Raw genomic sequence first — 57,523 nt, forward strand, 5'->3', positions numbered from 1 at the left:
TGGGGTTGCACAGTACGCACAAGTACTATCTCGCCATTACCGGCGGCCTGTACTGCGCTGCACACACCCATCAAGGCGGTCAGGCTGCATGCCATCAGCAGGTAACGGTTACCGCGGTATAAGTGCCCCATGACTGTGCTCCCTTTTCGACGCTGGCCCTAGTCAGCGTGATAAGGAAAGAGCATGAGCTGTGCCGCTTTTGATTTAATGTTGTAAAACAACAGCTGGCAGCGTGACGGCTATTAGGGTTAAGCCGAAGTGTAACGTGCGTGAGATAACAATGAACCGGTCAGCGCCTTTATCTGTTGGGCAGGCGCTATTTTTAGAGGCCGACAGGGCCTGTTTCATGAGCGTTACACTATTCGTGTTTATGGCGCAGGCTAGTGTTTTAGCGGTGTTGCGGGGGTGTGCATGTAACAGCAGTGGACATATTAAAAGTGCTGAAACCATTAAGTTGCCAGTTAATGATGTGCACTTTAAATGGGCCTATTACTTACTGACTAATACTTATTGAATAAGTTTCATGGCGGTTGATTAATTGTTCTACCGCTGCGCAGGCATGCTGTTGTCGAGCCTGCCAATCACCCGTGATAATTTCCAAGGGTTGGTCATGATCTGCCAGCCACTGATGGCTGGCCTTAAAGAACGTCTGGCGTTCTGCAAGCGAAGGTTGGCAACGCTGGCCGTCCGCAGTCCACTCCACGTCGTCAGGGGAGAGCAGCAAATGCAGGTCGTAATGACGCTTTAGCAACTCGGTTTCGAGCCAGTCTGGACAATCGCCAAACAGCGTCTCGCTCCACAGGATATTGCTCAACAAATGAGTATCCAGAATCAACAGTTCGGGTTGTTTGGCGCGTGCCTGGTCTTCCCATTCGAGTTGGCCGCGAGCGATCTCTGGGATATCGGCCAGGCAAGTATCGCGAGGGTTTTGCTCGATAAAGTAGCGGACGTATTCACCCACCTGAATGCCGCCAAACCGCTGTTGCAGCAGCGCCGCCAGCCAACTTTTGCCACTTGATTCCGGCCCGGCCAGTACCACCACCTTCATGTGCGTAGCGCCGGGTCGCGGCGCCAGTCACGCCAGCCTTGAATGGCAATCACGGTAAACAGCGCATAAAGCCCGGCCGTGAGGTACAGATCCTGCCAGGCGAAAAAGCCGATGTAGAGCACATCGATCACACACCACAGGGCCCAGCACTGAAGGCGTTTTTGTGCCATCCACAGCTGTGCGACCAGACTGAACGCGGTCAGCGTGGCGCCAGACCATGGGAATCCGGAGTCGGTCCAATGAGCCATTGCTGCACCCAACGCAGCACTGCCAATGGCGCCCATGGCGAGGCCGAAGAGCACCTGCAAAGCAGTGAGCCGCGAGACCACCCGGCCTTCGTGTTGCGTGCCTGCGCGGGTCCACTGCCACCAGCCATAGACTTGTAGCAGTGCAAAAAACACCTGCAGGAGCATGCCTGAATACAGTTTGATCTCGAAAAAAATCCAGCTGTACAGCAGCACCATTACCAGGCCAATGGGCCAGCACCAGGGGTTTTGTTTGACTGTTAACCAGACGGCGATGACGCCGAGCGCGGCGGCAAACAGTTCAAGCCCTGACATTGGGATTCCTTGGATGAGAGTGAAGGGCGGGGATTGTACCTGCAGCGGGGATGGTTGTGGGTTTAATGGACTTCAGTGTGAGGCTGCGTCCGGCTGCGCAGCAGTCGTAAAGTCTGCTTCCATGGTTAAACAGACATATTGCGTATTCCGGTTTTGCGACCGCTGCGTCGCAGTGGCGCACCAACTCGAACGCAGGTTCGTTCCACTCCTCAGCGTTTACTGTCGTGAAAACCAGCGTTTTCGTTCCCATTCAGCCGGAAATGTAGAGATATGGACAAATATCATAACAAGGGATAACCAACCCATTACGGCATTATCGACATGCCCCATAAAAGGTAACGTGCTGTCTCGCACAAAAAATTGTGAATGGTCGCACACAGTACGTTGTAGCTCCCAACCCCCCAGAACTTAAAAGCGGAATAACGACGACCTGACCACGCGTAGTACGCCCAAAAGGAAGGCCTGTATAAAAGCACCGTTATAAGTATAAAGAGGGATAAAAAATAAAGTTACTCATTAAGGCTGTCACATGCGCCATACACAGTGCTTGCAGTTATAACGTCCGAAAATCTATCGAAGAAGAACCCTCTCCGCGTAGCGACCTTATACCCTCTCACATAGTCCGTTTTCACATACCTGAACAAACGCCAGGCATCGGGCTTTAATACCATTCTGCCAATGCCGTAGGCTGACGAACTCAAGTCAACCACCCCATAAGCAACACGTCACATACTCGTTGTTAGCCATAGATGCATCTCCCTCTTGTCGGCCTGGCAGTCTATTGTGTAGAAGACCGATAGGCCGTAGGAGGCATCTGAGAGGTGCGTAAGATGTGTCTAGTAAAGATTTGCGCGCTGGTCGAGATCCCAAACAGGCTCGTACTCAGCGCGACGAGATTTTGCGATTTGTCCTGACAGCGGTCACACAATAACGATCAACGCAAATGCAGCAGCACGTAATCATTCTTGTCGAAGCGCCCGCTCAGTGCCGGTGCAATGCTGCCCGGCTCGCTGCCCTGCAAGGCCTCATAGTCCTTTCTGTCCATCACGATCCAGGCCGGTGCGCGCAGTGCTGTCAGCTCTGCAGGAGACTGGGTGAAAAGCGGAAGCAGATCCCGGTCCACGTTGACCATGAATTTGATCGCCTTGGCGTCTTTGCCCATGCCGTGAAGCACCACGGGTGCCGGGGCCTGATCGATCAATTGCAGGGCTTTGAGGGTAAAGGTGCGCGTGTCATACAGAGTGCGCTCTGCCGGTTCAAAGACGGTGATATAGCTGCTCCACAGTGCCAGCACGGCACACGCCGCCAACCCTTGAGTACGCCACCGGGCTTTGAACAACAGGCCCAGTGCCAGAACCTGGAGAGCCGCCAGGATGACGAAGGTCGCGGTCAAGGGCGGCAACTGCTCGCCAAAACGCTTGCCTGCAACGATCAGGCCGATGATCAGCAAGCCCGGCAGGAGCAAGAACAGCCCTTGAATAAAGCAACGTAAAACGCCAAACACCCGACCGCTCATGACTTGAAACGGATAAGCCGCAATGATCGCGGCCATAGGCAACATGGGCAGCAGGTATCGAGCTTTCTTGGCTTGAGGAATCGACAGGCCGATCATGACCACCAACGCAGCAGCGACGCAGTATTTGACCAGTTGCAGCGACGGTCCCGACTGTTTACGCCCGGCAATCAGGATTGCCACCAGCACCACCACGGCCAGCGGGTAAGCCAGGGCGTAGTTGCCCACGGAGCTTGTGAAGTAATACAGCACGCTGCTTGCGCCTTCGGTGCCGTCCATGCGCCCGGTGACTTGCATGCGGATCACTTCGTGGACAAACGCCTCGCCACCACTGAGCCAGGCCAGCATCAGCAAGGTGCCAATGCACACCACCAGCAATCCCAGCGCTTGCCCCCCGACGCTGATCAGCCGACGCCATTGGCCGTTCAGCAGGTAGTAGCTGCACAGGATACCGGTAGGAATCACCAGGCCGATCGGGCCGCGAATGGCAAAGCCCAGCACCAGCAAGGCGAGAAGCCACACATGTCGTCGTGGCGCACCGAAGTGATCGTGACAGTAAGCCAGGTAAAAGGCGCTGAGGCTGACGGCTGCCAGCATTTGATCCAGCGAAACGGCCCGGGTTTCGGTCACGAAGGTCATGCTCAGCAACAACAAGGCCACGCTGACCAGTGCCCATTGCGTGGATTGGGGCGCAACCAGGCGATACATCAACGTCACAATCGTTGCGCTGGCAATGGCCGTAGGCAGCCATGCGGTGAGGCTGTTCACTTTGCCCAAGGGCAGCGACAGCAGCCAGGTGAAAAGGGTCGTGGTGGCGCTGTAGTCAGCGTAAGGCTGGCCATAGGTTGTCGGAAAAAAGCCGGGGCCGTTGCGCAGCATTTCGTTGGCAAACATGACAAAGCGCGAATCAAATCCGATCGCCGCCTCTTGATGATTGCCCAGAATAAACAGCAGTAATGCGAACGCGCCCAGAATCAGGGAGTGCCTGCGTTGAGTCAGCAGGTCTGTGCGGGTGAAATCGGCCGGCATGTCGAGTCTCCTTGACTCCTCGGAGCACGCAAAAAAAACGCCGCCATTGTTACCAATGGCGGCGTGATCACATCATCAAATGGCTGATGAACCGTGGGAAACCGGCAAGTTGCACGATTCACCCCGTCCCATCGGGAAGTACTGCAAGCCGGTCTTGGCCAGACGCTCGCCGTCATACAGGTTGCGGCCGTCAAAAATCACCGGGGTGTTCAGGCGCTGCTTGATCAGGTCAAAGTCAGGCGCCTTGAATTGCTGCCACTCGGTGCAGACGATCAACGCGTCCGCGCCGCTGAGGGTCGATTCCGGCGTGCCCATCAGGCTCAGGCGCTCTTCATTGGCGTACAGACGCTGGGTTTCCTGCATGGCTTCGGGATCGAAGGCCCGTACATGGGCACCGGCCGCCCACAAGGCTTCCATCAATACACGGCTCGGCGCGTCGCGCATGTCGTCGGTATTGGGTTTGAACGCCAGGCCCCACAGGGCAAAGGTCTTGCCTTTGAGGTCGCCCTTGAAGAACGCATTGATGCGATCGAACAGCTTGTGCTTCTGGCGTTCGTTGATGGCTTCAACCGCTTGCAACAGATCGCTTGAGCAATTGACCTGCTGGGCACTGTGGATCAGCGCGCGCATGTCCTTGGGAAAGCACGAACCGCCGTAGCCGCAGCCCGGGTAGATAAAGTGATAGCCGATACGGGTATCCGCACCGATGCCTAGGCGCACGGCTTCGATGTCGGCGCCCAGGTGCTCGGCCAGTTCTGCAATCTGGTTGATGAAGCTGATCTTGGTCGCAAGCATGCAGTTGGCGGCGTACTTGGTCAGTTCGGCGCTGCGCAGGTCCATGAAAATGATGCGGTCATGGTTGCGGTTGAACGGCGCATAAAGGTCACGCATGACCTCGCGAACTTCTTCACGGGCGCAGCCAATGATGATGCGGTCCGGACGGCGGCAATCGGTGACTGCTGAACCTTCTTTGAGGAATTCAGGGTTGGACACCACGTCAAATTGCAACGAGCGACCGGACAGGCTCAGGGCCTTGTTGATATGCGCGGTCAGTGCGTCACCGGTGCCCACGGGGACGGTAGACTTTTCGACCAGTATCAGCGGTTCTTCACGGTGGCGGGCAACGGCATCTCCTACCGAAAACACCTGGCCCAGATCAGCCGAGCCATCTTCGCTTGGGGGAGTGCCCACTGCGATAAACAGCACCTGACCGTGCTCTACGGCGAGCTTTTCATCGCTGGTAAAGCGCAGGCGTTTGCTTTCAATGTTTTCACGCACCAGGCTGGAAAGCCCGGGTTCGAAAATGCTGACGTGGCCCTGCTGCAACAGTTCGACCTTTTTCTGATCAATGTCCATGCAGATCACATCGTGGCCGACTTCAGCCAGGACCGTCGCCTGCACCAGGCCTACATAGCCACTACCAAATACACTGATTTTCATGCGCAGTTCCTGGTACGTCGAGAGTTGATCGTAAGCACCCCCAGGATGACGAGCGTCACACCAAGGGTTTTTGACAAAGTGAATCGTTCATCGAAAATCGGCAGGCTCGCTGCCAGCAGGTAGACCAGCGCGTAACTGACGCTCAACAGCGAATAGGCGCGGCCCAGTGGCAGGTCCCGCAAGGCCAGTAGCCAGAAAAGCATCGACAGCGCGTACGCGGCGATCGCGGCACTCACCACGGCCAAAGCCGACAGTGATACATCGCCGTGACTGATTGCGTTCAGCCATTGAGCCGGCTCCGGCAGGCGGGTCATGCTCCAGCGCATGCCCAATTGGGCACCGCTGACCAGCAACACGCTGCCTGAAGCAAAAGCTAATCCTCGGCGCAGGCTCATGCTTGTTGCCCCAGCAAAATCACACCGGCAATCACCAGCCCCACTCCCATCCAATGACGCCGGTCGATGGACTCTTTAAACAGATAGCGGGCCACCAGGGTGATCAGCACAAAGTTGAGGCTGAGCATCGGGTAAGCAATCCCTACCTCAAGCCGTTGCAGCACCAGCAACCACACCAGCAAACCCAGGCCAAGGCACAGCAAGGCCAGCCACAGCCAGGGTGAGCGCAGCTTGTGCGCCACCCCGGTGTCTGCTCCTCGCCAGCCTTCGACCGCGTACTTCTGGGCGATCTGGCCGGCGCAGGTCAGCAAGCAGGCCAACAGGAGTAATGCCAAGGTCATGGAGTGATCTGCGGGAAAATCAGAATCACCATGTTGCCTTCGTCATAGCGCTTGGCATCTTTAGGCAAGTGGTCCATTTCATCGCTTTCATCGCTGTCCTTGACCCGCATGACCACGCCTACCGGGCCATGACGACGGGCGTCGGTCATCCACTGGCCAATATCGGCCAGGCTGATGGTTTTGCCTTTGGCATCGTCATAGGTCAGCCCGTATTTGACTTCACCCTGAGTGTTGTAAAGCGTTACGTCAGGGCGGCGAAGACGCCAGGACAAGGCCGATGCCGCGCCCAGGTCGTTGCTGAGCAATGTCTTGGCCTGGGACAGTTCGTCCATGTGCTCAAGGATGAATTGATCAGGCATTTTGTTGTGAATCACGCTGGTCGGCATGGCCGCAGGCAGCGCAAGTACCAGAACACCCATTGCCACGGCAGGGGCTGCCCACATTTTTAGCGGTCTGGACAACGTGAGCAGGCCGGTCACGATCCAGGTCAACAGAACCATAACCAACAGCGCCATGTGTTGCGGCTCGTTGTCATAGAACGGCTTTTTGATCTGGAAATAGATCAGGGCCAGCAATGCCACGCCGCCGATCAGCAGATTGAGCAGACCGTTCAAGCGCAAGGAGCCGGTCTTGGCCTGCTCGACACGCTGCATCATCGCGTGGCCCAGCAGCAGGGCCAGTGGCAACATGCACGGCATGATGTAAGTGGGCAGCTTGCCTTTGCTCAAACTGAACAGGGCCAGTGGCAGCAACAGCCACATCAGCAGGAAAACCACGCTGGCATGAGGCTTGTTCTGCCAGGCATCTTTGAAGGTTGCCGGCAGCAACGCGACCCACGGCAAGCTGGCGACTACCATCAGCGGCAGGTAGAACCACCATGGACGACCGTGCTGGGCGTCTTCACCGGCAAAGCGGCGGATGTGCTCATGCCAGAAGAAAAAATTCCAGTAATCGGGTTCCTGGGCGTGAACCGCGAGAATCCACGGCAGTGACACCAAGGCTGCGACCAGCATGGCCACCAGACCGTATTTGACCAGTTCCAGGAAACGCTTTTGCCAGACCATGTAGGGCAGGGCGATCAGCACCGGCAGCAGCAGGGCCAAAAAGCCTTTGGTCATGAAGCCCATGCCACAGGCAAAGCCCAGCACGGCCCAACTGATCAGGCGATCACGGGTGGTGCGGCTGTCGACAGCGAACCACAAGGCAACCAGGCTCAGGTTGACCCAGAGGGTGAACTGCGGATCAAGGTTTGAATAACCTGCCTGGCCAGCGATCAGGCCAAACGTCATGTACACCAGGGCGCAGGCAAAACTCTTGCGCGGGTCATTCCACAGGCGGCGAGCCACGGCATAGGCAAGGAACACGCTCAGGCCGGTGGCGATGGCCGAGGCAATGCGCACGCCAAACAGGTTTTCACCAAAAATGGCCTGGCCAATGGCAATCATCCAGTAGCCGGCAATCGGCTTCTCGAAGTAGCGCAAATCCATGAAGTGCGGCGTGATCCAATTACCGTCGACCAGGATTTGCTGGCCGATTTGTGCGTAGCGCGTTTCATCAGGAATCCACAGGCCGTGGGTGCCCAATGGCAACAGGTAAAACGCAATAAAGGCTAAAACCAGCAGTGGTATCGTCCAGCGTTGAGTCATGGCTTCTGTACTCCCAACCAGCCTTCACGGCCTTCGAGTACGCCCCGGCTCAGCTGCCCGGCAGGCAGGCTGTCAATATCCTCGGGAAGCAAGTCCCGCAAGGGATGGAAATGAATATCACGGGCACGGGCCTGCGCCAGCAATTGACGGAAGTCGTTAGCCATAAGAATCCCTTCTACTTCAGCATGGATGGTGTACGCATTCAGCTTTTGTGGGCTGAAGCGATCAAGAATGAATGAATTGAAGTCGGCCGCATTCAGATGCGGGCCGACTACTTCATCGAAAGTGGGTAGATCCACAGGGATTTGCGGCGCACCCAGTCTGCCGTCAGCCAATCTGGGCCTGAACAGACTGTGCCCGCGGCAATCACTGTTGTAGCGAAAGCCAAAGGTTTCCTTGGCCTGGACTACGCGCTCATCGGCACGCCAGCCTGCTGCGGCAGAACACTCGACAGCTTGTCCGGTGATGTCGCTCAGGGTCTCGACACCACGGCGGATTTGCTCGATCAGTTGTGTTTCGCTCCAACGCGCAGTGTTGGCTTGCCAGCCATGGTGATCCCAGGCATGCAAGCCAACTTCATGGCCAGCGGCCAGGGTCTGGCGCATCAAGTGCCCCAGATCCTTACCGATAGGTTTGCCCGGCCAGGCGGTGCCGGCCAGCAAAATATCCCAGCCATACAGGCTGGCCGCTTTGGAGCGCATCATTTTCCAGAAAAACTGGGGCTTGATAAGCCGCCATAAATGGCGGCCCATGTTGTCGGGCCCCACGCTGAAAAAAAACGTGGCCTTGATCTGGGCTTCATCGAGCAGTTCGAGTAGCTGTGGAACCCCCTCACGGGTTCCACGGTACGTGTCGACATCGATACGCAGTCCTGCTTGCATCAGCGTTTTTCCGCGATTTCTACCATGGCTTCACGCAGGAAGAAGTCCAGGGTCTTGCCAATGGTTTCGCTCAGCTCGGTGGTCGGCGTCCAGTCGATAAGGTGACGGGCGTTTTCAACACTTGGCTTGCGATGGCTGACGTCCTGGTAACCAGTGCCGTAGAACGACTGGCTTTCAACGTCTCGGAAGCCTGCGAACGGAGGGAAGTTGTCACGCAGTGGGTGCGCTTCGAACTGACGCAACAGTTCTTCGCCCAGCTGACGAATGCTGGCTTCGTTGTCCGGGTTGCCGATGTTGATGATCTGGCCGTCGCACTTGCCGCCCTTGTTGTCGATGATGCGGGCCAGGGCCTCGATACCGTCGGCAACGTCAGTGAAGCAGCGTTTTTGTTCACCGCCGTCGACCAGGCGGATCGGGGTGCCTTCCACCAGGTGCAGGATCAGTTGAGTGATCGCTCGCGAGCTGCCAACACGTGCCGAGTCCAGACGGTCAAGACGCGGGCCCATCCAGTTGAACGGACGGAACAGGGTGAATTTCAGGCCTTTGGTGCCGTAGGCCCAGATGACGCGGTCCAGCAGCTGCTTGGAGACGGAGTAGATCCAGCGCTGTTTGTTGATGGGGCCTACAACCAGGTTGGAGGTGTCTTCGTCGAAGTTCTTGTCCTGGCACATGCCATACACTTCAGACGTGGACGGGAAGATCACGCGCTTGTTGTATTTGACGCAGTAGCGCACCAGCTTGAGGTTTTCCTCGAAGTCCAGTTCGAACACGCGCAACGGGTTGCGGGTGTATTCGATCGGCGTGGCGATGGCCACAAGCGGCAGGACCACGTCGCATTTCTTGATGTGGTATTCGATCCACTCGGTGTGGATGCTGATATCACCTTCCACAAAGTGGAAGTTGGGATGGCTGCGCAGGCGGTCGATGGCGTCGGAGCCAATGTCCAGGCCATACACTTCATAACGGTCGTCTTGCAGCAGGCGCTCGGACAAATGGTTACCGATAAAGCCGTTAACCCCCAGAATCAGGACGCGGGTGCGACGTGCAGGGCGACCGGATTCGCTGCCACGCAAGCGTGAACCTTCAACCAGACCCAGTTCGCGAGCCAGTTGCGGGCCGCTCAGGTACAAGCCGTTGTCATTGCGCTGACCGGCAGTGATGACCAGCGAGTCCTGGCCGCAGGCAATGCGCAGCGGCTCGCAGCTGATCACCTGGCCCGGTGCATGGCCCTGATTACCGGCAACCACTTCGGCGCCCCAGACAATCAGTTTGTGCTCGCCCACGGCGCAGAAGGCACCCGGGTAAGGCTGAGTCACGGCACGCACCAGGTTGAACAGCTCTTCAGCCGGGCGATTCCACTGCAACAGGCCGTCAGCCGGGGTGCGACGACCAAAATAGGTGGCCTTGGATTCGTCTTGCGGGGTTTCGGTGAGCTTGCCCTGAGGTAACAGCGGCAACGCATCGGCCAGCAGTTGGGCGGCGGTTTCACGCAGCTTGGCGTGCAGGCTCAGTGCGGTATCCGAACGCTCGATGCTGATGCGTTGCTGGGCCAGGATGTCGCCCGCATCGGCACGCTTGACCATGCGGTGCAGGGTGACGCCGGTTTCGGTTTCGCCGTTGACCAGAACCCAGTTGGCCGGTGCGCGACCACGGTAGCGCGGCAGCAGCGAGCCATGCAGGTTGAAAGCACCTTTGCTGACGCTGGCCAGCAGCTCTTCACCCAGCAGGTTGCGATAGTAGAACGAGAAAATGTAATCGGCGTTCAGCTTGCGGATGCGCTCAATCCACAACGGGTGGTTGGCGTCTTCGGGTGCATGTACCGGAATACCTTTACGGGCGCACAGTTGGGCGACCGAACCGTAAAAGTTATTTTCCTTAGGGTCGTCAGCATGGGTAAACACAGCAGCAATTTCGTAACCTGCATTGAGCAAGGCTTCAATGCCTGTGCAGCCAATATCGTGATAGGCGAAAACAACGGCTTTCAAACTCATGATTGGACCTGTGTCGAAGTAGTAGAAGTCGGGTTGCTAGTTGGAACGGAAGTAGTTGCAGGTTCGGCGCGAACGATTTTTTCAATGAAAAACCGTGGCCGTGCCCGCACATCGCTGTACATGCGGCCCAAGTATTCACCCAGTAGCCCCATGCCGATAAATTGCCCGCCGGTGAAAACAAACAGCACCGCAAACAGCACGAAAGTACCGTGGCCAGCCCAGGATGCGCCGAAGATCAGGCGCAGCATGACCAGCGCGATTGCAAACAGCACACCCAGTACCGCCATGCTGAAACCGATGATGCTCAACAGGCGTAAAGGTGTTGTGGTCATGCAGGTGATCAGGTCAAACATCAGGTTGATCAGGCGCATCGGGCTGTACTTGGAGTCGCCGTGTTCGCGCTCGGCGTGCTCGACCACTACTTCCGTGGTATGGCGGGCAAAGCTGTTTGCCAGAATGGGAATGAAGGTGCTGCGCTCGCGGCAAGCGAGCATGGCGTCGACGATGCTGCGTCGGTAAGCGCGCAGCATGCAACCGTAATCGCTCATGGCAACCCCGGTGGAGCGCTGCACGGCCAGGTTGATCACACGCGAAGGCCAGCGACGCCAGGCGGAGTCCTGACGGTTGTTACGCACGGTGCCGACCACGTCGTAACCCAATGCAGCTTGTGCGACCAGGCGCGGGATTTCTTCGGGCGGGTTTTGCAGATCGGCGTCGAGGGTAATCACCACGTCGCCTTTGGAATGCTCAAAGCCGGCCATGATGGCGGCATGCTGCCCATAGTTGCGGTTGAGGATAACAGCGACTACCGGGCTGCCTTCGCGCTCGGCGGCGTCTTGCAGGATTTGCGCCGAATTATCCCGACTGCCGTCATCGACCAGCACGATTTCGTAAGCCTGGGTCAACTGTGCGCAGGCCGCTTCAGTGCGGCGCAACAGTTCAGGCAGGCTCTGTTCTTCGTTGTAGACCGGGATGACGATCGACACACACTGGATTGGGTAGGGTTTCAAAATATTCGTTCCAGTCAGTTTCAATGGTACAAGACGACATGTCTTGGTCGGCCTCACTCAGGCGCACTTCAAGAAACCTGCGCCCACCACGAGTAAAGCTCAATACTGGCAAAGGTAAAGTTGTTGAACTGCGTTATCTGCATGATTTTTCTTACAAACTAGCTGATCTTTTGTCTGCTAGGAAGTACATACGGTAAACGCAGAATTGTGAAAAACCTATGAAAGTTAGATCAACAGGGGATGTTTCTAATTGGTAGACAGGTGCTATTCAGGAACGGTTTTACAGGGTCTTCACGTTATCTTTGAAGGTTTTGGGGGCTTATTGCTTGTTAGTGGTTTATATCAAGAGCTGTATGACATTTAGTAACAGTGCCCTACCGTAATGGCATTTTGTGCACTGTTGATGGCAAAAATGCCACAGCACCAACCTGCGGGTGTGTGACATAGGTCACACCGGTTGGCGCTGAATAATGGCCTTTTAGTTCAATCCCAGCTTGCCGCGCAGGGTCGACAAGTCTTCTGCCAGCGTATTAACCGGCCCAATCAGTGCCTTGCGATCGTTGTCTTTGACCTTGTCGTAGGTTTCAAAACCACCGTCGGCGGTTTTGTATCTGGCCAGAATGGAGTTCACCGTGGCGAAGTTTTTGTCGACTTTGGCGGCAAAGGCTTTGTCGTTCTGTTCTATCTGCGCGCGGAACAAGTCGAATATCTTCTTCGCGCCGTCTACGTTGCCCTGAAAGTCATAAAGGTCGGTGTGGCTGTAACGATCTTCTTCGCCGGAAATCTTTGTGGCAGCCACTTCTTCCATCAGCGCTGCTGCGCCGCCGACAACTTTTTCGGGCGGGAAGGTCAGGCTTTCGACACGGTTTTGCAGGTCTTTTACGTCTTTGTTCAGGCCGTCGGCCAATTGATCCAGGCCCTGTGTGCTGTTTTCGGAGAACAGGCTGTATTCGATGCGGTGGAATCCCGTGAAATCAGGGGCCTTCACACCTTTTTCGTGGTCGTCGACCCGGGAGTCGATCGACGCGTCAAGGTCGCTGAACAGCTCGGCAATGGGCTCGATGGACTCGTAGTACACCCGGGTGGGGGCATAGAGTTTTTTGGCCGTTGCCAGGTCACCTTTCTTGACTGCGTCTGTGAACTTTTGCGTGTTGCTGGCCAACTCGTCCAGTTGCTCGGTGACGTAGATCTTGTAGTCCGAAACAGGCTGCACCAAATCCAGTGGCGCGGTTGCAGCCAGTACCGAGAGCGGGGTGTGGAGCAAGCCTATGGCCAGGAACAGTGCGAGCGGCGTCTTCTTCATGGGACTTTATCCGGTTGATTGAGGTTCAGGTGCGGGTAAGGGGTGTGGCTGCATCTAGCAGCGAGCGACCAATGAAATCCTGATCGTCGCGCACCCCCGGCAAGGTAAAGAAATAACCGCCGCCTACTGGCTTGAGGTACTCCTCCAGCGGCTCACCGTTGAGGCGGGTTTGCACGGCGATGAAGCCCTGTTCCAGATCCCGTTGGTAGCAGATAAACAGCAGCCCCATGTCCAGCTGGCCGTTCTTGTTGACGCCATTGGAATAGTTGAAGGGGCGGCGCAAGATCAGGCTGTTGCGCGTTTGCGCGGTGCGCGGGTTGGCCAGGCGAATATGGGCGTCCATCTTGGTGATTTTGCCGTGTGGATCCTTGTTGTAGTCAGGTACATCGCTTTCCCGGATTCCGTCCATGGGCGCACCGCTGGCCTTGCTGCGACCAAAGATGCTTTCTTGCTCTTGCAGCGGCGTTCGATCCCAACGCTCAACGAAGTTGCGGATGATACGAACCGCCTGATAGCTGCCATTGACCGCCCACTGTGGTTCGTCGCTGCCGGGCTGGACCCAGACAATCTGGTTCATGGCCGTATTGTTGTTGGAGTCGGGGTTGGCGGAGCCATCGCGAAAGCCCAAAAAGTTACGGGCGCTTTGAGCGGGTACGCCGGGCTTGGCGGGAGCTTGTGGCGGAACAGTGCCTTCCTGTTTCCAGCGTACCAGGAGCAGGTCCGGCAGGTTTTTCACGATGTCTCGCAGGGCGTGAATATTGGTATCGGCGGTATTGGCGCAAAACTGCAGGCTCAAGTCGCCGTGGCACTGCGCGGGCTCCAATGCATCGTTGGGAAAGCCTTGCATGCGGCTCAAACGCTTGGGTTTGACCTGGCTCAGGCCGAATCGCTGATCGAACAGTGACTCGCCGACTGACACCGTGACGGTCAAGTTGTCCGGGGTTACAACGGGGCCAAGAATGCCGGAATCTACAGGTGGCAGCTTGGGGTCAACCAGGGGCACGGTCCCGCCCTTCATCAGGAAGGCAATGCGCTCGTTCAAGGTGTGGAACAGGCGCTCCAGATCTTGTCGATCAGTGGCGAGCACATCGAACGAGACCAGCATGCCCGCGGCCGGGCGCGGAGTGACGATGCCATTTTGATGCTGACCATGGAAGTCGTGATGGTCCAGCGTCTTGTCGCTGCTCGGTGCCTGCGTGACTTGGGCATCTGCCGGGCTGCCCGCAGCCATGGCCGGGCAGCTCAGGGCGCCACCGGCCAATGCAGCGCCTGCGACCCCCATGCCCATCAGGATACGGCGGCGTTGCAGGTTGAAAGGGGTAGGGGTGTGTTCTGAATCACTCATGTGCGTCTCGTCTGCAATTACAGGCCGCTTAGGCCGAGGGCGGGATCGATTCCATCGAGTTCATCGGCCAGAACCTTGGCCTTGTTGCTGATGTGTTGGCGTTGTTCGGCACTGACCCTGTCGTAGGTGCGGTAACCCTGCGATGTTTTGAGGCCGTTGAGTTCGGCTTCAAGCGAGGCGCTGGCACTGTCTATGTTGCGTTGCAGGTCGGGATTTTTTTTGGTCAGCAATGGGCGCAGCAGGTCAACCACCTTGCGCGTAGCTTCAAGGTTGGCGGCAAAACCATTGAGGTCGATATGGCTGTAGCGTTCTTCCTCGCCGCTGTTGGCACGGGTGTCAGCCAAATTGTGGAGGGTGCGGGCAACAATGCTGACCAACTGTTCCGGCGGCAGCGACTGGCCCAATAACTGTTGTTTGAGCTGCACGGTATCGGCTTGCAATCGTTGGGCGATCGGTGCCAGGCCTTCAGTGCTGCGCTGATCAAACAAGCCGTACTCCAGGCGATGGAATCCGGAGAAGCCAGGGTCTGACTCGCGTTTTTCGAAATAGTCGGCGCGGGCGTTGATGGCGTTGTCCAGCTCGGCCAACCGCTGCGCAGCCGGGGCCAGGCGTTGGTAGGCGACGCGGGCAGGTGTGTACAAGGCTTGCGCCTGCTCAAGGTCACCGGCTCCAATGGCTTGGGACAGTGCATCGACCGCCTTGATCAGCACGCTGCTCTGGCGGCTCACGTAAACCCGGAACTCCGACAGGGGGCCAATAAACGCCACCATTGACGGTCGCGCATTGGCGCTGGCCTCGGACGCTGCGGTGGGTGTCACATGCAGCGTGCCGCGGGGATTGCTGAGCAGGCCGCAGGTGATGGCGTAATCCCCTGGCGCCAATGTTGCGTTGATCACCTGACTCAGGCCCGGAGCAATATTTTCACGCTCTTCAACGACCAGCACACCGTCGAGGATCTCCCATTCGACCGCCCGTTCTGACGCGTTGACGATGCGAAAACTATTGAGCCCGGCCGGTACGGTGAGTGCATTGGGTTCACAGCTATGGGGGTGAATGGTGACCGTGACTTGGTCGTTGTGAGTTTTACGCTTGGCCGCAGCCAGTTGCGAGGCGTAGTAGAACAACCCGCCGGCAGCGATCATCACGATCACCGAGCCGGCCACCGCCCAGCGCAGCGCGCGTGGGGGTGTACCGCTTGCAGGGGTAGGCATGCTTGACCTTATGGGTGTGTTACAGAAGAGGTATGGACTGTTTTTGCAGGTGCTGGCGGGCGCAAGAACATCCCCAGCGTGACTGCCAGGTAAATCACATAGGCCCCCAGGACGCTCACTGTCGGGGCCTCCTGATAGCCAAACATGCCCGCTAGCACTGAGCCAAGTGGGCCGTCCATTGGCAACTGAGTGCTGATATCAAACACCACGTCTTGCAGGTGATTCCACAGACCGGCTTCATGCAGGGCCTGCACCGAGTTGGCCAGGATGCCCGCGGCCACCACCAGAATAAAAAGCCCTGTCCAGCGGAAGAACAGACCCAGGTTCAGGCGCATGCTGCCGCTGTAAATTGCAAAGCCAATGCAGATGGCCAGGGCCAGGCCGAGCAGGGCGCCCAGCGGTGCAGCAGGGCCTTCGCTTTGCTGGAATACGGCGAGCAGAAAAAAAACGGTTTCGAGCCCTTCGCGGGCGACAGCAAAGAACACCATGGCGATCAGGGCAGTGACTTGATGCTTTGAGCCTGCCAGTGCCTGGTCTAAGGACGTGTGCAGGGAGTGTTTGATTGAGCGCGCCACCTTGCGCATCCAGAACACCATCGAACTGAGAATGCCGACGGCAATCAGGCCAACGATGCCTTCGAACAACTCCTGTTGTTTTTGCGGGAACTCGGCACTCATCAGCTCAAGCCCACCGCCCACCAACAGCGCCAGGGCGGCAGCCAGAAAGACCCCGATCCACACGGCGGGCATCCACTCACCGCGGCCTGTTTGCTTCAGGTAACTGGCAATGATGCCGACGATAAGTGCGGCCTCGATACCTTCGCGCAGCATGATCAGAAATGGAACCAGCATGGAGAAAGCCCGTGTCACTAATTAGTTAGGGGGCTAACTTGTAACATATTGATACGTATTGCCAAACAAGAATCGATTGCATTTGCTGAACATTGGCTGAACGAAAGGCTGCACCAGGTCAATGGACTCAATGCATTGCTTCAGACAAATCCGGTCGCCTGTATCGCGAGCAAGCCCGCTCCCACAAGGAGCGCAAAGCTGTGGGAGCGGGCTTGCTCGCGAGGGTATCGATGCGGTGATTCAGCAGAGCCTGCTCATCAGCATCATCATGGCTTTTTCGCCTCGTTGACTTTTGGTTCTGATTGCTCGTTATGCGCTTTCATGGTTTCAAGTGCCGTCTCGGCGGTCATTGCTCTGAGTGTCAGAGTGGCTGTGATTTCTTGCGCCTGGCTCTGCGCTTGCTTCAAGCCTTCGCTTTCCTGGGTAGCCACCCGCAAGCGTTCCTGGAGCAGGGTGCATTCGTTTTGCAGCTGGCTCAGTTGCCCAGTCAACTGTCCGTTGAGGTTGCTCAGCTTGTGTTGCTGGTCGTTGGCCTGGTTCAGCTCTTTGTTCAGGGCTCGGCTTTCGCTCAGTACGCGTTCGTTGTCGCGATGCAACTGGGTGATTTCATCCTGGCGTACCAGTGCGCTCTGCTGAGCCTGGCGCAGTTCCATTTGCACTTGCTGCAATTGACCTTCATGGCGACGCTGATCCTGCTCCCGTTGTTCCTTGACGGCGCTGCGGTAATGTTCAAGGGCATCGCGGGCGTGCAGATGTTTTTCTTCCAGCGAGCGGATTTGCTCGTCACGGTCCTTGAGGCGTAGCTCAAAGTCGCTGCAAGCCTGATTCAGAGCCGCGTTGCGAGTTTGTTCGGTTTGCAGCATGGAGCGGGTGGCTTCAAGGTTGACGGTTTCCTGGTTAAGTGCCGTGCCTTGTATCTCAAGCTGTCGCTCAAGCAGCGCCTGGGCGTTTTGCGCCTCGCCAAGCTGCCCCTGCAACTCGATTTTCAGCTGCTCGTAATGAGCCTGGGCGCGGTCAATCGGCTCTTGCGCCTGCTCCTGCAGGCGCTGAGCGAGGCGGGCGACCAGTTCGGTCAGCTCATCGCCTATCTGTTCCTGAGGCGCCCCGCGGCGCGAGTCGACCTCGTCCAGCTCTTTTAAATACCGATGGATCGTGGTTTTCGATCCGGTATTTCCCATCTCGATACGTACCGCATCAATGCTCGGGTGTTCACCGCGGGCCAGGATCGCCGTGCGTGCAATTTGGACTACCGCTTTGTTTACGCCGCCACGGGCCATGGCATTCTCCTACGATTTTGTACTGTGGTATGTATCATGTATATACATACTATATGAGTCATTTTGGTTTGTCTTTATTTGCAATTCAAGGCACGGGATATACTGGTATTATCCCGTGTTAGAGCCTTTTAACTGTGTTTAAGGCCCGTTTTCAGTACGCCAATCAAGAGAACTGCCCATGAGCGAGCTGGATCGCTACTTAAACGCCGCGACCCGAGACAACACCCGCCGTAGCTATCGGGCGGCCATTGAGCATTTCGAAGTCACCTGGGGCGGATTCCTTCCGGCCACCAGCGACAGCGTGGCGCGCTATCTGGTGGCTCACGCCGGACAGCTCTCGATCAACACATTGAAGCTGCGCCTGTCGGCGATCGCTCAATGGCACAACAGTCAGGGATTTGCCGATCCCACCAAGGCCCCGGTAGTGCGCAAGGTGTTCAAGGGCATCCGCGCATTGCATCCGGCTCAGGAAAAGCAGGCCGAACCGTTGCAGTTGCAGCATCTGGAGCAGGTGGTCGACTGGCTTGAGGGCGAAGCGCAGGCAGCGCAAGCCAGCGCGGATCAACCAGGGCTGTTGCGCGCCAGGCGTGACGCAGCACTGATTCTGCTGGGGTTCTGGCGCGGGTTTCGTAGCGATGAGCTTTGCCGTTTGCAGGTCGAGCACGTACAGGCTGTCCCGGGTGCGGGCATTACGCTGTATCTGCCCCGCAGCAAGAGCGACCGCGACAACCTGGGCAAAACCTTTCAGACCCCGGCGCTCTTGCGTCTGTGCCCGGTGCGGGCCTATATCGAGTGGCTCAACACGGCAGCCTTGGTGCGTGGCGCGGTGTTTCGCGGGATTGATCGCTGGGGCAATCTGGGCGAGGAGGGGCTGCACGCCAACAGCGTTATTCCACTGCTGCGCCAGGCACTGGAGCGCGCCGGCATCCCTGCCGAGCAATACACCAGTCACTCGCTGCGTCGCGGTTTTGCAACATGGGCGCATCAAAGTGGCTGGGATTTAAAGTCGCTGATGAATTATGTCGGCTGGAAGGACGTCAAGTCAGCCATGCGCTATGTTGAAGCGACCCCGTTTGCGGGGATGAGCATGATGGCCGAGAAACAAATTGGTAACTGATCCGTGTCAAGTTGAAAGCCTGAGCGGTGGCCCATAGTTAGAAGGCATGTTTTAGCATTAGCTTTCTTCTATCTATAGCGTCACCTGATAGCTAAAACCAATCGGCAGCATCAGCTTTGCCAATGAGCCAGATACGGAATGTGTTGTTAGGATTCACCTCATCAACTTTTCAACCCTGACGGAGAGTCAACGATGCCTATCATCAACAGCCAAGTAAAACCGTTCAAAGCAACTGCCTACAAAAACGGCAGCTTCGTGGAAGTCTCGGACGCTGACCTGAAAGGCAAGTGGTCTGTCGTGTTCTTTTACCCAGCCGACTTCACCTTCGTTTGCCCAACCGAACTGGAAGACCTGGCTGACAACTACGAAGAGTTCAAAAAACTCGGCGTGGAAATCTACAGTGTGTCGACTGACACCCACTTTGCCCACGCTGCCTGGCACAACACTTCGCCAGCCATCGGCAAGATCCAGTACACCATGATCGGCGACCCTACGCTGACCATCTCCCGTAACTTCGACGTACTGATCGAAGAAGCTGGCCTGGCTGACCGCGGTACGTTCGTGATCAACCCGGAAGGTCAGATCAAGATCGTTGAGCTGAACGACGGTGGTGTTGGTCGTGACGCATCCGAGCTGCTGCGCAAAATCAAGGCTGCTCAATATGTTGCGGCTCACCCAGGCGAAGTTTGCCCGGCTAAATGGAAAGAAGGTGAATCCACCTTGGCTCCATCGCTGGACCTGGTCGGCAAGATCTAAGTCTGTGAAGCATCCAAGGGCGGTGAACCGCACCTAAGTAGTCAGCAGCACCGCCCTCAAAACGCCCGGGCGACATTCGCTCGGGCGTTTTTTTTACACAGAATTCAGTATTAAGGAGATCGCCCGTATGTTGGACGCCAATCTAAAAGCTCAGTTGAAGTCATACCTGGAGCGGGTCACACAGCCGATCGAGATCGTTGCTTCGCTCGACGACGGTGCGAAATCCCGTGAAATGCACGACCTGCTAAAGGAAATCGCCAGTCTTTCCAGCATGATCACCCTGCTGGACAACGGTAACGATGCGCGCAAGCCGTCGTTCTCGCTGAACCGCCCGGGCGGCGATATCAGCCTGCGTTTTGCAGGTATTCCGATGGGCCACGAATTTACTTCGCTGGTGCTGGCCTTGCTGCAAGTGGGCGGCCACCCATCGAAAGCCAGTACCGAAGTGATTGAACAGATTCGCGCCCTTAAAGGGGAGTTCAACTTCGAAACCTATTTCTCGCTGTCTTGCCAGAACTGTCCTGATGTTGTTCAGGCGCTGAACTTGATGGCAGTGCTAAACCCGAACATTCGCCACGTAGCGATTGACGGCGCGTTGTTCCAGGACGAAGTCACCGAACGTCAGGTGATGGCGGTGCCAAGTGTTTACCTCAACGGGGTTAACTTCGGCCAGGGCCGCATGGGGCTGGAAGAGATTCTCGGCAAGCTGGACACCAGCGCCGTGGAGCGTCAGGCCGAAAAAATCAGCGCCAAGGAAGCCTTTGACGTGCTGGTGGTCGGTGGCGGCCCGGCTGGTGCTGCGGCGGCGATTTATGCAGCACGTAAAGGCATTCGTACCGGCGTTGCCGCTGAGCGTTTTGGTGGTCAGGTGCTGGATACCATGGCCATCGAGAACTTTATCTCGGTTCAGGAAACTGAAGGTCCAAAGCTTGCCAGTGCACTTGAAGAACACGTCAAACAATACGACGTCGACATCATGAACTTGCAGCGCGCGGACAAACTGATTGCCGGCAAGGCGGGCGAGTTGCACGAAGTTAAATTCGCCAGCGGCGCTTCGCTCAAGGCCAAGACCGTGATTTTGGCCACCGGTGCCCGCTGGCGTGAAATGAACGTGCCGGGCGAGCAGGAATACCGTAGCCGTGGTGTTGCTTACTGCCCACACTGCGATGGTCCGTTGTTCAAAGGCAAGCGTGTTGCAGTGATCGGCGGTGGTAACTCAGGTGTTGAAGCGGCCATTGACCTGGCAGGTATTGTTGCCCACGTAACCCTGCTTGAGTTCGATACCCAGTTGCGCGCCGATGCCGTATTGCAGCGCAAGTTGCACAGCCTGCCTAACGTGAAGGTCATCACCCATGCGCAAACCACCGAGGTGACTGGCGACGGGCAGAAAGTGAACGGCCTGCGTTACAAGGATCGGCAGTCGGGTGAGGTGCATACCGTGGAGCTTGAGGGCATCTTTGTGCAAATCGGTTTGTTGCCCAACACCGATTGGCTTAAGGGTACGGTCGAGCTTTCGCCTCGCGGTGAGATCATAGTCGATGCTCGCGGTGAAACGTCCATCCCCGGTATTTTTGCTGCCGGTGACGTGACCACCGTACCGTACAAGCAGATTGTGATCGCGGTAGGTGAGGGCGCCAAGGCTTCGCTGAGTGCGTTCGATCACTTGATCCGCTCTTCTGCGCCTGAATAAGCGAGCCAAATAAAAAAACCCATGAGCGATCATGGGTTTTTTTTTGCGTCCGGTATTTACATCGGTTGCGGCTGGATGATTTCTACCCAGTAACCGTCCGGATCTTTAACGAATGCCAGGGACTTCATGCGGCCGTCGTTCAAGCGCTTCTGGAAGTCCACGCCCAAGGTTTCAAAGCGCTCGCATGCGGCACGGATATCCGGCACCGAAATGCAGATATGGCCAAAACCACGGGGATCGGTATTGCCATTGTGGTAGACGACGCTGTCATCGGTTTCCGAGCCGTGATTGTGGGTCAGTTCCAGAATGCCGGGGATGGACTTCATCCACAGCGTGCGTGCTGCGTCGTCTGCCGGGATCTGGGCCTTGTCGACCAGCGCCAGAAAATACAGACTGAATTCGGCTTCAGGGAAGTCACGCTTTTCAACCAGTGAAAAGCCCAGTACGCGGGTATAAAAATCGAGGGACTTCTCGATGTTTTTGACGCGCAACATGGTGTGGTTGAACACGAAGTTTTGGGTAGCGCTATCAGGGGTGGCGGTAACGCCAGGGATGTTGTTCAGGTCTTGCAGGCTCATGAACCCTCCGAAAATGATGCTGGGTGATCGGTCGCTACGATGAGCGTGATGGGAGAATGATACGGAATGTGAAGTCGTGCGCCAAACCTGTTTTCATGGGCAAAGGGCTATTGGTACGAGGTGGCGGTCGCAGAGCAGATGACGCAGAAGGCCTGTGAGATCAATCATCTATTGCCCCCGCTATGGATGGATGCCGGCTGATCTGAGCAAGACCTCTTGCCCGTAAGCTTGCGGTGCGGGTATCGCTAAAGACTCTACATGATGCCAAACGGCAGGTCGCCGCACCTGCTCCACAGCTGATCTTCAAAGGATTTTATATGGCAACTGAACTACATGCCGGGACGCACGCGGGTTACAGCACTCTCGCCTGGAACAATGGACGCGACGTAAATCTGGGCGACGTCATTCGCCAGGTTCCTGAGCTCGTGCTGGGCCGTTATGTGGCCATCGCTTGGTCGGATAGCGGGCCCTATAACATCAGTGCTGCCGAGATCGCTCGCGGTTGGCAGCGATTAGGTGACTTGGCGATTAGTCCTATGATTACGGATATCGCACAGTTGCCTACACCAGGCTTTGATGAATGGTATGTTTTTGAGTGTTTACCAGATCGGGCCAGGCTCTCCAGATTTAGCAGCGCTATCGCATTTCAACCTTTCACAGAGTGCGACAAGGTCAACGGGTTCTGGTCACAAATTGAAGATATGCAGCCAGTGCATGCTCTGCTGGGTGCCTGTCCAGGCCTGCTATTGATAACTCGGGATGCATCAATATATGAGCGAGTGCTTGCGATCTGTTCAGCGGGCGAGTGACATAGCTCAATGGCTATCGCAACAGTGGGTACTGCATAACTTCATAGAGTGAACTTTGCGATCACTTCGTGCGATGACATGACATCGGCATATTCATCACCGAGTATTGCCAGGGTTAATTCATGAACGGTTGTGGCGTCCCACGACTTTCCATGCGCCCCGATGACGGGTACGGCTGTCGTCGCGTCGGACGGAAGGATGATGCTGTAACCGAGCGCTTTTCCCGCACGGACTGTGGCATCCATGCTGTTGTGAATCACAACACCCGTCAGCACCAGACGCTTTACTTGCATCCTTTTAAGAGTGGCGTCTAATTCTGTGCCAATGAAGGCGCAGTTCTCCTGTTTGGTGATGACGGTTTCTCCCTGTATCGGGGCAACGTCTTTCTTTATTTCATTCCAGGGGCCATGAACGTAATAGCTAGATGCAGGCGTCTGCTCATCGTGCTTCACGTGAAGAACCGGCCAACCGTTTGAGCGCCAGTGATTAAGCAGGCGTTGAATTACCGTCAAATACTCCGGATTATTTTTGCCATCCCAGTTCGGGCGATCAATGGCATCTTGAACATCAAGGACAACAAGGGGGATAGAGCCAGATTGATCCTTCATGCAATCTCATTTCCTTTTTGTGGCAGTAGGCCGAGTGAGCTGAGCTGAGCCGCTGCCAGCATATGCCCATCATTGTGCCTGTAGCTGGGGCGTCTGGGTGCCCTGGCTGGACACTTTCGTGGGGGGGTGGACAAATTTCGGGCAAAAAGAAGCCCGCCGAAGCGGGCATGGGGCGCTAGTCCTTTAGCAGCCTCTATCCTGTGACCAACCATGTGAAAAAATTGTGAAGCATCTTGCTCCATCCGTCCCTTTCGGCCGCGCGGGTTGCAGAATACGACTTTTCCTACGCGGCATTGAGTGCTGATCAATATGTGAGCCGGGTTGTGCAGCAAAACAAGTGCGCGTAATGGGCGTGATGCCTGGAGTGATTCCGCAAGGGCGCAAGGTCGATGTTTTAATGACAGACCAAAAATAACGGAACTCTTCATGTCACGATCAGTTGAACAGTTCTGTATAAAGTTAAGTCTTTATAGTTGAGCATTTGAGAGCGACTAACAGCGGTACAAAAAAAGCCCTGCAAGGGCAGGGCTGTTGTCACTGATGGACTTCATGCACGAAGCCAGGTATCTACCGTGGCTGCGCCGTACTCTTCCTTCCAGGCTTTCAAGCCACGATGGTTGCCACCTTTGGTTTCGATCAGCTCGCCGGTATGGGGGTTTTGGTAAACCTTGAGTACTCGCGCCTTACGCTGTTTAGGGGCCGATGAACCCTTTGACGCAGAAGGGTTCGGGTCAAGAATGGCAACGATGTCCCGAAGGTTTTTGCCGTAGGTTTTCATCAGGCCTTGAAGCTTCTCTTCGAACTCGATTTCTTTTTTCAGTCCGGCATCATTTTTCAAGGCTTCCAATTGGGCCAGCTGTTCTTGTAGCGCTTTTTCAGCAGCGCGAAACTCAGCAAGTCTAGACAAAGTCATTACTCCATTCGTAGGTTCGGTGCGATGAAACCGAAGCGAATTAATGATGTTTGGAATGCACAAGATTTGCAGAACGAGCCCCCCAGGAGTTTGATCCTTGGGAGCGCATCCAGTGATGCAAACAATTAAAAGTTCGTATTCGGACAAAAAAATTGTAGTTGTTAATTCCTACGCTGCCAAGTGCTATAAGCGTGCTGTTTGAAAAAGTTTCAAGCAGCACGCTTAATTATTAAGTGGAGGTTAACCGTGCCCGTAACGCCTCGATGAACTCGCCAGGGGGCATGGGTCGCGCAAACAGGTAGCCTTGTAAAAAATCTACCCCTTGAGCGGCCAGGTATTCGCTTTGCTCTTGTGTTTCAACACCTTCGGCAACAATCCCCAGGTCAAGCTTGGCACTCAACTCGATGATGCTGTCCAGAATATGCCTGGACAGGGCATCGACACCAATCAGGGCGACGAAACTCTGGTCGATTTTCAAATAGTCGACGTTGAACTCACGCAAGTAACTCAAGCTCGAATGACCCGTACCAAAGTCATCAATGGCAATCATGACCCCCAGTGTGTGCAATTGACTGAACAATTCATGGGTGGTTGCAGTCGGTACGATTAACTCGCGTTCGGTGAGTTCCAGAACAAGATTGATATGCCCTGGCGCAAAAGCTTCCAGAAAACGACGGCAGTCTTCAACCAGTTCCAGGTTATGACAATGGTGGGCGGCTATGTTGAAGGCTATATGGAAGCCAGGCCCCATGTTGCTGGAGTGGGGTGCAAGCAGTCGTGATGTTTGCTCCATGAGCGAGCGCGTCATGGGCACAATCAACCCCGAGTGTTCTGCAAAAGGGATAAACAGGTCGGGGCGAACCAACCCCTCTGTGGGGTGTTGCCAGCGCATCAATACTTCGGCGCCGGCCCACTGCTTGGTATCACCCCGCACAACGGGTTGGAAGTAAGGAATGAACTCGCCCGCCTCCAGACCGCGCTGCATTTCACTCGAAGGTGAGGAGGAGCGTTGTTGAAGCCTGTGAACGGTTGCTGCAGAAACAGCCCCCAGGAAGATCAATAAACCCAGAAAGCCGGGGTATTCCACAGTGACATGTCGCCAGACTGCGCCCTGGTTAAAGCCTGCGATAACTCGGTAGGGGAACTCGAGTGAAGCCACTGCAGTTTGTGCCACCGGTAAATGTGGAAGCTGCGTCGTGCGTACCTGGCCATAACGATCGATCCAGGCATCCCCCACGGAGATTAATAATTGGGTTTTGTGATTGATCAAGCCCAGTACGTTGACCAGATGAAAGCCATACAGGCTGATCAACGCCCCGCGCTTGTCCCTGGCCTGACGGTAAACCAGTACAGGGTCATTGGGCGTAACAATGGTGCCCGGCATCAGCCACAGTACGCCCCCAGCATAATTGGCAGGGTTGACCGCTTCTTTGTAATTGCCAAATAAAGACGTGCAGTAAATTTGGTTGTCCCACACCAGATTAACGGAGCGAACAAAGGGGCGACGCGTGACCTGTTCTCGCAGGGCGAGCTCAACCTGGGCGCAATCCTGACCCGCCAGCGGCAAGACGACATCGGCGGCAAGGGCTGCATTGTCCAGCATCAAGTCAAATTGACGGACTGCTTCCTGGGCCGTTTGAGTAGCCTCAAGTTTCAAGGAGCGGTTGGCCTGCCAGACAATAATCAAGACCCCCAGCACGACTGGCAACAGCCCACTTAGCACAATCAGCGCATAGCGGTCGGTCCATTTACGGCTCATCTTTAAAGTGAGTGGCATTCAAAATCCTGCTAACACAGAGGTGGGGCTTGGGTGCACGCTAGAGAACAGTAGGAAAAGGGTAGCAGTACGGGCGGGCTATTTTACAATGGGTAAGACAAACAAGATTACGCCATGTAGAATCGGCTTACGCATACAAGAATAACGACTTCTGAAAGCAGAAGCCCTACCGCGTAAGAGATGGATCGAAATGAAGCGATTCGGGTTCCAATTGATCTACGGTGACTTCCTTGCGCGCAGTGTGCGCGGGATCTCCTGCGCGCCACCTGCCAGCCTCAGCATTCTTAGCATATAACCCCTGTTAATTCTAAAAATGACCATGATGAGGCGCCTAATATGGCTGATCTATACGAAAACCCAATGGGCCTGATGGGCTTTGAATTCATCGAATTCGCATCCCCTGTACCCAACACGCTTGAACCTGTCTTTGAAATCATGGGTTTCACCAAGGTGGCAACCCACCGCTCCAAGGACGTGCACTTGTATCGCCAGGGCGATATCAACCTGATCCTCAACAACGAACCCAACAGCGTCGCGTCCTATTTCGCGGCCGAGCACGGCCCTTCGGTATGCGGGATGGCCTTTCGTGTGCGCAATGCTCAGCAAGCCTATACCCGTGCGCTTGAGTTGGGTGCCCAGCCAGTCCATATCCCTACAGGCCCGATGGAGCTGAACCTGCCTGCAATCAAAGGTATCGGTGGCGCGCCCTTGTACCTGATAGATCGTTACGGCGAAGGCAACTCGATATACGACATCGATTTTGTATTCATCGAAGGCGTAGACCGTCATCCGGTAGGCGCGGGCCTGAAGATCATCGATCACCTGACTCACAACGTGTATCGCGGCCGCATGGCGTATTGGGCTAACTTCTACGAGAAGTTGTTCAACTTCCGCGAAATTCGTTATTTCGACATCAAGGGCGAATACACCGGCCTGACCTCCAAGGCCATGACCGCACCGGATGGCATGATCCGTATTCCGTTGAACGAAGAGTCGTCCAAGGGCGCGGGCCAGATCGAAGAATTTTTGATGCAATTCAACGGCGAAGGCATCCAGCACGTTGCCTTCCTCAGTGATGACCTGATCAAGACTTGGGACGCCCTGAAGAAAATCGGCATGCGCTTCATGACTGCACCGCCAGAAACCTACTACGAAATGCTTGAAGGCCGCCTGCCGAACCACGGTGAACCGGTTGAAGAGCTTCAGTCGCGTGGCATCTTGCTGGACGGTTCTTCAGAATCGGGTGACAAGCGCCTGCTGCTGCAGATCTTCTCGGAAACCCTGATGGGCCCGGTGTTCTTCGAGTTTATCCAGCGCAAGGGCGATGATGGCTTTGGCGAAGGCAACTTCAAGGCGCTGTTTGAGTCCATCGAGCGTGACCAGGTGCGTCGTGGCGTGCTGAGCACCGACTAAAAGAAGGGCCGCCGGACCCTGTCCGGCGGCTACCCGACTTCTAAAACAATCCCGCCGCAATATTGATCGTAAACCCCAGTACTGCCGTGTTGAATAAAAAGCCGAGTAATGAGTGGCCCAGCACTGCTTTGCGCATTTCGCGGGTGGCGATGCTCACGTCGGCTGTCTGCACCGCAACATTGAGGGTGAACGAGAAGTACAGAAAGTCCCAGTAGTCCGGGTCCAGCAATCCCTCCGGGAAGCGCAGCGCCGGCTCCGGCCCGTCATTGTTATAAAACAGTCGAGCGTAATGCAGGCTGAAAATGACTCCGATCATCAACCACGAACCCACCACCGTCAGCCCGGTAAAGCCGTAATGAATCAGGCGATCGGTATCAGTGACAATGCTGCCCGACAACTCAAGGGTGACGGCCGCCAGGCTGGCAATTGCGGCTATGCATACGGTAATCAACACCATGCTGGCATTTTCATCTTCTACTTCAGCCGTGCTTTTCACGTCACAGGCCTTGGAGCGGATCACCAGCCAAATCGTCAACGCCAGATACAGCCATACAGCGATGTTCCAGCCCAACAGAAATTTGGTGGTCACTGTGGCGGCCGGAGCGAAAACGCCAACTGCCAGCCCGACCAGAGTGGCGAAGGTCAAGCGGGGGTGGGTGCGTGCAAGGTGCGACATAAACATTCCCTGTTACTGAGTTTACAAGCACCTTAGCACGCACTGCCGGGGGTTAGCCCTGACGCGGTTTGCTTCTTACCAGCTTCATTACCACCACGAAGAATACCGGCACGAACACCACGGCCAAGGTTGCGACGATCATGCCGCCGATAACCCCTGTGCCGATGGCTTGCTGACTGGCGGAACTGGCGCCGGTTGCAAGTGCCAGTGGCACCACGCCCAGGATAAACGCCAGTGACGTCATCACAATCGGGCGCAGTCGCAGGCGGGCAGCTTGCACGGTAGCGTCCACCAGATCATGACCTTCGTCGTAGAGGGTCTTGGCAAACTCGATGATCAAAATGGCGTTCTTTGCCGACAGGCCAATTATGGTGATCAGACCCACTTTGAAGAACACATCGTTGGGCATGCCGCGCAACGTGACTGCCAGCACCGCACCCAGCACCCCGAGCGGCACGACCAGCAGTACGGCAGTCGGGATTGACCAGCTTTCGTACAGTGCCGCCAGGCACAGGAACACGATCAGCAGTGACAATGCCAGCAGGATCGGTGCCTGCGCTCCGGACACCCGTTCCTGCAGCGACAGACCTGTCCATTCAAGCCCAAGGCCTGTCGGCAGCTGGCTGACCAGGCGCTCCATTTCAGCCATCGCCTCGCCGGTACTGTGCCCCGCAGCCGATTCGCCGGAAATGCTGATCGCCGGGTAACCGTTGTAACGCGTCAGCTGGGACGGGCCCTGGATCCAGCGGGCTTCGACAAAGGCCGAGAGCGGGACCATCTTGCCCAGATCGTTGCGCACATTCATTTTGAGCAGGTCCTCGACCTGGCTCCGTTGGTCGCCTTCAGCCTGAACCACTACCCGTTGCATGCGGCCCTGATTCGGGAAGTCGTTGACATAGGCCGAGCCCACGGCCGTTGACAGCACGGCACCGATGTCAGCGAAGGAAATACCCAGCGCATTGGCACGTTTGCGATCGACCTCAAGTTGCACTTGCGGGCTTTCTGCCAGCGCTTCTTCGCGCACATTGGCCAGCACGGGGCTTTTAGCCGCCAGCTCAAGCAACTCGCTACGGGCTTGCATCAGCCTGTCATAGCCGACACCGCCACGGTCTTGCAGACGAAATTCAAAACCGCTGGACGTCCCCAGGCCACTGACCGGAGGTGGAAGGATGGCAAAGGCAACGGCGTCCTTGAGCTCGCTGAAAGCACCATTGGCGCGATCAGCGATAGCGGATGCCGAGTCCTGGGCCCCGCGCTCGGACCAATCTTTGAGGGTGGTAAAGGCCAGCGCTGCGTTTTGCCCGCTACCCGAAAAGCTGAAGCCCAGGATCATTGTGGTATTACCCACGCCCGGCTCGCTGGCGTTGTGTGCCTCAATCTGCTCGACCACCTTGATCGTGCGGTTCTGGCTGGCGCCCGGCGGCAGCTGGATGTCGGTGATGGTGTAACCCTGGTCCTCCACTGGCAAAAAGGAGGAGGGCAGGCGTGCAAAGCACACCACCAGAATCACCAGCAGGGCACCGTATACCAGCAGGTAGCGTCCACTGCGTTTGATCAGGTGCACCACCCAATGTTCGTAACCTTCTGACAGGCGCTCGAACTTCTTGTCGAACCAGCCGAAGAAACCGCCCTTGGCATGATGCTCACCCTTGGCGATGGGCTTGAGCAAGGTTGCACAGAGGGCCGGGGTCAGAGACAGCGCCAAAAATGCCGAGAACAGAATCGAAGTCGCCATCGACAGTGAGAACTGCTGGTAAATCACCCCGACGGAGCCCGGCATGAACGCCATTGGAATAAACACGGCCACCAGCACCAGGGTGATGCCCACAATCGCGCCACTGATCTGGGTCATCGCCTTGCGAGTTGCCTCCCGTGGCGAAAGCCCTTCGCTGACCATGATCCGCTCGACGTTTTCAACCACAACAATCGCATCGTCCACCAGAATCCCGATGGCCAGCACCATACCGAACATGGTCAGTACGTTGATCGAGAAACCCAGCACCAGCATCGTGGCGAACGTTCCCATCAGCGCCACCGGTACCACCAGGGTCGGGATCAGTGTGTAGCGAATGTTCTGCAAGAACAGGTACATCACCGCAAACACCAGCACCATGGCCTCGACCAAGGTGTAGATAACCTTGGTGATCGAGACTTTAACAAACGGCGTGGTGTCATACGGAATGGTGTATTCAACACCGGCCGGGAAATAGCGGCTGAGTTCGTCCATCTTGGCGCGGATCAAGTTGCCCGTATTCAGGGCGTTCGCCTCCGGGGCCAGTTTCACGCTGAACGCGCTGGCCGACTTGCCGTTCAGACGGGTGCCGTATTGGTATTCCTGACTACCGATTTCGACCCGGGCCACATCACTGATGCGTACCGTCGAACCGTCCGGGTTGGCGCGCAGCACAATGTCGCCAAACTCTTGCGGGGTCGACAGCTGGCCTTTGACCAGTACCGTGGCGGTGATTTCCTGGGTGGAACGCCCCGGCAAATCGCCGATGCTGCCCGCGGAAACCTGTGCGTTTTGATTGGCGATCGCCTGATTGACGTCGGCCGGGGTGAGGTTGAAACCGATCAGCTTCTGCGGGTCGATCCAGATGCGCATGGCACGCTCGGCGCCATACAACTGGGCCTTGCCGACCCCGTCGATGCGCTTGACTTCGTTCATAACGTTGCGCGCAAGGTAATCGCTGAGGGCGACCTCATCCAGCGCGCTGGTGCTGTCGGCAGTCAAGGTCACCAGCATCAGAAAGCCCGAGGAGATTTTCTCGACCTGCAGGCCTTGTTGAATGACCGCCTGGGGCAGGCGTGACTCCACCGCTTTGAGACGGTTCTGTACATCGACCTGCGCCATCTCCGGATCGGTACCGGGTTTGAAGGTCGCGGTAATGCTGGCACTGCCCAGGCTGCTCTGGGATTCGAAATACAGCAAGCCATCGGTACCGTTGAGCTCTTGCTCGATCAGGCTGACGACGCTTTCATCCAGGGTTTGGGCCGAAGCGCCGGGGTAGATGGCGTAAACCTCAACCTGTGGCGGTGCCACGTCGGGATATTTGGCTACTGGCAACTGCGGGATGGCCAAAGCCCCCGCCAGCAGAATGAACAACGCAACGACCCAGGCGAAGACCGGGCGGTCGATAAAAAACTGCGGCATGCTCACCGATCCGTGGAGTGTGCGAGAGGGAGTGTCGGGTCATCGATTTGTACGCGCTCGCCTGGGCGGGCGTGCTGCAGGCCTTCGGTGACGATGCGATCACCGGCCTTGAGGCCTGAGGTGACGGCCCAGCGATCATTCTGAGCGCTGCCTAGCTGAACCGCCTGCAAGTGCACACGGTTGTCGGCATCGATCAACAGCACCTGGGCGATCCCCGCGCTGTCGCGCATGATTGCGCGCTGCGGAACGCTGATGCCTTCCTTTTTGAACGCCTGCTCCAGGCGCACCCGCACAAAGCTGCCGGGCAACAAATCATAGTCGGGGTTCGGGAATTCGCTGCGCAGAATGATTTGCCCGGTACTCGGGTCAACCGCTACATCGGTAAACAGCAGTTTGCCCGGTAGCGGATAAAGGCTGCCGTTGTCTCGAATCAATGTGGCTTTGGCTTGTTGCTTGCCGACTTGCTGCAACTCCCCGGCTCGGAATGCTTCGCGCAGGTTATCCAGGTCGCGGGTGGATTGGGTCAGATCGACATGGATGGGGTTGAGTTGCTGGATACGGGCCAGCGGGGTGACTTCACCCTGACCGACCAGAGCACCTTCAGTGACCAGTGCGCGGCCAATGCGACCCGAGATGGGCGCTGTGACGGTGGCGTAACCCAGGTTCAGCCTGGCGCGCTGAACAGCCGCCTGGTTGGCAGCAACGTCGGCATTGGCCTGCTGTGCCGCCGCGCGTGCGTTGTCATGGTCCTGACGGCTGATCGCGTTGATTTCGATCAGTTCGCGGTAGCGCTGGTCTTGCAGTTTTGCCTGCAATGCAACGGCTTCGGATTTGCGCAAGGCTGCCAGTGCGCTGTCCAGATCGGCCTTGAAGGGTGCCGGGTCAATCAAGAACAGGACATCGCCCTGCTTGACCTCAGAGCCTTCAGTGAATACGCGCTTGAGCACGACACCGGCAACCCGGGCGCTGACTTGCGCCACGCGGGGGGCAACCACCCGGCCGCTCAGCTCGTTGCTGACGGACAGGGGCGCGGTGGCGATGACTTCGGTGCGAACTTTTGTCAGAGGCGGTTGGGTTTCAGCGACCGGGCTTTTATCACAGGCGCTGAGGGCCAGGGCCAGCGCCGTAAGGAATAGCGGGGCGAAGAGCTTTTTCAACGATCGTGCCTTCTTAAATAAGCGGGATGTTTCTGTAGGCATGCTAAGCGCAGCACGCAAGGGGCGTTGTGAAGCTATGTAGGGGGTATGTGAAAAAGTGTGAAGGTTATGCTCGTATCCTTGTGAGGTTGTATATCCTTCGGGTTTTCCCCGGTTGTAAGCATTGATTATGCCCACTATTTTGCTGGTCGAAGACGACGCCGCGCTATCGGAGCTGATTGCCAGCTATCTGGAGCGCAATGGCTATCAGGTCAGCGTGATTGCCCGCGGCGATCAAGTGTGTGACAGAGCAAGAAGCAACCCCCCGGATCTGGTGATTCTTGACCTGATGTTGCCCGGGCTCGATGGTCTGCAAGTTTGTCGCTTGCTGCGAACCGAGTCTGCCAGTCTACCGATCCTGATGTTGACAGCCCGCGACGATAGTCATGATCAGGTGCTGGGGCTAGAGATGGGTGCCGACGATTATGTGACAAAACCTTGCGAGCCCCGTGTGTTGCTGGCGCGTGTGCGCACGCTTTTGCGTCGCAGCAGTCTGATCGAGCCTCAAGTGGCCAGTGACCGGATCATCATTGGCAATTTGTGCATCGACCTGTCTGAGCGCACCGTGCATTGGCGCGGGCAGATCATCGAACTGTCCAGCGGCGAGTACAACCTGCTGGTGGTACTCGCACGGCATGCCGGTGAAGTACTTAGCCGTGACCAGATCCTGCAGCGTTTGCGGGGTATCGAGTTCAACGGCACCGACCGTTCGGTGGATGTTGCAATCTCCAAATTGCGGCGCAAGTTCGATGACTGCGCCGGTGAAGCGCGCAAGATTAAGACCGTGTGGGGCAAAGGTTACCTGTTCAGCCGCTCGGAATGGGAATGCTGAATCCATGTTAAAGATTCTGATCCGCCTGTACCTGGTGACCATCGTGACCTTCGCCCTGGCCAGTTATCTGGTGCCCGGGGTAATCGTGTCGCTGTTCCATGATCGCTTCATGAACTACAACGTCGATATGTCTCGGGGCATGCAGACCCTGCTGGTCAAGCAGTTCCATCATCTGCCTCCTGAGCAATGGCCGGCCCTGGCCCGCGAACTCGACGCTCAGTTTGAACCGATGAAGGTCAATCTGCTGCCCATTACTGACTCCAAGTTCAGCGCGCAGGAACAACGCCAATTGCAGCAAGGCAAGGGCGTATTGCGCATTGGCGATTGGGGCTGGCGCACGCTGGTTGTTTCTCCGCTGGACGAACAACTGGCGATTGAATGGGTGATGCCTCCGGACCCCTTCGACATGAGTGTGTTGTATTGGAGTATCAACGTCCTGATTGGCGCTGCCTTGCTGGGCGGCTTGCTGTTGTGGCTGCGTCCGCACTGGCGGGACCTTGAACGCCTGAAACTCACTGCGGAGCGCATCGGTCAGGGGCAACTGAGCGAGCGTACGCAGATCTCCCAACGCTCGAACATTCATGGCCTGGCCACGGTATTCGATGCAATGGCCCAGGATGTGGAGCACCTGCTCAATCAGCAGCGCGACTTGTTGAACGCGGTGTCTCATGAACTGCGCACACCGTTGACGCGCCTGGACTTTGGCCTGGCGCTGGTGCTGTGTGACGACTTGCCGGATGGCAGTCGCGAGCGCTTGCAAGTGTTGGTGGGGCATATTCGCGAACTGGATGAGCTGGTACTGGAACTGCTGTCTTTTAGCCGCCTGCAAAACCCGGCATTGGTTCCAGAGAGGGTGGAGGTGTCGCTTGATGAGTTTATCGACAGCATTCTTGGCAGTTTCGATGAAGCGCTGGAAACCCCCGATATCGTGCTGGATGTGCTACTGCATGGGGCCCAGGACCGTTTCGCCCTGGATCCTCGCCTGACTGCGCGGGCCCTGCAAAACCTGTTGCGCAATGCCATGCGTTACTGCGACAGGCGAATTCAAGTAGGGGTCAATGTCACACCCCAAGGCTGTGAGCTGTGGGTGGATGACGATGGCATCGGGATTCCCGAGCAAGAACGGGAAAGGATTTTTGAACCGTTCTATCGTCTTGATCGCAGCCGGGATCGGGCAACCGGTGGCTTTGGCCTGGGGCTGGCGATCAGTCGGCGTGCGCTGCAAGCTCAGGGCGGAACGCTGAGCGTAGAGCAATCGCCTATGGGCGGCGCTCGCTTCAAGCTCTGGTTGCCGGCTTGAAGCGAGGTATTACGGCTTAGATGGAGCGGCGTTGGCGGCTCACATGCTTCAAGCCTTCAATAATCAACACGACTACCGCGAGCCAGATCGGGCCATAGGTCATCCATTGACCGTCCTCCAGGCTGTCGCCCAGCAACAGGGCGACGGCGACCAGCAGTACAGGCTCGACGTAGCTAAGCAGTCCAAACAGGCTGAATGGCAGCAGGCGGCTGGCCAGGATATACGCGAACCCTGCGGCCGCACTGATGATGCCCATGAGCGGTACCAGCAGATAAAGCGCCTGGCGCTGTTCGCCAAGGTCGACATGGGGACCGGCCAGCACAAACCAGAGGGCTGCCGGGACCATCAACAGCATGTCCAGCCACAGGCCACCCAGATTGTCGATGCCGATCTTTTTGCGCAGTACGAAGTACATCGGGTAACCGATGGCCACGACCAGTGTCGTCCAGGAAAACCCGCCCGTGCGATACAACTCATTGGCCACGCCGATCACGGCCAGGGCCGTGGCTATTTTCTGCAGGTGAGACAAATGTTCGCCGTAAACGATGCGTCCGGTGAGGATCATCGTGAGTGGCAGCAGGAAGTAACCCAGTGACACATCCAGACCATGCCCGTTGAGCGGCCCCCACATGAACATCCACAGCTGCAGGCCAACCAGGAAGCTGGTCAGCAGTACGCAAGGAATCAGTAGAGGTTTGTCGCGTAAACGATTGAAAATTATAGGAACCCATTTCCAATCGCCGGAGAGGCATATAAACAGGGTCATGAAGGGCAGCGAGATCAGTATTCGCCAGCCGAAGATTTCCTGGCCATCAAGGGGCCAAAGAACGGAAGTGAAGTAGTACAAGACGCCGAACAGGCAGGAAGCCAAAATCGATAGAACAATACCTTTAGACACAACAACCTCAATGGATCTACAACGTTACTCGTTTGAGTGGGCACATAGCTTGAGGCTGTTGGGGGTCGGTGGCAAATGTCATTTAAACCAACTACTTGGGAGTGATTCTTGTTGAGAAGGTTCAACTTGAAAAAGCCCAAGCAAATACTGGGCCAAAGTCGTTTAAAACGAGCGTTCGTGCTGTTAAAAAAACTGATTAACGGTAGCTTGCTATCAAGTCCTGTGGGAGCGGGCTTGCTCGCGAAAGCATCGCACCGGTGGTTTTGGCAGGCCGAGTCGCCTGAGCAGAGAGCCAGCCCACCCCCTCGCATTCAACGCATTTACATCGATCGGCGCTGACGCACCAAGTGCTTGAACCCTTCGAAGATCAACACCACCACTGCCAGCCAGATCGGCAGGTAAGTCATCCATTGTCCCGCTGTGATGCTTTCGCCCAGCAGCAATGCAACCAGCACCAGCAATACGGGCTCCACATAGCTGAGCAAACCGAAGAGGCTGAAAGCCAGCATCCGGCTGGCCAGGATGTAGCTGATCAGCGCCAGAGCACTGATGCCGCCCAGTACCGGGATCAGCGCGTATAGCGCCGGGCGATGGCTCGCGACATCAAACCCTTGCTCACCGCTTTGTACAAACCACCACGCCACGGGCATCAGCAGCAGCATGTCGACCCACAGGCCGCCGAGGTTGTCGGTGCCTGCGCGCTTGCGCAACACGAAATACAAGGGATAACCAATGGCCACCACCAGAGTGGTCCAGGAGAACCCGCCCACCCGGTACACCTCATTGGCGACCCCGAGGGTTGCCAGTGCGGCGGCGATTTTCTGCAGATGGGACAGCTGCTCGCCATACACCAAGCGCCCGGTGAGCAGCATGGTCAGTGGCAACAGAAAGTAGCCCAGCGATACATCAAGGCTGTGGCCGTTGAGCGGCGCCCACAAGAACAGCCAGAGTTGAACGCCGACCAGTGCGCTGGATACGACCAGTACGCCGCAGAATTTGGGTTGTTGGCGTAGTCGCGCGAAGATCGCCGGAACCAGCCGCCAATCACCGGAGAAGCACATGAACAGCGTCATGCAGGGCAGGGTAAGAAGCATCCGCCAGCCGAAAATTTCGGCTCCGCTCAAGGGCCAGAGCAGGGATGTGAAGTAATACATGACACCGAACAGGCTCGATGCCAGAACAGACAGAACAATACCTTTGGACACAACAGCCTCGTTGAAACACGCATTTTGATTATTAGAAGTGCGTAGCTTGAGGCCCTGCGAGCTGTAGGGCAAATCCTTGATTAGGAATGTCTGTGGGAGCGGGCTTGCTCGCGATGCAGGCACTGGGGTCTGTCAGGCAACCCGGTTTCAGAGTCAAACCGCAGCGCTACCATCGCGGGCAAGCCATGCTCCTGCAGGCTGTGCTTGATTATGGGGTTTTAATGCCCCGGGTCATGCGCAGTGCCAGCAGGCTCCCGCCCACGATTACCGCGGCCAGAAAGTACAGGGCCGCGTCAGTGGAGCCGGTGGCGTCTTTGACAAAACCCACCAGATACGGGCTAAGGAAGCCCGCCATTTGCCCCATTGAGTTGATCAGTGCCAGGCCGCCAGCGGCTGCGCCCGCGCTGAGCATTGCGGTAGGGACTGGCCAGAACATCGGCAAGCCGGTCAGTGCGCCCATGGTGGCGATAGTCAGGCCCAGAATCGCAATGGCCGGGTGCGCGGCGAAATTCACCGCGATCACCAGGCCAATGGCGCCCATCAGCATCGGTACTACCAAATGCCAGCGGCGCTCCTTATGCAAGTCTGCCGAACGACCTACCAGCAGCATGAACACCGCCGCCAGCAGATAAGGAATCGCGCTGATCCAGCCGATCACCAGCGTATCGCTGAAGCCCAAGCTCTTGATGATCGACGGCAACCAGAAGTTGATGGCGTACACGCCACTCTGGATGCAGAAGTAAATCAGGCCGAAGGCCCAGATGGCCGGGTTTTTGAACACGGCAGAGAGTGAGTCGGTGGCCGATGAGGCGGGTTTGCTGGCGGCATCAAGGCGATGGTCCGCTTCCAGTACGGCGCGCTCATGCGCCCCCAGCCATTTGGCGTTGGCAAAGCTGTCGCTGAGCAAGAAGATCGCCAGGGCGCCCAACACTACAGTGGGGATGCCTTGCAGCAGGAACATCCACTGCCAGCCGGCGAGGCCGCCCTGGCCTGCAGCGAAGTGGCTGAGAATCCAGCCCGAGAATGGCCCGCCAATCAGGCCCGATACAGGGATGGCGCACATGAACAGTGCCATAATCCGGCCACGACGAAAGCTTGGGAACCACTGCGAAAGGTACAGCACCACGCCTAGGAAGAAGCCCGCTTCAGCGGCACCGGTCAGCAGGCGCAGGGTATAAAACCCGGTGGGGGTGGTGACAAACATCAGGCAGGTCGACAGGGTACCCCAGCTGATCATCATCACGGCGATCCAGCGCCTGGGGCCGAATTTGGTCAATGCCAGGTTGCTGGGTACGCCGCACAACACGTAGCCGATGAAGAAAATCCCGGCGCCCAGGCCGTAAACGGTTTCGCTGAATTTGAGTGCGTCGAGCATCTGTAGTTTGGCAAAGCCAACGTTTACCCGGTCCAGGTAATTGAACAGATAGCAGATGAAAATGAAGGGGATCAAGCGCAAGGTGATGCGCTTGTAGATGGCGTTTTTGTCGTCATCGCTGATCGGCGATGCGGGGGCGCTCTGTGACATCTTATGTCTCTCTTTATTATGTTTTTTCACGATCCAGGGGTAACGTTGACCGCAGCTTGAGTCTCGGTCACCACAACGCCGCTGTCTTTGTGCTGTCGCACAGCATTTTGCCGAGTCGCCTGTGCCCGTGAACAAATGTATCCAAGGATAGTCACCTTATGTTTGAACTGGACCATGATTTGGCGCAGGACATCGTGGATCGCGCGATGGCCATCTTGCCGTACAACGTAAACGTGATGGACAGCCAGGGCCTGATCCTGGGCAGCGGCGAGCCTGAGCGTATCAATACCCGGCACGAAGGGGCGCAATTGGTGCTGGCCAATGGACGGGTGGTGGAAATCGATGCCCAGGCGGCCAAGTGCCTTAAAGGCGTGCAGCCGGGCATCAACTTGCCGTTGTTGCTCGATCAGCGACTGATCGGTGTGCTGGGCCTTACGGGTGAGCCCGAGTTGCTGCGTACTTACGCCGAACTGGTACGCATGACCGCTGAAATGCTCGTGGGCCAGCGCTATCAGCAGGCGGAGCAACAATGGCGGCGCCAGCGCTGTGATGATTTGGTGGCATTGTTGCTCAGCGAAGGGGGAGACTCGCCGCGGCTGATCGATGAGGCCCAGCAACTGGGGCTCAAGCCGCAGCTTGCGCGGATTCCGTATTTGTTTGAGCTGGGCAAGGGGCAAAGTGCCGAGGCGTTGAGTGTATGGCTGCATTCACGCTATCCGGACAGCTGGTGCGTCAGTCCCGCCACGGGTTCATTGTTGTGGTGTCGACCGGCAACAGCCGCGCTGGATGATGTGCGCTTGCTCGAGAAACTCGACGCTCAGGGCTGGAAGGTCTTACGGATTGCCGCAGGTGGGCAGGCCGATGCCCTCAAGGGGTTGCGCCGCTGTTATCGCCGGGTGGGCGATCTGTTGGCCTATGGTCGCGATGTGCTGCCCCAGACCCGGTTGTTGACGCTCAATCGATACCGCTTGCCGGTGATGCTGTGGCGTCATCGCAATGACGATGCGCTGGAGGAGCTGCTTGGCCCGTTGCACAAAGTGGTGGCCAAGGACGCCAACGGCCAACTGATTACCACGCTGCGCAGTTGGTGTGATCACGACGGCCAGAGTCAGGCATGCGCCGACGCCTTGGGCATTCATCGCAATAGCCTGCGTTATCGCATGGAGCGCATCGCTGAACTGAGCGGCGTGGATCCGCTGAGTCTCAATGGCATGCTGGCCCTGTATCTGGGGGTGCAGTTGCTGGCACAGACGTGATTGTGGGAGCGGGCTTGCTCGCGATACGGGCAACGCGGTGTTTAGGTCGCGCCGCGGTGATGCCATCGCGAGTAAACCCGCTCCCACCATAGCGCCTGCAACAAGGCAACTTGTCCAAATGAACAACAAAGCCCTTGAATGCTTGTGCGCCTGACTGGCGTGTTTCTGACCGGTTGCTGGCAGCATGGAGGGTATAAGAACTGGAGATTCGCCCAATGAAAATCGTGATTGCCCCCGACTCGTTCAAAGACAGCCTGAGTGCCGAAAAAGTCGCTGATGCGATTGCCGCCGGTTTGGCTGACGCATTGCCTCACGCACAACTGGTCAAATGCCCGATGGCCGATGGCGGCGAAGGCACAGTCGAAGCGATTGTCGCCGCAGGCAATGGCCAGTTGCGCCGCAATCATGTGCAAGGCCCGCTAGGTGCACCGGTCGAGGCCCATTGGGGCTGGCTCCCTGACAGCCACACGGCAATCATCGAGATGGCCGAAGCCAGCGGTTTGCAACTGCTGAAACAGGAGCAGCGCAATGCCTGCATCACCAGCACCTTCGGCACTGGCGAACTGATCAAGGCCGCGCTGGATGCCGGCGCACGGCGGGTCATCCTGGCCATCGGCGGCAGTGCTACCAATGATGCCGGAGCCGGTGCATTGCAGGCGCTGGGCCTGGGCTTGTTCGACGCCCAGGGCAACAGTCTGCCGCGCGGCGGCCTGGCGCTGGCCCATGTGGCGCGTATCGAGCTGGCAGGCCTGGACCCGCGTCTGGCCGAGGTACGCTTTGAAATTGCCGCTGACGTCAACAACCCGCTGTGTGGCGAGCACGGTGCTTCGGCAATCTTTGGCCCGCAAAAGGGTGCATCTGCCGAACACGTGCAGTTGCTGGATCAGGCGCTGGGGCATTTTGCCGATCACTGTGCAAAGGTTTTGCCCAAGGATGTGCGTCAGGAACCAGGCTCGGGTGCAGCCGGAGGCCTGGGGTTTGCTGCCAAGGCGTTCCTCGGCGCGCAGTTTCGTGCAGGCGTTGAAGTGGTTGCCGAGCTGGTGGGGCTGGCCGAGGCTGTAAAGGGGGCAGACCTGGTGATTACCGGTGAAGGCCGTTTCGATGCCCAGACCCTGCGCGGCAAAACCCCCTTTGGCGTGGCGAGCATCGCCCGCGCTGAAGGTGTTCCGGTAGTGGTATTGGCAGGCACGTTGGGCGAGGGGTATCAGGCGCTGTACGAGCACGGCATCAACGCGGCATTTGCAATTGTCAGCGGCCCGATGACCCTGCAGGACGCCTGCACCCGGGCGGCGCCATTGCTCACTGACCGGGCGCGGGATATTGCGCGGTTGTTGAGCCTTGCCAAATTTTCATGACACATAAAGCGTGATGGAGCGACGGTGCGTCGATTCGGATAACTCGCTCTGCCTGTCAAACCAGGGCGATCTCATCGCGAGCAAGCCCGCTCCCACATTGAGGTTTCATTGCAAACTTTGGTGTAAGCTTTGCGGCTCTTCGCATTCGACCCTTAGCGAGCCCTATGCCGTCGCTCTTCAAACGCTCTTTGCTGCCTAAACTGCGCAGCTTTCCGTTATCTGCCGATGCTTTCAGTATCCTGCCGAGCGCAGCGGATTTTCGTCGCTGTCTGTTGGAGCAGATTGCAGGCGCACGCCACCGCATCACACTGGTGGCCTTGTACCTGCAACAGGATGAGGCCGGGCAGGAAATCATGGACGCCTTGCATGCCGCCAAAGCGGCGCGTCCCGAACTCGAAATCGCCGTTGTCGTCGACTGGCTGCGTGCCCAGCGCGGGCTGATCGGTGCAGGCAAGCAGCCCGGCAATGCGGCCTGGTATCAGGCGCAAACCGCATCCCACGCCACCCATGTGCCGATTTATGGTGTGCCGGTCCAGACCCGCGAGCTGTTCGGCGTGCTGCACCTCAAGGGCTTCATCGTTGACGACTGTGTGATCTACAGCGGCGCCAGCCTGAATAACGTGTACCTGCACAAACTCGACAAGTACCGCTTTGACCGTTACCACGTGCTGCACAACAAGCCGTTGGCCGACACCATGCAGCGCTTTGTTCAGCAAGACTTGATCGAGACCAGGGCGGTGCATCGCCTTGACTTGCCAACACTGCCGACAACCCGCAGCTTGCGCAGTGCCATTGGTGATCTGCGCAGCCATCTGAAAAAAGCCAGCTACGACACCAGCGCCGGCACTGTCGGTCACTTTGGCCTGTCGGTCAGCCCGTTACTGGGCGTGGGCAAGAACAACCCGCTGAGCCGGGTGATTTGTGAACTGATTGCCTGCAGTCAGCAGCAACTGACCATTTGTACGCCATATTTCAACCTGCCACTGCCCGTGACTCGGGAAATCAATCGGGCCCTGGAACGAGGGGTGCGGATTGATATCGTGGTGGGCGACAAGACAGCCAACGACTTCTACATCCCGCCGAATGAGCCTTTCAGGGTTATCGCGGCGTTACCGTATCTGTATGAGTTGAGCCTGCGCCGGTTCGCCAAGAGTCATCAGCGCATGATCGACAACGGTCTGTTGAACCTGCATTTGTGGCGCGAAGGCGACAATACCTACCACCTCAAAGGCATGTGGGTGGATGACCGCTATACCTTGCTGACCGGCAATAACCTCAATCCGCGGGCGTTCCGCCTGGATCTGGAAAACGGCTTGCTGATTGATGATCCACGTCGTGAATTGCTGGAACCGCGACGCAAGGAACTGGACGCCATCTTTGCCCATACCCAGCGCATCGATAACTTTAAAAACCTGGAAACACTGGCGGATTACCCGCCCGCGGTGGCCAAGTTCTTGCGTCGCGTCAGCCGGGTACGGATCGAACGCTTGTTGTACCGGATTCTTTAAGGAGCGCCGGTGCGACGCTTCGAAAGCGGTCCTGAGTCGATTTGTCGCAGGCCTTGCTGGATCGCCCGGTTTTACTGGCTTCAGGAGGCGATGCGCACCATTCAGGGGCGCCTGCGCCGTGCGACGTACAAGGGACAGTGGTAAATTCTGCGCCCAAGCAACACGTCTATCCCACAGCAATCGTGCGCACTGAGCCTGGTCAGACCAGGAATCGGGCAGCGTACACACCTGCCTCATAGTGCGCAGGGTAAAGGCCTTTATCGTTTGAAGGGCCGCTTAAAGGAACCTTACATGAATGAATTACTGACTCGCCGCCGCGTAGTCACCGGTCTTGGCTTGCTCAGCCTGGGCTTGATCGCAGGTTGCGACAGTGGCAGCGGTTTGTCATACAAGTACGGAAAAGACTTGAGCAATGAAATCCTGGGGCGCAAGTTCAAGCTCAGGGATGCCGAGGGTACCGAGATGATGCTGGGTAGCTTTCGGGGGATGATGCCGATGATTTTCTTCGGTTTTACCCAGTGTCCGGCGGTATGTCCGACAGCCTTGGCTCGCGCCGCACAGGCGAAGAAAATGATGGGGCCTGACGGTGACCGGTTGCAGGTGGTTTTTATTACCCTTGACCCTGAGCGTGACAAGCCAGCCATGCTCGATGCCTACGTAAAAGCCTTCGACCCGAGCTTTATTGCGTTATCTGGCACCCTGGAAGAAACGGCGGCCACAGCTAAAGAATTCAAGGTGTTCTACGAAAAAATCCCTACGGGTGACTCGTACACCATGTCGCATACAGCCACCAGTTTCGTCTTCGATTCCCGCGGTGTTTTGCGCCTTGGTTTGTCGCCGTCGCTGTCGGCCAAGCAATGCACTGAAGATTTGCTGACAGTCATGTCCGTCTGTTAATCAACGCCTCCTCTAAAAGAGTCAAGCCTATGAAGCCTGTGAACTATCTGTTGCTGTCGCTGCTGGGCATGAGCCTGCACGTTTCAGCGCAAACTGTTGTTGATGATGCCTGGGTCCGTGCAACTGTTGCCGGGCAGCCTTCGACCGGCGCCTTCATGCACATCACGGCCAGTAGCGACAGCAAGCTGGTTGAAGTCCAGTCTCCTGCTGCCAAGACCGTGCAAATTCACGAATCGAAGATGGAAAACGACGTGATGAGCATGCAGCCTGTTGCATCGGTGCCATTGCCGGCGGGCAAGAGCGTTGCCATCGTGCCTGAGGGCTATCACGTGATGCTGATTGACCTGGTCGGGCAGATCAAAGTCGGTGACCAGGTACCGTTGACCCTGATTGTCGAAGACAGCAAAGGGGTAAAAGAGTCGATTGAGGTCAAGGCCCAGGCTCGGGCATTGAACAGCATGCCGATGCATCACGACCATGGTGCGATGCACTAAACCAAACGTTGCAACATTCGTGTAGCAGCTGCCGAAGGAACGAGGCTACAGGACAACGGCAACTGTGGGAGCGAGCCTGCTCGCGAAGGTCGTTCGCGAGCAGGCTCGCTCCCACAGTAGGGCTTGACCTACAACAGAGTATCTACAGGGGGATGGGTTTTAAATGTGTGTCAAACCGATCAGAAACGCCCCGTCAGCGGGTACTCAACCGCAAGACGTATCTGGTCGGTGTCCAGTTCTGCCTGTGCCTTGTTGCCGCGATGAACATTGTGTCGCAATGACATGATGGTGCCTTTGGCCGCTCCGCTCTGGATGATGTAACGTGCTTCCAGATCCCGCTCCCAGTGTTTCCCGCCTTTGCCATAGCCCAAATACGCATAGCCGCCCCGAGGGTCGACATGACTGCCGTCAATCTGGCTGCCACGCACGTATGCGGCACTGAATACCAGCCCAGGCATACCCCAGGGGGTCATTGCCAGATCGTAACGTGCTTGCCACGACTGCTCGTTAGGTGCGTTGAAGTCAGACAATTGCACAGCATTGGTCAGGAATATTGCCCCCCGGGTCACATAATCGAACGGTGTGTCGCCATGCACTTTCTGATATCCCAGGCTGAAACTGTGGGGGCCTTGGGCATAGGTGCTGAGCAAACTCCAGGTGGTGTTGTCGATGTTGCCTGATAGCGCCTTACCTTCATCGGTGGTGCGGTACAGGTTCAGGTTCAGCGACAGGGAACGGTTTTCATCAATGGCGTGGCTGAAGACGGCCCCCAGGTAATGCTGGTTCCAGGTGTCTTCATAGCGGGAGCTGTAGAGACTGGCGCTGAGGTTCTTGCTTGGGGTGTAGACAACACCTGCGAGGTCGAAGGCATTGCCTTTGGGCCCGTTCGAATAGTTCACCACAAAGCCCTGATCGTGGCTGCTGGCATTGCGGTCAGTGCTCTCGGTGAAGTGCCCGCCGACCATTTTCAGGTCATTGATTTCGTTGCTGGTCAGAAACACTCCAGTAGCGGTTTCGGGTAGCAGGCGGCTGTCGGAGGAGCTGAAAACCGGTGTCTTGACCCGCTGTTCACCATAGGACAGCACGGTGTTGGACATGCGCAGTTTTACCGCCGCGCCGCCGCGGCCGTAGTTGTCCTTGGGGTAGCCGTCGTTATCCAGCCCGAGCAGCCGCGCCTTGCCTGCGCGTCCGCCGCCGCTGTCCAGCTTGAGCCCCATATAGGCATGGGCATCAACCCCGACGCCGATCAACCCTTGGGTGAACCCCGACTGCAGCGTACCCATCAACCCGTAAGCCCACTCTTCGGCATAGCCATTGCGTTCAGAGCGCGGTTTATAGGCATTGCGGGCGCCGCTGTTGCTGGCGCCGTGGCGATATTCTCGGCTGTCGTAGACCGTACGGTTGAGCACACTCCAGGTGCTGTCTTCAATAAAGCCGTTGGCTTGTTCCTGCGCCGACTCGGCAAAAGCCATCGGACTTGCGAGGGCGATCAGGATCGCGGAGCGCGATCGAACGGGGTTCATTGGGTCACCTGTTGTTGAAGAGACGCGTTCAAGCGGTCAAGTGCACGCTTTGGCAGCGTGGCGGGCAGTTGGGGTGGCTGATCCGAAGGCTCTCCGACCTGAATCAACATCACCATGCCCATAGCCAGGTGCGGAATGCACTGGATGCCGTAGAGCCCAGGAATGGTGAATGTTTGCTCGATTTCCTGGTTAATTTTGCCCTTGAAAGGCTGCGCGCCTTCGGGTAACAGCTCGGGCAAGGTGGCGGCGTTGTGACCGCTTTGGGTCGGGATGAACTTGACCGTGTCACCGGGCGCAATCTGCAGGTAATCCGGCTCATAGACCATGCCGGCAGTGGCGCTGCGGGTGAGCATTTTTACTTCGTGGGTCTGCGCCAATGCCGATGAGCAAAGCAGGGCAGTAGTCAGCAGCAGGGCAATGGAAGAGTTACGCATGGGTGGCTCTCAATTAAAAGGTTCAAAAGGGGCGCATTCGTAAAATTTGCGCGCCGTCAAAAGGGTCGATCAAATAATGGGCCTGGACGCCGAATGTGGCGTGAAGGCGTTGCGGGGTCAGGACTTCCGAAGGTCTGCCCAAGGCTACCAAGCGGCCACGTTCAAGGATCGCCAGTCGATCACAGTTCAAGGCCTGGTTGAGATCGTGCAACGCGATCAGGGTCGTCACGGGCAGTGCGCTGACCATTTTTAGAATCGCCAGCTGGTGCTGGATATCAAGGTGATTGGTGGGCTCGTCCAGCAACAGGATCTGCGGGCGCTGGGCCAGGGCTCGTGCGATGTGAACACGCTGGCGCTCACCTCCCGAGAGGCTTCTCCAAGTGCGACTGCGCAGGTGTGCCGCATCCACATCGCTCAAGGCCTGCTCGACGATGGTCGTGTCGTGGGCAGTCCACGGGCTCAATGCTGACAGCCAGGGGGTACGGCCCAGGGCCACAGCATCGAATACGCCAATGGCATCATGGGTATCAGCATGCTGTTCAACCACCGCCAGTTTTTGCGCAATGGTGCGTTGGTTCATTTTTCTGAGTGATTGCCCGTGGATAAAGGCTTCGCCCATGCTGGGGACTCGCACATTGGCCAGCAGTTTGAGCAGCGTGGATTTACCCGAGCCGTTGGGCCCGACAATGCCCAGGGTTTCGCCGTGCTGCACGCTCAAGTCGATGCCTTGCAACAGTTGAGCATCACCCACGCAGTAACTCAGGTTGCTGCAACTCAATACAGGGAGAGCATCACTCATCGGGCATTTCTCCGGCTGATCAGAATCAGCGCAAAAACCGGAGCCCCGATCAGCGCGGTAACCACACCTACGGGGATCACCTGGCCCTTGATCAGGGTGCGGGAAAGAATATCGGCCGCGATCAGAAACAATGCACCACCCAGTGCGCTGACGGGGACCAGGCGCCCATGGCCGGTGCCAGACAGCAAGCGAACGGCATGGGGGATGACCAGCCCGACAAAACCGATGGAGCCGACAATCGATACCATCACCGCCGTCACCAGGGCCGCACAGCTGATGAGCAGCAATTGCACCCGGCGCACCGGTATGCCCAGAGACGCTGCAGAGTCTGCACCAAAGGTGAACGCATCCAGCGCACGCCTGTGCCAGATGCACACCACCAGACCGAGCAGTGCCACCGGTACCGCCAGCACGACCGAGGACCAGCGCACGCCACTGAGGTTGCCCAACAGCCAGAACATGATCCCTCGGGCCTGTTCGGAGCTGGCAGATTTTGTGATCAAAAAGGCGGTAATGGCGTTGAACAGCTGTGAACCGGCTATCCCCGCCAGAATGATCTGGGCACTGGCACCGGTTGGCCCGCTGATACGGGCCAGCAGAATAACCAGTGCAAAGGCGGCAATGGCTCCGGCAAAGGCTCCGGCAGACAAGGAAACGGCTCCGGCACCCAGGCCCAGTACCGCCACCAGCACGGCCCCGGTCGAGGCTCCGGCAGAAATGCCCAGCAAGTAGGGGTCGGCCAGTGGGTTACGCAGCAACGACTGCAACACCACCCCGCAAGTCGCCAGCCCCGCACCGCACGCCGCAGCCACCAGCGCACGGGTCAGGCGATAGTTCCAGACAATGCCTTCGTCGATCGGATCGAGCACGTACCCGGCGGCCCACAGCTTGTTGGCCAGCACCTGCAGCACCACGCCGGGTGCGATCGGGGTCTCACCGATGGCCACTCCGGCAAGCACTGCCAACAGCAACGCCACACAGGCCAGCAGTGTGAGCATCAGCCTTGCACTCATTTGGGCAGGTCGTAGGTATTGATGGCTGTGGCGAGTGTTTCGAGCCCGTCGAACATGCGCAGGCTGGCCTGCATGGCATGGGCATCGAGCATGATGATGCGGTTGTTTTTGACTGCATCCATGTTGCGTGTCACAGGATCGGTGCGCAGGAACTCGAGTTTTTTCTCAACGTCATCGGCCGGGAAACGACGGCGATCCATGCGTGCGATGATCAGGAACGTCGGGTTGGCCTTGGCCAGGGTTTCCCAACCAACGGTTGGCCATTCTTCATCGGACTCAACCACATTACGTATGCCCAGGGTATTGAGCATGAAGTCGGGGATACCTTTGCGACCCGCAACATACGGGTCGATATCCAGGTCGGCACTGGAGAACCAGAACAGCGCGCTGGCGTGGCTCAGGTCTTTGCCCTTGAGCGAATCGGTGGATGCCTCAAGGCTGGCCTTGAGCTGGGTATTAAGCGCTTCGCCACGTTGCTGCACATCGAAGACCTCAGCCAACTGGCTGATGCTCCTGTAAACACTTTCAATGCTGAATGCCTGCAAGCGAGTGCCGTCTGCGCCTACCAGGTTGTCCTTGCCCTCACAGTCGGACGGCATCAGGTAGGTGGGTATTTTCAGTTCATGAAACTGCTCGCGGGTGCCCACCACGCCTTGCGGACCAACCATCCATTCCAGTTGCACGGCCACCAGCTCGGGACGTTTGCCAATCACCGACTCAAAGCTGGGGTCGTTGTCGGCAAGCCGTTCGACCTTGTCGTTCTGTGCCTTGTACCGGGCGGGTACGTCGTTGAACCACAGCGATGTGCCCGCCAGCTTGTCGCCCAGGCCCAATGCATAGAACATTTCGGTGCCGGCCTGGCCGATGGTTACGGCGCGAATGGGCGCGTGCTGAAAGGTCAGCGGGCTGCCGCAGTTTTCGATCGTCAGTGGGTATTGGGTAGGGGCTGCGAGGGCCAATGCAGGCAAGGCGAGGGTGGCAAGAAGAGTAACAGCGCGGTGCAACAGCATGATGCAATCTCCATTTGATCGTACACAAAACGCAGGTGTACAGCCGGGAACACATCACCGAGCGCTGATGGCGCAAGAGCACGAGAGCAAGGATGCCTTCCCCGGACACCCCGCCGGTTAGTTTTTGGACTTTGCCGGCAGGTCTCCTGACTGATGGGTCATCGCCTGGCTCCAGCCTTCCCGGGGGGTTATCCCAGTGGCGAACACGGAGCAGGCTCGTCATCTACAGTTGCGGGGGCAGTTCCGTTTGGTGCACTACAGGCACTTCGGATTCCCTTTTAACCCCCCGTTAGGGGGGACCGGCGGCGGGATGATAGTCGATCTTGTTTGTCAGATGGAATTGGCGTCAGATTCAGAAATACTTGAGCCAGGCAATATCTCTGCGACGCGCCTTCAAAGCAGCAAACCAGCGCACCGGCAAATAGAGCGATGTGGCCAGCAGTACTGCCGTCAGCCATACCGCAGCGATACTGTCGAAACCGAAGTAGCTGCCCTGATTCTGGCCGAACAGGGCCACGCTCATTACATACAGCACTTTGAGCACGTATAGGTGCAGCAGATAAAAGAACATCGGTGCAGCGCCAAACACTGCCAGGGTGGTGATCCACGTGCGTTGACGGGCCCGCTCAAAGCCCAGTAGCAGTAACAGGCCAACTCCCAGGGTCAAGGCCAGAAACAGCAGCGAAGGCGGGTATTTGGTGATGTTGAAAAAACTCATCAGGCTCTGTGTAGCATGGTCATGACTCACCCAAGGCGCTTCACCATAACCATTGAGAAAACGCAGAACCACAAAGCCCAGCAGGGCCCCCGTACCTGCAAGCAACAGATAACGCTGGCGTGCGGCAGCCGAGGCTGAGCGAGCAAACCAGGGACCCATGCAGTAGCCCAGCGCAATAACACCGATCCATGGCAGCACCGGGTAAGAAGTGCGCAGACGCAAGCTGTCCGAGAACTCTATCCAGCCCCGGTCATGCAAAATCGCCCAGGGCACGTGCATCATCGAATCCACGGGGAAGTGCAAGGTATCGAGCAGATTATGTCCGGCGATAATCACCAGACCCAGTACCAGCAGCATCGGACGGGGCAACCAGACCAGTGCCGCAAGGGCAATCATGCTCACGCCAATGGCCCAGATCACCTGCATGTAAATCACCGAGGGCGGTAACTGGAAGGTCCAGGCGAAGTTGACCAGGGTGAACTCCAGCACCACCAGAAACAGCCCGCGTTTGAATAGAAACGCCGATACATCACGCTTGCCCTGATACTTTTCGCCGTACAAGTACGCCGAAAGGCCTGTCAGCAAAACGAAAACCGGGGCACACAGATGGGCAAGGGTCCGGCTAAAAAACAGGGCAGGGTCGGTGATGTCGACGTTCATGGGATCAGACACCTGGCGGTGCAGAAAGAACGTCTCGCGAACATGGTCCAGCAGCATCAAAAGGATGACCAGGCCGCGCAGGGCATCGATGGACAGCAGGCGCTTGTTGGGAGGTGGAGCTAAGGTTGCAGTAGTCATTGAGGGATCACAGGCAAGGAATGCATACAAGGTATTGATACCTTATAACATTTCCGTTTGCGCTGTCATCCCTATGAGAAAGATTCGCAGGAATCGGGCGTGTTTCAGCGCCGAATTTTTACCCAAGCCATCAGCAGCGCAGAGGACAAAACGCCTGCGGTCATAAAGATATAGGCCGCCCCGGGATTTCCGGTGAGACCGATCAGGTAGCCAACGATCCAGGAGCCGACAAAGGCACCCAATGCGCCACACGCATTGATCAGGCCGATTGCGCCGCCAAATACGTTTGCCGGAATAACCTCCGGGATCAGTGCAAAAAAGGGCCCGTAGGGGGCGTACAGCGCAGCACCGGCAATCGTCAGCAGTGCAAACGACACCCAAAAGTGCGTGGAGCCGATCAGGTACGAACAGAAGAAGGCCAGGGCGCCCAGTGCCAGCAGTGGCCAGACAAAGTGTTTGCGTTGCTGGGTTTTGTCAGATGCCCAGGACACTGCCAGCATTGCGGCGACGGCAGCAACGTAGGGCACTGCACTCAGCCAGCCGACAGTGACGATGTCCGCCGCCGCAGCCTGTTTGATGATGCTCGGCAGCCACATGATGAAACCGTACACGCCGATACTCCACAGCGCGTGAACACAGCACAACTGGATGACCACCGGACTGGTGAACGCCTGACGGTAATTACGGACTTGTTTCATGCCTTTTTGTTCGTCCGCGAGAGTCGCCGCAAGCTGTGCTTTTTCCTGAGCGGTGAGCCAGTCGACCTGCTCGGGCTTGTCCCTTGCCATGCGCCACCAGACAAACGCCCACAACACCGCAGGCGCGCCTTCAATCACGAACATCTCGCGCCAGCCCCAGGCCTGAATCAAATACCCGGAAACCACCGACATCCACAACACCGTGACCGGATTGCCCAGTACCAGAAAGGTATTGGCCCGTGATCGTTCTTTTCGGGTGAACCAGTTACTGATGAAAATCAGCATCGCCGGCATCACTGCTGCCTCAACAATTCCCAGGGATACGCGAATGAACATCAGCATGGGGATGTTGGTCACCAGCCCCGTGGCCATGGCGCATAAGCCCCACAAAATCAGGCTCCAGAACACCAGTTTGCGCACACTGTATTTTTGCGCGTAGATCGCGCCAGGCACCTGGAAGAAAAAATACCCCAGGAAAAACAGTGCACCTATCAGGGAGGACATGCCCTTGGTAATACCCAGGTCTTGCTCGATCCCCGCCGCACTGGCAAAGCCATAGTTGGCCCGATCCAGATACGCGAGACTGTAGGTGATGAAAATCAGCGGGATCAAGTACAGCCAGCGTTTGGACGCAAAACCTTTGGTCGTGACCTGAGCACTGCCGATATCGGTCAGGGGCAGTGCAGGTTCTTTAAGAGTGCTCATGGGCGTTCCTTGTTATTGTTTTTTGCGGGTCCGGGTCAAACAACGCTGGTCAAGCCTCCGTCCACAAACAGCGTCTGACCATTGATGAAGTCCGAAGCACTGGAGGCGAGAAACACGGCGGCGCCGCACAGTTCTTCAACCCGTCCCCAACGACCCGCCGGGGTGCGCTTGCATAGCCACTCGGAAAATTCCTGATTGTCGACCAGAGCGCGATTCATCTCTGTGGCGAAGTAACCCGGTGCCAGGCCATTGGCCTGAATGCCATGGCGTGCCCATTCAGCACACATGCCTTTGGTGAGCATCTTTACTGCGCCTTTTGAGGCCGCGTAAGGCGCGATGGTCGGGCGTGCGAGTTCGCTTTGCACCGAGCAGATATTGATGATCTTGCCCTGACCTCGAGCAATCATGTGCCGGGCAACCGCCTGGGACACATGGAACACCCCATCCAGATTGACCCGCATCAGGTCATGCCAGTCACTTTCGGCAAAGTCCTCCAGCGGGGCACGGCGCTGAACACCCGCGTTGTTGACGAGAATGTCGATGGCGCCCGTGTCAGCCTCAAACCCGTTGATCGCTGCAAACAGTTGCTCGCGCTGGGTGACATCAAACGCTGCGTATTCTGCCTTGAGGCCCTCATCGCGCAATTGACCGGCAATGGCTTGGGCTTTTTCGATATTGCGATCATTGATCACCACAGTTGCGCCGGCAGCGCCAAGGCCACGTGCCAGTTCAAGCCCGATTCCTTTGCCTGATCCAGTGATCAAGGCACGACGACCATCAAGCTGGAAGCTGCTGATATTGAATGACATGCTGTTCTCCACAAACGGCCGCTTATTGTTGTTACCGGCCCTGTGGTTACTTCACCTCAGGCTAGTAAGGGAGTCCAATCGTCATTGGTGATCTCGTGATCAATTATTTTGATCAAAATAATGGCTGCCCAAACCACCGATTGACGTCAAACAGATCTGCCGTCGATCAGTGAGCCGGAACGTAATCACTGCGCCGCTTGTCCATGAAGTCTGTATTCCCATACCGGCCGATGGTTGGTAACCACAACGAGGTGAACATGCGCAGCTTGATTTCTGCATCAATAATGGCTGGTTTTTTGTGTGTCATACCTTTCGCAGCGCAGGCTGACGATGACAAACCCGGGGACTGCAAGCCTGGACAGATACTGGCCGAGTCCATGGACCTGAGCAGTTGCTATGGCAACGGCGATAAGGCTCCGGACCAATACACACGGGAAGAGGTCGCGATCAAGGACTGGAAAGCCAAAGGGCTTCCACAGCCTGATGAGCATGAGCAATGGGTACAAATAAGCGGGCACTATGTGCTGGTCAATCGAGTGAATGCGGTGATCAAGGAGATCCGCACCCAGAACACCAAAGTTAAGGGCAAGTAACCCCCTCGGCCCACACCCTCTCACAAACGTCTACGGGAGAGGCTGTGGGCTGCTCGAGATGGCATGACTGCGTTTTACCGGGCAAAGCTTCACAGATACGTCAGTGGCCACTGGCTGCAGTCGGCCCTTAACCCGCCTCTCGCCCGTGGGCGGCAGTAGCCAGTTGCCCTGTATCGACGCGCACAAAAATGGAGTCGCCGACTGCAGTGAGTACATCCCCCGCATAAACCTCACAGATGATCCGCGTCTTGCGTCCTACATCGCCTTCGACCTTGGCCCGCAGGGTCAGTGGCACGCCCATGGGGGTGGGTTTGATGAACTTGATCCCCAGGTTGCCCGTCACGCAATTGATACGCGGCTGGCTGGCCACTTCGCGGTTTTCCTGACGGTAGTGATACGCCATGGCCGTCCAGTTGGAGTGGCAATCAACCAGCATTGCGATCATGCCGCCATATACCAGCTCGGGCCAACCGCAATACTTGGGGTCAGGCAAGTGTTCGGCGATGACGTGCACACCGTCCTCATGCCAGTAGCTCTTGATATGCAAGCCATGTGCATTACTGGCGCCGCAGCCGAAGCAAACGCCATCGGGCGCGGCGGTGTCTTGCAAAGAGGGAGTTAGCTGACTCATGCCGTGATCATCCTGACTGTTGTGCCCTTTACGTTAACGTAAAGCATGGAATCTTTTCTTGTTGATTATGCAAGAGATCTTCGTTTGCCTGAAAAGGATGTCGCCGTGACCGTCTGAATTGTCTGCAGGCCGCCTTGCAGGCGGCCAGTGACAACGGGGATCAATAACTCTGGGGCATCTCGCCCCGTGCCAGGCGTGCATTGATAGCTTCAACCACCCCCGGCAGCTCGCAAATCGTATCGATCAGATAATGGGGGCGGGAACCTTCGAACATGCGGCTGATACGTGCCCGCTCTGCAGCCAGTTTTTCGGCAGGCAGGGCCTTGAACTGTTCGTAGGTCAGGCCCAGGGCGTTCCCGGAGCAGGTGAGGGCGACGGTCCACATTCCCGCGCTGCGGCCTTCAAGGATGCCGGGCCAGGTGTCGTCGACCTTGACGCATGCGGCTACGTCGCTCACCCCAAGGGCGATCACGTTGGCCAGGGCCTGGGCCGGGTGCGGGCGACCGTTGGGGACTTCGTCGGTAGCGACCACATGGTCAGCGATGTAGCCATTGGCCCTGGCCAGCTCCACGACTTTGGCCATGACCACTGCCGGATAGCCCGAGCAGGAGCCGATTTTCAGGCCCTGATCACGCAGTGCAGCGATGGCATCAAGGGCTCCGGGGATGAGCGCTGAATGCAGCGCGATTTTCTCGATCTGCAGGGGCATGAAGCGTTCGTAGAGGGCTGTAACGTCTTCATCGCTGGGTAGGCGGTCAAAGACTGCACGATAGCGCTCGGCGATCTGGGGTTGGTTGCACAGGGTGCGAATGTGATCCCATTTGCCCATGCCCATCGGCCCGCGGGCTTCTTCAAGGCTCACCGCCACGCCAAACTCGGCGAAGGCCTCTACAAAAATCTGGGTGGGGGCGAAAGAGCCGAAATCGACCACGGTGCCAGCCCAGTCCAGAACCACTGCTTGCAGTCGGGCAGGTTGTTGATAATGCATGGTGAGTCTCCAGGGTGTGATGGGTTCAGGGAATGTGTATTCGGGGGTGTAGGGGTTATTGCACGGCGCTGGTGTCGAAGAGTTCGGCGATCATCGGGCGATTTCTACGGATACCCAGGCAGCACAGGTGGTAGTCGATATACAGCGGGTGATCCACAAAGGTGATGGGGACTGTCCCCGGTGTTTCTGCATACTCGACCGCCGAGACAAAGCCGATGCCGATACCCCGGGCGATGGCATGCACAATGGCTTCTCGACTATTGAGTTGCATCACGCAGTTGAGTGCCACGCCCTGGCGCTTGCAGCTTTCTTCCACCAGTTGCCGGGTACGTGAGCTCTGTTCGCGCATAACCCAGCGTTCTGCGCTTATTTCCTTGAAGTGAACTTCGCTCTGGCGGGCCCAAGGATGGTCATCCCGGACCACGGCAATAATTGGATAGCGCCGATACAACTGTGTATGAAAACGTTCATCGAACTCGGACAACGCGAGGATCGCAACATCGATGTCGAAGTTGAACAGCCTCGCCAGGGTTTCCCGCTCAGTAGAGAACGAGGTTTCCAGCTCAATATCCGGATGGCGCTGCATCAAGGCATACGTCATGTTCATTGCAATGGGCGGCGAGACTGCTCCCAGACGCAACATCCCTGTTTTTCGCTGCTTGAAGCTTTGCAACAGTTGCACCGCTTCATCTTCCTGGCCGAACAGGCCCTGAGTGATGACATAAAGCTGATGCCCTGCCGAACTCATTTCGATAAAACGCCCGCGACGATGGAATAGCTCCACGGAAAACTTTTTTTCAAGGGCGCTGACTTGTTCGCTGACGGTAGGCTGTCCAACGCACAGGTAGTGGGCCGCCAGGGTGAAACTGCCGGTTTTGGCGACCGCGTGAAAGGAGCGCAACCACTTGTGGTACTGGTACATAAACGGTTCCTGTTGCCGGGCTGTCTGTTCAATTCAAGCAGTGCAATGCCATGCTCACCGTCTAATAAACAATGCGACGGCTGCACTGCACAGGCAGGCGCTGGTCACCACGACGAAGATCAGCGAAGTATTGCCTGTGCTGTCGAGCATGCTGCCAATCAGGGGCTCTGCCAGACCGGCAAACAGATAGGACGAAAAGTTCATTACGCCGGTGGCTGTACCTGCACGTTTGGCACCTACCAGATCGGGGCACAGGGCCCAAAAGCTCGAGGCCGGGCCATATACGAAGAAACCACAGAGGAACAACGCCACCAGGCCGATTGCGCTATGGGGCGGCAGGACCCACATCCACAGGCTGGTCGCCGCTCCCAATACCATGTAAAGCATGATCGCCAGGTAGCGCTTGGAGCCAAAGAGCTTGTCCGAGACCCAACCATTGCTCAGCGCTCCAATGGCCATGCCCACGGGCAAGGCGACGGTAATCCACTTTGGATCAACCATGCTGTCGCCGCTTTTCCAGTCAGCGCCCAGGAAGTGCACGGGTACCCAAACGATCAGGCCATAGCGAGCAGCGTTCTGGAAACCCAAGGACACGGCAGCAATGATCAGGCGCAAGTTTTTGAGCACCGCTTTGTAGCGTTGCACCGAGGTTTCGACCTCCCCCTGAGCCACTTCATGGTTTTTATCATCGGCATTGGCTACGCCAGTGTCAGTCAGGGGTTCAAAGCCCAGATCTTGCGGGCGCTCCCGGGCAACCAGATAAAAGATGATGCCGCCTGCCAGCATCAGTAAAACGGGCAAGCGGAAGATCCAGCGCCATTCCAGTTGCAGCACTTCGAGCACAACGATTGAGGTGACATACGAAAGCACCGACGCGCAACCGGCAGCGAACACATAAAAACCGTAGACCTTGCCGCGCTCGCCTGCGCTCCACCAGTTAGAGATAAGGCGGCTGCCCGGCGCCCAGCCCAGCGCCTGGAAGTAACCGTTGATTCCCCAGGGCAAGATCAGGCTGGCAAAGCCACTGGCGAAACTGGTGACCCAATTGGCGGCGCAGGACAACACGGCGCCCAGCGTCATGATGCGTCGGCCACCGAACTTATCCGCAAGGTTGCCGTTGATGGCCTGACCAATTGCGTAAGCCCACAGCATGGCAGCCGAGATCCAGCCGAGGGTCTCCTTGGTCAACCCGAACTCCGCCTGGATGCCGGGAATGGCGAAGCCGAAGGTCTGTCGGCCAGTGTAGAAAAACAGATAACAGAACATGGCGGCCAGCAGCATGCGCCACTGGGCCACGCGAAACGATGGGCTGGGGACGGCGAGATCAGACAGGGTTTGGGCACGATTCATGATCTTTTCCTTATTATTGTTCGTCCCCTTGGGCCAAGGTCCAAGGGTGGCACTCTGTAGGTGAGCAGCAGGAAATAACCGAAGGGCAACTAGGCTGCGCGTGAGCCGATAAAGTTTTTGCCCCGTGCGCCTTGCATGGCGATCCTGACCATTTCTTGCGCCTCGCCAGCGTTCACCCCGTAATCGGTGAACTCGGTTTTCACGCCCAGGTTGTGCAGGAATTCACGTAGCTGGCGCTGGGCATGCTGCATGTCAGTACCAAAAATCCGCTGCAGGGTGCGGTCCCGTACTTCGTCGTGCCCCCACGCCAATCCCAACACCAGTGGCAGGGTGAACGAGCAGGCAATGCCGTGAGGCAACCCGTGGCGAAGGGTCATTTCATAAGAAATGGAGTGGGCCAACGCGGTCTTGGTGTTGGAAAACGCAAGGCCTGCCTTGAGCGCCGCAAGGGCCATGCGCGTACGCAGTTGCGGGTTGGACAGGTCGTTGCGCAATAGCGGCAGGCATTCGAGGATGTCTTCAATGGCGGCGACCGCAAAGGTGTCTGAAACTGCGTTGCCGTTGATATTCCAGATCGACTCCAGCGCATGGGACAGCGCATCCAGCCCTGTCGACACCGTGACCGATGCCGGGACCGTGAGCATGAGTTGCGGGTCGACGATGGCAACCTTGGGCCAGGTGCATTCCAGGTGCAGGGAATATTTTTTCTGGCTGAGTGAATCCCAGATGGTTGC

Annotated in this window: 53 protein-coding genes and 1 riboswitch (2 of these 54 running past the window's edge); of the genes, 13 read left to right on the forward strand and 40 right to left on the reverse strand. The window is 57.1% G+C overall.

The genetic code is table 11. The features are described from left to right. From RGV06_RS01365 to RGV06_RS01445, 17 genes are all read right to left on the reverse strand, one after another. Window positions 1-131, reverse strand: partial view of a hypothetical protein gene (locus RGV06_RS01365; RefSeq protein ID WP_019827163.1) — the start only. 310 nt of this gene lie to the left of the window's left edge; only the first 131 of its 441 coding nucleotides appear in the window; the start codon lies at window positions 129-131; the stop codon falls past the left edge of the window. A gap of 362 nt (window positions 132-493) precedes the next feature. Then, the gene (locus RGV06_RS01370) at window positions 494-1,048 is read right to left on the reverse strand and encodes an AAA family ATPase (protein WP_019827162.1); all 555 of its coding nucleotides are present in this window, start codon (window positions 1,046-1,048) and stop codon (window positions 494-496) included. Further along, window positions 1,045-1,608: a nicotinamide riboside transporter PnuC gene (pnuC, locus tag RGV06_RS01375; RefSeq protein ID WP_322149152.1), complete on the reverse strand. Its 564-nt coding sequence runs from the start codon at window positions 1,606-1,608 to the stop codon at window positions 1,045-1,047. The genes RGV06_RS01370 and pnuC overlap by 4 nt, the downstream gene beginning before the upstream one ends. A gap of 509 nt (window positions 1,609-2,117) precedes the next feature. Next, window positions 2,118-2,279, reverse strand: coding sequence for a DUF4225 domain-containing protein (locus RGV06_RS01380; RefSeq protein WP_401013900.1), 162 nt, complete (start codon window positions 2,277-2,279; stop codon window positions 2,118-2,120). 263 nt (window positions 2,280-2,542) lie between these two features. Further along, window positions 2,543-4,150, reverse strand: coding sequence for an ArnT family glycosyltransferase (locus RGV06_RS01385; protein ID WP_322149154.1), 1,608 nt, complete (start codon window positions 4,148-4,150; stop codon window positions 2,543-2,545). Between the two features lie 75 nt (window positions 4,151-4,225). Beyond that, window positions 4,226-5,590 carry a UDP-glucose dehydrogenase family protein gene (locus tag RGV06_RS01390; RefSeq protein ID WP_019827159.1) on the reverse strand — a complete coding sequence of 455 codons (1,365 nt, stop codon included), beginning with the start codon at window positions 5,588-5,590 and terminating at the stop codon, window positions 4,226-4,228. Beyond that, a complete protein-coding gene (arnF, locus tag RGV06_RS01395) occupies window positions 5,587-5,985 on the reverse strand; it encodes a 4-amino-4-deoxy-L-arabinose-phosphoundecaprenol flippase subunit ArnF (RefSeq protein ID WP_019827157.1) in 399 nt (132 codons plus the stop codon). Before arnF ends, RGV06_RS01390 begins: the two co-directional genes overlap by 4 nt. Further along, the gene (gene arnE, locus RGV06_RS01400) at window positions 5,982-6,326 is read right to left on the reverse strand and encodes a 4-amino-4-deoxy-L-arabinose-phosphoundecaprenol flippase subunit ArnE (RefSeq protein ID WP_019827156.1); all 345 of its coding nucleotides are present in this window, start codon (window positions 6,324-6,326) and stop codon (window positions 5,982-5,984) included. Before arnE ends, arnF begins: the two co-directional genes overlap by 4 nt. Continuing rightward, window positions 6,323-7,972, reverse strand: coding sequence for a lipid IV(A) 4-amino-4-deoxy-L-arabinosyltransferase (gene arnT / locus RGV06_RS01405; protein WP_322149155.1), 1,650 nt, complete (start codon window positions 7,970-7,972; stop codon window positions 6,323-6,325). The genes arnE and arnT overlap by 4 nt, the downstream gene beginning before the upstream one ends. Then, complete coding sequence (arnD, locus tag RGV06_RS01410; RefSeq protein ID WP_048351917.1) at window positions 7,969-8,853, reverse strand: 4-deoxy-4-formamido-L-arabinose-phosphoundecaprenol deformylase; 885 nt, start codon at window positions 8,851-8,853, stop codon at window positions 7,969-7,971. Before arnD ends, arnT begins: the two co-directional genes overlap by 4 nt. After that, a complete protein-coding gene (gene arnA, locus RGV06_RS01415; RefSeq protein WP_322149156.1) occupies window positions 8,853-10,844 on the reverse strand; it encodes a bifunctional UDP-4-amino-4-deoxy-L-arabinose formyltransferase/UDP-glucuronic acid oxidase ArnA in 1,992 nt (663 codons plus the stop codon). Before arnA ends, arnD begins: the two co-directional genes overlap by 1 nt. Further along, the gene (gene arnC / locus RGV06_RS01420; protein WP_019827152.1) at window positions 10,841-11,854 is read right to left on the reverse strand and encodes an undecaprenyl-phosphate 4-deoxy-4-formamido-L-arabinose transferase; all 1,014 of its coding nucleotides are present in this window, start codon (window positions 11,852-11,854) and stop codon (window positions 10,841-10,843) included. Before arnC ends, arnA begins: the two co-directional genes overlap by 4 nt. A gap of 478 nt (window positions 11,855-12,332) precedes the next feature. Continuing rightward, the gene (gene efeO / locus RGV06_RS01425; protein ID WP_322149159.1) at window positions 12,333-13,157 is read right to left on the reverse strand and encodes an iron uptake system protein EfeO; all 825 of its coding nucleotides are present in this window, start codon (window positions 13,155-13,157) and stop codon (window positions 12,333-12,335) included. Window positions 13,158-13,182: 25 nt separating this feature from the next. Then, window positions 13,183-14,502, reverse strand: a complete 1,320-nt coding sequence (gene efeB / locus RGV06_RS01430) for an iron uptake transporter deferrochelatase/peroxidase subunit (RefSeq protein WP_046810777.1) — start codon at window positions 14,500-14,502, stop codon at window positions 13,183-13,185. A gap of 17 nt (window positions 14,503-14,519) precedes the next feature. Further along, window positions 14,520-15,713, reverse strand: coding sequence for an iron uptake system protein EfeO (gene efeO, locus RGV06_RS01435; RefSeq protein WP_322149160.1), 1,194 nt, complete (start codon window positions 15,711-15,713; stop codon window positions 14,520-14,522). Window positions 15,714-15,721: 8 nt separating this feature from the next. Then, window positions 15,722-16,564, reverse strand: coding sequence for an iron uptake transporter permease EfeU (gene efeU / locus RGV06_RS01440; protein ID WP_046810775.1), 843 nt, complete (start codon window positions 16,562-16,564; stop codon window positions 15,722-15,724). 266 nt (window positions 16,565-16,830) lie between these two features. Then, entirely contained in the window at window positions 16,831-17,841 is a 1,011-nt protein-coding gene (locus RGV06_RS01445; RefSeq protein ID WP_046810774.1) for a DNA-binding protein, read from the reverse strand. Window positions 17,842-18,019: 178 nt separating this feature from the next. Here RGV06_RS01445 and RGV06_RS01450 point away from each other — a divergent pair, with 178 nt between their 5' ends. From RGV06_RS01450 to ahpF, 3 genes are all read left to right on the forward strand, one after another. Next, window positions 18,020-18,958, forward strand: a complete 939-nt coding sequence (locus RGV06_RS01450; RefSeq protein WP_046810773.1) for a site-specific integrase — start codon at window positions 18,020-18,022, stop codon at window positions 18,956-18,958. Between the two features lie 192 nt (window positions 18,959-19,150). Continuing rightward, window positions 19,151-19,714: an alkyl hydroperoxide reductase subunit C gene (gene ahpC, locus RGV06_RS01455; protein ID WP_016780891.1), complete on the forward strand. Its 564-nt coding sequence runs from the start codon at window positions 19,151-19,153 to the stop codon at window positions 19,712-19,714. Between the two features lie 127 nt (window positions 19,715-19,841). Then, on the forward strand, window positions 19,842-21,404 hold the full coding sequence (ahpF, locus tag RGV06_RS01460; protein WP_019827141.1) for an alkyl hydroperoxide reductase subunit F: 1,563 nt from the start codon (window positions 19,842-19,844) through the stop codon (window positions 21,402-21,404). A 56-nt stretch (window positions 21,405-21,460) separates the two neighbouring features. On the opposite strand, the gene gloA is transcribed toward ahpF, so the two are convergent. Then, on the reverse strand, window positions 21,461-21,982 hold the full coding sequence (gloA, locus tag RGV06_RS01465) for a lactoylglutathione lyase (RefSeq protein WP_019827139.1): 522 nt from the start codon (window positions 21,980-21,982) through the stop codon (window positions 21,461-21,463). Between the two features lie 317 nt (window positions 21,983-22,299). On the opposite strand from gloA, the gene RGV06_RS01470 reads away from it, so the two are divergent. Further along, entirely contained in the window at window positions 22,300-22,791 is a 492-nt protein-coding gene (locus RGV06_RS01470) for a hypothetical protein (protein ID WP_046810772.1), read from the forward strand. Window positions 22,792-22,832: 41 nt separating this feature from the next. Here the strand turns inward: RGV06_RS01470 and RGV06_RS01475 are convergent, their stop codons facing one another. The 3 genes from RGV06_RS01475 to RGV06_RS01485 form a co-directional block, all read right to left on the reverse strand. Then, window positions 22,833-23,399 carry an isochorismatase family protein gene (locus RGV06_RS01475; RefSeq protein ID WP_046810771.1) on the reverse strand — a complete coding sequence of 189 codons (567 nt, stop codon included), beginning with the start codon at window positions 23,397-23,399 and terminating at the stop codon, window positions 22,833-22,835. 547 nt (window positions 23,400-23,946) lie between these two features. Then, a complete protein-coding gene (locus RGV06_RS01480) occupies window positions 23,947-24,306 on the reverse strand; it encodes a histone-like nucleoid-structuring protein, MvaT/MvaU family (RefSeq protein WP_019827136.1) in 360 nt (119 codons plus the stop codon). Window positions 24,307-24,541: 235 nt separating this feature from the next. After that, complete coding sequence (locus tag RGV06_RS01485) at window positions 24,542-26,089, reverse strand: EAL domain-containing protein (protein WP_048351921.1); 1,548 nt, start codon at window positions 26,087-26,089, stop codon at window positions 24,542-24,544. Window positions 26,090-26,425: 336 nt separating this feature from the next. Between RGV06_RS01485 and hppD the strand changes: the two genes are divergently transcribed. Beyond that, window positions 26,426-27,502, forward strand: coding sequence for a 4-hydroxyphenylpyruvate dioxygenase (gene hppD, locus RGV06_RS01490; protein WP_019827134.1), 1,077 nt, complete (start codon window positions 26,426-26,428; stop codon window positions 27,500-27,502). A gap of 40 nt (window positions 27,503-27,542) precedes the next feature. Here hppD and RGV06_RS01495 read toward each other — a convergent pair whose 3' ends face one another. Genes RGV06_RS01495 through RGV06_RS01505 form a run of 3 tightly spaced genes read right to left on the reverse strand, consistent with a single transcriptional unit; the run spans window position 27,543 to window position 32,489 of the window. Continuing rightward, window positions 27,543-28,178: a DUF1345 domain-containing protein gene (locus tag RGV06_RS01495; RefSeq protein WP_019827133.1), complete on the reverse strand. Its 636-nt coding sequence runs from the start codon at window positions 28,176-28,178 to the stop codon at window positions 27,543-27,545. Between the two features lie 52 nt (window positions 28,179-28,230). Beyond that, window positions 28,231-31,332: an efflux RND transporter permease subunit gene (locus tag RGV06_RS01500; protein ID WP_322149164.1), complete on the reverse strand. Its 3,102-nt coding sequence runs from the start codon at window positions 31,330-31,332 to the stop codon at window positions 28,231-28,233. Between the two features lie 2 nt (window positions 31,333-31,334). Beyond that, entirely contained in the window at window positions 31,335-32,489 is a 1,155-nt protein-coding gene (locus RGV06_RS01505; protein WP_019827131.1) for an efflux RND transporter periplasmic adaptor subunit, read from the reverse strand. A gap of 169 nt (window positions 32,490-32,658) precedes the next feature. Between RGV06_RS01505 and RGV06_RS01510 the strand changes: the two genes are divergently transcribed. Together RGV06_RS01510 and RGV06_RS01515 are read left to right on the forward strand one after the other, a co-directional pair. Further along, window positions 32,659-33,360, forward strand: coding sequence for a response regulator transcription factor (locus tag RGV06_RS01510; protein ID WP_019827130.1), 702 nt, complete (start codon window positions 32,659-32,661; stop codon window positions 33,358-33,360). Between the two features lie 4 nt (window positions 33,361-33,364). Continuing rightward, complete coding sequence (locus RGV06_RS01515; RefSeq protein WP_019827129.1) at window positions 33,365-34,660, forward strand: ATP-binding protein; 1,296 nt, start codon at window positions 33,365-33,367, stop codon at window positions 34,658-34,660. A gap of 16 nt (window positions 34,661-34,676) precedes the next feature. Here the strand turns inward: RGV06_RS01515 and rarD (RGV06_RS01520) are convergent, their stop codons facing one another. From rarD (RGV06_RS01520) to RGV06_RS01530, 3 genes are all read right to left on the reverse strand, one after another. Then, window positions 34,677-35,558 carry an EamA family transporter RarD gene (rarD, locus tag RGV06_RS01520; protein WP_019827127.1) on the reverse strand — a complete coding sequence of 294 codons (882 nt, stop codon included), beginning with the start codon at window positions 35,556-35,558 and terminating at the stop codon, window positions 34,677-34,679. A gap of 320 nt (window positions 35,559-35,878) precedes the next feature. Next, window positions 35,879-36,763, reverse strand: coding sequence for an EamA family transporter RarD (gene rarD, locus RGV06_RS01525; protein WP_019827126.1), 885 nt, complete (start codon window positions 36,761-36,763; stop codon window positions 35,879-35,881). A 208-nt stretch (window positions 36,764-36,971) separates the two neighbouring features. Continuing rightward, window positions 36,972-38,288 (reverse strand): MFS transporter, encoded by a 1,317-nt coding sequence (locus RGV06_RS01530; protein ID WP_322149166.1) that lies wholly within the window; start codon window positions 38,286-38,288, stop codon window positions 36,972-36,974. Between the two features lie 158 nt (window positions 38,289-38,446). On the opposite strand from RGV06_RS01530, the gene RGV06_RS01535 reads away from it, so the two are divergent. From RGV06_RS01535 to RGV06_RS01555, 5 genes are all read left to right on the forward strand, one after another. Then, on the forward strand, window positions 38,447-39,544 hold the full coding sequence (locus tag RGV06_RS01535) for a sugar diacid recognition domain-containing protein (protein ID WP_019827124.1): 1,098 nt from the start codon (window positions 38,447-38,449) through the stop codon (window positions 39,542-39,544). A gap of 215 nt (window positions 39,545-39,759) precedes the next feature. Then, window positions 39,760-40,899, forward strand: coding sequence for a glycerate kinase (locus RGV06_RS01540; protein WP_019827123.1), 1,140 nt, complete (start codon window positions 39,760-39,762; stop codon window positions 40,897-40,899). Between the two features lie 164 nt (window positions 40,900-41,063). Continuing rightward, complete coding sequence (gene pssA / locus RGV06_RS01545) at window positions 41,064-42,407, forward strand: CDP-diacylglycerol--serine O-phosphatidyltransferase (protein ID WP_019827122.1); 1,344 nt, start codon at window positions 41,064-41,066, stop codon at window positions 42,405-42,407. Between the two features lie 291 nt (window positions 42,408-42,698). Beyond that, a complete protein-coding gene (locus tag RGV06_RS01550) occupies window positions 42,699-43,304 on the forward strand; it encodes an SCO family protein (RefSeq protein WP_019827121.1) in 606 nt (201 codons plus the stop codon). Between the two features lie 29 nt (window positions 43,305-43,333). After that, a complete protein-coding gene (locus RGV06_RS01555; protein WP_046810765.1) occupies window positions 43,334-43,798 on the forward strand; it encodes a copper chaperone PCu(A)C in 465 nt (154 codons plus the stop codon). A gap of 179 nt (window positions 43,799-43,977) precedes the next feature. Here the strand turns inward: RGV06_RS01555 and RGV06_RS01560 are convergent, their stop codons facing one another. From RGV06_RS01560 to RGV06_RS01595, 8 genes are all read right to left on the reverse strand, one after another. Beyond that, window positions 43,978-45,321 (reverse strand): OprD family porin, encoded by a 1,344-nt coding sequence (locus RGV06_RS01560; RefSeq protein WP_322149169.1) that lies wholly within the window; start codon window positions 45,319-45,321, stop codon window positions 43,978-43,980. Continuing rightward, window positions 45,318-45,755: a pseudoazurin gene (locus RGV06_RS01565; RefSeq protein ID WP_019827118.1), complete on the reverse strand. Its 438-nt coding sequence runs from the start codon at window positions 45,753-45,755 to the stop codon at window positions 45,318-45,320. The genes RGV06_RS01560 and RGV06_RS01565 overlap by 4 nt, the downstream gene beginning before the upstream one ends. Before the next feature lie 22 nt (window positions 45,756-45,777). Continuing rightward, window positions 45,778-46,554: an ABC transporter ATP-binding protein gene (locus RGV06_RS01570; RefSeq protein ID WP_322149171.1), complete on the reverse strand. Its 777-nt coding sequence runs from the start codon at window positions 46,552-46,554 to the stop codon at window positions 45,778-45,780. After that, on the reverse strand, window positions 46,551-47,555 hold the full coding sequence (locus RGV06_RS01575; protein WP_416146959.1) for a FecCD family ABC transporter permease: 1,005 nt from the start codon (window positions 47,553-47,555) through the stop codon (window positions 46,551-46,553). Before RGV06_RS01575 ends, RGV06_RS01570 begins: the two co-directional genes overlap by 4 nt. Before the next feature lie 8 nt (window positions 47,556-47,563). Continuing rightward, window positions 47,564-48,577 (reverse strand): ABC transporter substrate-binding protein, encoded by a 1,014-nt coding sequence (locus RGV06_RS01580; RefSeq protein WP_046810763.1) that lies wholly within the window; start codon window positions 48,575-48,577, stop codon window positions 47,564-47,566. Window positions 48,578-48,695: 118 nt separating this feature from the next. Next, a riboswitch (cobalamin riboswitch) is annotated at window positions 48,696-48,896 on the reverse strand. A gap of 33 nt (window positions 48,897-48,929) precedes the next feature. Next, window positions 48,930-50,093, reverse strand: a complete 1,164-nt coding sequence (locus tag RGV06_RS01585) for a DUF1624 domain-containing protein (protein WP_048351929.1) — start codon at window positions 50,091-50,093, stop codon at window positions 48,930-48,932. Window positions 50,094-50,197: 104 nt separating this feature from the next. Beyond that, window positions 50,198-51,496 carry an MFS transporter gene (locus RGV06_RS01590; RefSeq protein WP_322149172.1) on the reverse strand — a complete coding sequence of 433 codons (1,299 nt, stop codon included), beginning with the start codon at window positions 51,494-51,496 and terminating at the stop codon, window positions 50,198-50,200. A 35-nt stretch (window positions 51,497-51,531) separates the two neighbouring features. Continuing rightward, window positions 51,532-52,305 carry an SDR family NAD(P)-dependent oxidoreductase gene (locus tag RGV06_RS01595; protein WP_019827112.1) on the reverse strand — a complete coding sequence of 258 codons (774 nt, stop codon included), beginning with the start codon at window positions 52,303-52,305 and terminating at the stop codon, window positions 51,532-51,534. Between the two features lie 257 nt (window positions 52,306-52,562). On the opposite strand from RGV06_RS01595, the gene RGV06_RS01600 reads away from it, so the two are divergent. Beyond that, complete coding sequence (locus RGV06_RS01600; protein WP_019827111.1) at window positions 52,563-52,898, forward strand: RcnB family protein; 336 nt, start codon at window positions 52,563-52,565, stop codon at window positions 52,896-52,898. Between the two features lie 127 nt (window positions 52,899-53,025). Here RGV06_RS01600 and RGV06_RS01605 read toward each other — a convergent pair whose 3' ends face one another. The 5 genes from RGV06_RS01605 to psrA form a co-directional block, all read right to left on the reverse strand. Beyond that, window positions 53,026-53,529 carry a PaaI family thioesterase gene (locus tag RGV06_RS01605; protein WP_019827110.1) on the reverse strand — a complete coding sequence of 168 codons (504 nt, stop codon included), beginning with the start codon at window positions 53,527-53,529 and terminating at the stop codon, window positions 53,026-53,028. A gap of 160 nt (window positions 53,530-53,689) precedes the next feature. Then, window positions 53,690-54,517 carry a phosphonoacetaldehyde hydrolase gene (phnX, locus tag RGV06_RS01610; RefSeq protein ID WP_019827109.1) on the reverse strand — a complete coding sequence of 276 codons (828 nt, stop codon included), beginning with the start codon at window positions 54,515-54,517 and terminating at the stop codon, window positions 53,690-53,692. A 55-nt stretch (window positions 54,518-54,572) separates the two neighbouring features. Next, window positions 54,573-55,439 (reverse strand): LysR substrate-binding domain-containing protein, encoded by an 867-nt coding sequence (locus RGV06_RS01615; RefSeq protein WP_019827108.1) that lies wholly within the window; start codon window positions 55,437-55,439, stop codon window positions 54,573-54,575. 54 nt (window positions 55,440-55,493) lie between these two features. Beyond that, window positions 55,494-56,789, reverse strand: a complete 1,296-nt coding sequence (locus RGV06_RS01620; protein WP_019827107.1) for an MFS transporter — start codon at window positions 56,787-56,789, stop codon at window positions 55,494-55,496. Window positions 56,790-56,878: 89 nt separating this feature from the next. Continuing rightward, window positions 56,879-57,523 carry the 3' portion of an iron-containing alcohol dehydrogenase PsrA gene (gene psrA / locus RGV06_RS01625; protein WP_322149175.1) on the reverse strand. Its footprint extends 447 nt past the window's final position, so the window shows 645 of its 1,092 coding nt (coding positions 448-1,092); its start codon lies beyond the right edge, outside the window; the stop codon is at window positions 56,879-56,881.

The sequence above is a fragment of the Pseudomonas sp. CCI3.1 genome, from assembly GCF_034313985.1.
Lineage (GTDB): Bacteria > Pseudomonadota > Gammaproteobacteria > Pseudomonadales > Pseudomonadaceae > Aquipseudomonas > Aquipseudomonas psychrophila.

Bases quoted from the DNA above. Each gene is read 5' to 3' on its own strand.
- ahpC (WP_016780891.1), top strand. From the start codon at position 19,151: ATGCCTATCATCAACAGCCAAGTAAAACCGTTCAAAGCAACTGCCTAC.
- phnX (WP_019827109.1), bottom strand. From the start codon at position 54,517: ATGCATTATCAACAACCTGCCCGACTGCAAGCAGTGGTTCTGGACTGG.
- pssA (WP_019827122.1), top strand. From the start codon at position 41,064: ATGCCGTCGCTCTTCAAACGCTCTTTGCTGCCTAAACTGCGCAGCTTT.
- RGV06_RS01605 (WP_019827110.1), bottom strand. From the start codon at position 53,529: ATGAGTCAGCTAACTCCCTCTTTGCAAGACACCGCCGCGCCCGATGGC.
- RGV06_RS01580 (WP_046810763.1), bottom strand. From the start codon at position 48,577: ATGCTGTTGCACCGCGCTGTTACTCTTCTTGCCACCCTCGCCTTGCCT.
- RGV06_RS01565 (WP_019827118.1), bottom strand. From the start codon at position 45,755: ATGCGTAACTCTTCCATTGCCCTGCTGCTGACTACTGCCCTGCTTTGC.
- RGV06_RS01585 (WP_048351929.1), bottom strand. From the start codon at position 50,093: ATGACTACTGCAACCTTAGCTCCACCTCCCAACAAGCGCCTGCTGTCC.
- RGV06_RS01615 (WP_019827108.1), bottom strand. From the start codon at position 55,439: ATGTACCAGTACCACAAGTGGTTGCGCTCCTTTCACGCGGTCGCCAAA.
- RGV06_RS01485 (WP_048351921.1), bottom strand. From the start codon at position 26,089: ATGCCACTCACTTTAAAGATGAGCCGTAAATGGACCGACCGCTATGCG.
- RGV06_RS01470 (WP_046810772.1), top strand. From the start codon at position 22,300: ATGGCAACTGAACTACATGCCGGGACGCACGCGGGTTACAGCACTCTC.
- efeU (WP_046810775.1), bottom strand. From the start codon at position 16,564: ATGCTGGTTCCATTTCTGATCATGCTGCGCGAAGGTATCGAGGCCGCA.
- RGV06_RS01510 (WP_019827130.1), top strand. From the start codon at position 32,659: ATGCCCACTATTTTGCTGGTCGAAGACGACGCCGCGCTATCGGAGCTG.
- RGV06_RS01535 (WP_019827124.1), top strand. From the start codon at position 38,447: ATGTTTGAACTGGACCATGATTTGGCGCAGGACATCGTGGATCGCGCG.
- pnuC (WP_322149152.1), bottom strand. From the start codon at position 1,608: ATGTCAGGGCTTGAACTGTTTGCCGCCGCGCTCGGCGTCATCGCCGTC.
- RGV06_RS01450 (WP_046810773.1), top strand. From the start codon at position 18,020: ATGAGCGAGCTGGATCGCTACTTAAACGCCGCGACCCGAGACAACACC.
- RGV06_RS01515 (WP_019827129.1), top strand. From the start codon at position 33,365: ATGTTAAAGATTCTGATCCGCCTGTACCTGGTGACCATCGTGACCTTC.
- efeO (WP_322149159.1), bottom strand. From the start codon at position 13,157: ATGAAGAAGACGCCGCTCGCACTGTTCCTGGCCATAGGCTTGCTCCAC.
- arnF (WP_019827157.1), bottom strand. From the start codon at position 5,985: ATGAGCCTGCGCCGAGGATTAGCTTTTGCTTCAGGCAGCGTGTTGCTG.
- arnE (WP_019827156.1), bottom strand. From the start codon at position 6,326: ATGACCTTGGCATTACTCCTGTTGGCCTGCTTGCTGACCTGCGCCGGC.
- RGV06_RS01475 (WP_046810771.1), bottom strand. From the start codon at position 23,399: ATGAAGGATCAATCTGGCTCTATCCCCCTTGTTGTCCTTGATGTTCAA.
- RGV06_RS01540 (WP_019827123.1), top strand. From the start codon at position 39,760: ATGAAAATCGTGATTGCCCCCGACTCGTTCAAAGACAGCCTGAGTGCC.
- arnT (WP_322149155.1), bottom strand. From the start codon at position 7,972: ATGACTCAACGCTGGACGATACCACTGCTGGTTTTAGCCTTTATTGCG.
- RGV06_RS01500 (WP_322149164.1), bottom strand. From the start codon at position 31,332: ATGCCGCAGTTTTTTATCGACCGCCCGGTCTTCGCCTGGGTCGTTGCG.
- efeO (WP_322149160.1), bottom strand. From the start codon at position 15,713: ATGCCTACCCCTGCAAGCGGTACACCCCCACGCGCGCTGCGCTGGGCG.
- RGV06_RS01385 (WP_322149154.1), bottom strand. From the start codon at position 4,150: ATGCCGGCCGATTTCACCCGCACAGACCTGCTGACTCAACGCAGGCAC.
- RGV06_RS01380 (WP_401013900.1), bottom strand. From the start codon at position 2,279: ATGGTATTAAAGCCCGATGCCTGGCGTTTGTTCAGGTATGTGAAAACG.
- RGV06_RS01390 (WP_019827159.1), bottom strand. From the start codon at position 5,590: ATGAAAATCAGTGTATTTGGTAGTGGCTATGTAGGCCTGGTGCAGGCG.
- arnA (WP_322149156.1), bottom strand. From the start codon at position 10,844: ATGAGTTTGAAAGCCGTTGTTTTCGCCTATCACGATATTGGCTGCACA.
- ahpF (WP_019827141.1), top strand. From the start codon at position 19,842: ATGTTGGACGCCAATCTAAAAGCTCAGTTGAAGTCATACCTGGAGCGG.
- RGV06_RS01590 (WP_322149172.1), bottom strand. From the start codon at position 51,496: ATGAGCACTCTTAAAGAACCTGCACTGCCCCTGACCGATATCGGCAGT.
- hppD (WP_019827134.1), top strand. From the start codon at position 26,426: ATGGCTGATCTATACGAAAACCCAATGGGCCTGATGGGCTTTGAATTC.
- RGV06_RS01600 (WP_019827111.1), top strand. From the start codon at position 52,563: ATGCGCAGCTTGATTTCTGCATCAATAATGGCTGGTTTTTTGTGTGTC.
- RGV06_RS01530 (WP_322149166.1), bottom strand. From the start codon at position 38,288: ATGTCACAGAGCGCCCCCGCATCGCCGATCAGCGATGACGACAAAAAC.
- RGV06_RS01620 (WP_019827107.1), bottom strand. From the start codon at position 56,789: ATGAATCGTGCCCAAACCCTGTCTGATCTCGCCGTCCCCAGCCCATCG.
- RGV06_RS01555 (WP_046810765.1), top strand. From the start codon at position 43,334: ATGAAGCCTGTGAACTATCTGTTGCTGTCGCTGCTGGGCATGAGCCTG.
- RGV06_RS01495 (WP_019827133.1), bottom strand. From the start codon at position 28,178: ATGTCGCACCTTGCACGCACCCACCCCCGCTTGACCTTCGCCACTCTG.
- RGV06_RS01370 (WP_019827162.1), bottom strand. From the start codon at position 1,048: ATGAAGGTGGTGGTACTGGCCGGGCCGGAATCAAGTGGCAAAAGTTGG.
- RGV06_RS01560 (WP_322149169.1), bottom strand. From the start codon at position 45,321: ATGAACCCCGTTCGATCGCGCTCCGCGATCCTGATCGCCCTCGCAAGT.
- efeB (WP_046810777.1), bottom strand. From the start codon at position 14,502: ATGAGTGATTCAGAACACACCCCTACCCCTTTCAACCTGCAACGCCGC.
- arnD (WP_048351917.1), bottom strand. From the start codon at position 8,853: ATGCAAGCAGGACTGCGTATCGATGTCGACACGTACCGTGGAACCCGT.
- RGV06_RS01570 (WP_322149171.1), bottom strand. From the start codon at position 46,554: ATGAGTGATGCTCTCCCTGTATTGAGTTGCAGCAACCTGAGTTACTGC.
- RGV06_RS01595 (WP_019827112.1), bottom strand. From the start codon at position 52,305: ATGTCATTCAATATCAGCAGCTTCCAGCTTGATGGTCGTCGTGCCTTG.
- RGV06_RS01550 (WP_019827121.1), top strand. From the start codon at position 42,699: ATGAATGAATTACTGACTCGCCGCCGCGTAGTCACCGGTCTTGGCTTG.
- gloA (WP_019827139.1), bottom strand. From the start codon at position 21,982: ATGAGCCTGCAAGACCTGAACAACATCCCTGGCGTTACCGCCACCCCT.
- RGV06_RS01445 (WP_046810774.1), bottom strand. From the start codon at position 17,841: ATGGCCCGTGGCGGCGTAAACAAAGCGGTAGTCCAAATTGCACGCACG.